Origin of the sequence: Caulobacter endophyticus, from assembly GCF_029543245.1 — a bacterium.
Taxonomy (GTDB): Bacteria; Pseudomonadota; Alphaproteobacteria; order Caulobacterales; family Caulobacteraceae; genus Caulobacter; species Caulobacter endophyticus_A.
On the sequence record NZ_JARQWV010000004.1, the window covers coordinates 112,680 to 170,350 of the forward strand.

General features: G+C 66.9%; 48 protein-coding genes and 1 pseudogene (2 of these 49 cut by a window edge). 35 read left to right on the forward strand and 14 right to left on the reverse strand.

The window, feature by feature from the left end; all coding sequences use genetic code 11:
• The 3 genes from P7A99_RS05170 to P7A99_RS05180 form a co-directional block, all read left to right on the forward strand.
• Positions 1–723, forward strand: the 3' portion of a protein-coding gene (locus P7A99_RS05170; RefSeq protein ID WP_277792869.1) for a MerR family transcriptional regulator. It extends 84 nt beyond the left edge of the window; only the last 723 of its 807 coding nucleotides appear in the window; its start codon lies off the left edge, out of view; the stop codon is at positions 721–723.
• A gap of 132 nt (positions 724–855) precedes the next feature.
• Positions 856–1,284, forward strand: a complete 429-nt coding sequence (locus P7A99_RS05175; RefSeq protein WP_277792870.1) for a GNAT family N-acetyltransferase — start codon at positions 856–858, stop codon at positions 1,282–1,284.
• 473 nt (positions 1,285–1,757) lie between these two features.
• Complete coding sequence (locus P7A99_RS05180) at positions 1,758–2,456, forward strand: hypothetical protein (protein ID WP_277792871.1); 699 nt, start codon at positions 1,758–1,760, stop codon at positions 2,454–2,456.
• A 194-nt stretch (positions 2,457–2,650) separates the two neighbouring features.
• On the opposite strand, the gene P7A99_RS05185 is transcribed toward P7A99_RS05180, so the two are convergent.
• On the reverse strand, positions 2,651–3,043 hold the full coding sequence (locus P7A99_RS05185; protein WP_277792872.1) for a RidA family protein: 393 nt from the start codon (positions 3,041–3,043) through the stop codon (positions 2,651–2,653).
• 119 nt (positions 3,044–3,162) lie between these two features.
• Here P7A99_RS05185 and P7A99_RS05190 point away from each other — a divergent pair, with 119 nt between their 5' ends.
• From P7A99_RS05190 to P7A99_RS05205, 4 genes are all read left to right on the forward strand, one after another.
• The gene (locus P7A99_RS05190) at positions 3,163–4,062 is read left to right on the forward strand and encodes a LysR family transcriptional regulator (RefSeq protein ID WP_277792873.1); all 900 of its coding nucleotides are present in this window, start codon (positions 3,163–3,165) and stop codon (positions 4,060–4,062) included.
• 250 nt (positions 4,063–4,312) lie between these two features.
• Complete coding sequence (locus tag P7A99_RS05195; RefSeq protein WP_277792874.1) at positions 4,313–5,383, forward strand: aldo/keto reductase; 1,071 nt, start codon at positions 4,313–4,315, stop codon at positions 5,381–5,383.
• A gap of 24 nt (positions 5,384–5,407) precedes the next feature.
• Positions 5,408–5,665 carry an Atu4866 domain-containing protein gene (locus P7A99_RS05200; RefSeq protein ID WP_277792875.1) on the forward strand — a complete coding sequence of 86 codons (258 nt, stop codon included), beginning with the start codon at positions 5,408–5,410 and terminating at the stop codon, positions 5,663–5,665.
• Positions 5,666–5,808: 143 nt separating this feature from the next.
• Positions 5,809–6,690, forward strand: a complete 882-nt coding sequence (locus P7A99_RS05205) for an SDR family oxidoreductase (protein ID WP_277792876.1) — start codon at positions 5,809–5,811, stop codon at positions 6,688–6,690.
• A gap of 88 nt (positions 6,691–6,778) precedes the next feature.
• Here P7A99_RS05205 and P7A99_RS05210 read toward each other — a convergent pair whose 3' ends face one another.
• The gene (locus P7A99_RS05210) at positions 6,779–7,669 is read right to left on the reverse strand and encodes a LysR family transcriptional regulator (RefSeq protein ID WP_277792877.1); all 891 of its coding nucleotides are present in this window, start codon (positions 7,667–7,669) and stop codon (positions 6,779–6,781) included.
• A 190-nt stretch (positions 7,670–7,859) separates the two neighbouring features.
• Positions 7,860–8,948, reverse strand: coding sequence for an FAD-dependent monooxygenase (locus P7A99_RS05215; protein WP_277792878.1), 1,089 nt, complete (start codon positions 8,946–8,948; stop codon positions 7,860–7,862).
• Positions 8,949–9,016: 68 nt separating this feature from the next.
• On the opposite strand from P7A99_RS05215, the gene P7A99_RS05220 reads away from it, so the two are divergent.
• Positions 9,017–9,190: a hypothetical protein gene (locus P7A99_RS05220; protein ID WP_277793005.1), complete on the forward strand. Its 174-nt coding sequence runs from the start codon at positions 9,017–9,019 to the stop codon at positions 9,188–9,190.
• On the opposite strand, the pseudogene P7A99_RS05225 reads toward P7A99_RS05220, so the two are convergent.
• Positions 9,137–9,349 (reverse strand): annotated as a pseudogene (locus P7A99_RS05225) (FAD-dependent oxidoreductase); the annotation flags it as partial. The gene P7A99_RS05220 and the pseudogene P7A99_RS05225 overlap by 54 nt on opposite strands.
• Before the next feature lie 374 nt (positions 9,350–9,723).
• A complete protein-coding gene (locus P7A99_RS05230) occupies positions 9,724–10,350 on the reverse strand; it encodes a site-specific integrase (protein ID WP_277792879.1) in 627 nt (208 codons plus the stop codon).
• A gap of 352 nt (positions 10,351–10,702) precedes the next feature.
• Here P7A99_RS05230 and P7A99_RS05235 point away from each other — a divergent pair, with 352 nt between their 5' ends.
• The 4 genes from P7A99_RS05235 (at position 10,703) to P7A99_RS05250 (ending at position 18,445) form a co-directional block, all read left to right on the forward strand.
• Positions 10,703–16,213, forward strand: coding sequence for a putative Ig domain-containing protein (locus P7A99_RS05235; protein WP_277792880.1), 5,511 nt, complete (start codon positions 10,703–10,705; stop codon positions 16,211–16,213).
• A gap of 328 nt (positions 16,214–16,541) precedes the next feature.
• Entirely contained in the window at positions 16,542–17,117 is a 576-nt protein-coding gene (locus tag P7A99_RS05240) for a hypothetical protein (RefSeq protein ID WP_277792881.1), read from the forward strand.
• 2 nt (positions 17,118–17,119) lie between these two features.
• Positions 17,120–17,479, forward strand: a complete 360-nt coding sequence (locus P7A99_RS05245) for a hypothetical protein (RefSeq protein WP_277792882.1) — start codon at positions 17,120–17,122, stop codon at positions 17,477–17,479.
• Between the two features lie 303 nt (positions 17,480–17,782).
• Complete coding sequence (locus P7A99_RS05250) at positions 17,783–18,445, forward strand: hypothetical protein (RefSeq protein WP_277792883.1); 663 nt, start codon at positions 17,783–17,785, stop codon at positions 18,443–18,445.
• Positions 18,446–18,912: 467 nt separating this feature from the next.
• Here the strand turns inward: P7A99_RS05250 and P7A99_RS05255 are convergent, their stop codons facing one another.
• Positions 18,913–19,491, reverse strand: coding sequence for a TetR/AcrR family transcriptional regulator (locus P7A99_RS05255; protein ID WP_277792884.1), 579 nt, complete (start codon positions 19,489–19,491; stop codon positions 18,913–18,915).
• 152 nt (positions 19,492–19,643) lie between these two features.
• Here P7A99_RS05255 and P7A99_RS05260 point away from each other — a divergent pair, with 152 nt between their 5' ends.
• The 9 genes from P7A99_RS05260 to P7A99_RS05300 all read left to right on the forward strand — a co-directional run bounded on the left by P7A99_RS05260 (position 19,644) and on the right by P7A99_RS05300 (position 36,154).
• Positions 19,644–20,567, forward strand: coding sequence for an NADP-dependent oxidoreductase (locus tag P7A99_RS05260; RefSeq protein ID WP_277792885.1), 924 nt, complete (start codon positions 19,644–19,646; stop codon positions 20,565–20,567).
• Positions 20,568–20,596: 29 nt separating this feature from the next.
• Entirely contained in the window at positions 20,597–21,481 is an 885-nt protein-coding gene (locus tag P7A99_RS05265; RefSeq protein WP_277792886.1) for an oxidoreductase, read from the forward strand.
• An 814-nt stretch (positions 21,482–22,295) separates the two neighbouring features.
• Positions 22,296–25,931, forward strand: coding sequence for a TonB-dependent receptor plug domain-containing protein (locus P7A99_RS05270; protein WP_277792887.1), 3,636 nt, complete (start codon positions 22,296–22,298; stop codon positions 25,929–25,931).
• 110 nt (positions 25,932–26,041) lie between these two features.
• Positions 26,042–26,821: a FadR/GntR family transcriptional regulator gene (locus P7A99_RS05275; protein ID WP_277792888.1), complete on the forward strand. Its 780-nt coding sequence runs from the start codon at positions 26,042–26,044 to the stop codon at positions 26,819–26,821.
• 52 nt (positions 26,822–26,873) lie between these two features.
• Entirely contained in the window at positions 26,874–28,127 is a 1,254-nt protein-coding gene (locus P7A99_RS05280; protein WP_277792889.1) for a rhamnogalacturonan acetylesterase, read from the forward strand.
• 125 nt (positions 28,128–28,252) lie between these two features.
• Positions 28,253–31,465 carry an alpha-L-rhamnosidase gene (locus P7A99_RS05285; protein ID WP_277792890.1) on the forward strand — a complete coding sequence of 1,071 codons (3,213 nt, stop codon included), beginning with the start codon at positions 28,253–28,255 and terminating at the stop codon, positions 31,463–31,465.
• Entirely contained in the window at positions 31,462–33,327 is a 1,866-nt protein-coding gene (locus P7A99_RS05290; RefSeq protein ID WP_431307644.1) for an NPCBM/NEW2 domain-containing protein, read from the forward strand. Before P7A99_RS05285 ends, P7A99_RS05290 begins: the two co-directional genes overlap by 4 nt.
• Positions 33,324–34,616 carry a glycoside hydrolase family 28 protein gene (locus P7A99_RS05295; RefSeq protein ID WP_277792892.1) on the forward strand — a complete coding sequence of 431 codons (1,293 nt, stop codon included), beginning with the start codon at positions 33,324–33,326 and terminating at the stop codon, positions 34,614–34,616. The genes P7A99_RS05290 and P7A99_RS05295 overlap by 4 nt, the downstream gene beginning before the upstream one ends.
• 47 nt (positions 34,617–34,663) lie before the next feature.
• Entirely contained in the window at positions 34,664–36,154 is a 1,491-nt protein-coding gene (locus P7A99_RS05300; RefSeq protein ID WP_277792893.1) for a sialate O-acetylesterase, read from the forward strand.
• A 104-nt stretch (positions 36,155–36,258) separates the two neighbouring features.
• On the opposite strand, the gene P7A99_RS05305 is transcribed toward P7A99_RS05300, so the two are convergent.
• Both P7A99_RS05305 and P7A99_RS05310 read right to left on the reverse strand, forming a co-directional pair.
• Entirely contained in the window at positions 36,259–37,725 is a 1,467-nt protein-coding gene (locus tag P7A99_RS05305) for a S41 family peptidase (RefSeq protein ID WP_277792894.1), read from the reverse strand.
• 40 nt (positions 37,726–37,765) lie between these two features.
• Positions 37,766–38,944, reverse strand: coding sequence for an AraC family transcriptional regulator (locus P7A99_RS05310; protein ID WP_277792895.1), 1,179 nt, complete (start codon positions 38,942–38,944; stop codon positions 37,766–37,768).
• A gap of 191 nt (positions 38,945–39,135) precedes the next feature.
• Here P7A99_RS05310 and P7A99_RS05315 point away from each other — a divergent pair, with 191 nt between their 5' ends.
• Both P7A99_RS05315 and P7A99_RS05320 read left to right on the forward strand, forming a co-directional pair.
• Positions 39,136–39,402, forward strand: coding sequence for a ribbon-helix-helix domain-containing protein (locus P7A99_RS05315; RefSeq protein WP_277792896.1), 267 nt, complete (start codon positions 39,136–39,138; stop codon positions 39,400–39,402).
• A complete protein-coding gene (locus tag P7A99_RS05320) occupies positions 39,399–39,713 on the forward strand; it encodes a type II toxin-antitoxin system RelE/ParE family toxin (RefSeq protein WP_277792897.1) in 315 nt (104 codons plus the stop codon). The genes P7A99_RS05315 and P7A99_RS05320 overlap by 4 nt, the downstream gene beginning before the upstream one ends.
• 384 nt (positions 39,714–40,097) lie before the next feature.
• Here the strand turns inward: P7A99_RS05320 and P7A99_RS05325 are convergent, their stop codons facing one another.
• A complete protein-coding gene (locus P7A99_RS05325) occupies positions 40,098–40,487 on the reverse strand; it encodes a winged helix-turn-helix transcriptional regulator (protein ID WP_277792898.1) in 390 nt (129 codons plus the stop codon).
• Between the two features lie 97 nt (positions 40,488–40,584).
• On the opposite strand from P7A99_RS05325, the gene P7A99_RS05330 reads away from it, so the two are divergent.
• From P7A99_RS05330 to P7A99_RS05340, 3 genes are all read left to right on the forward strand, one after another.
• A complete protein-coding gene (locus P7A99_RS05330) occupies positions 40,585–41,607 on the forward strand; it encodes a zinc-binding alcohol dehydrogenase family protein (protein ID WP_277792899.1) in 1,023 nt (340 codons plus the stop codon).
• A gap of 310 nt (positions 41,608–41,917) precedes the next feature.
• Positions 41,918–42,898, forward strand: a complete 981-nt coding sequence (locus P7A99_RS05335) for a cell envelope integrity protein TolA (RefSeq protein WP_277792900.1) — start codon at positions 41,918–41,920, stop codon at positions 42,896–42,898.
• Positions 42,895–45,621, forward strand: coding sequence for a hypothetical protein (locus tag P7A99_RS05340; protein WP_277792901.1), 2,727 nt, complete (start codon positions 42,895–42,897; stop codon positions 45,619–45,621). Before P7A99_RS05335 ends, P7A99_RS05340 begins: the two co-directional genes overlap by 4 nt.
• A 409-nt stretch (positions 45,622–46,030) precedes the next feature.
• Here the strand turns inward: P7A99_RS05340 and P7A99_RS05345 are convergent, their stop codons facing one another.
• Complete coding sequence (locus tag P7A99_RS05345; RefSeq protein WP_277792902.1) at positions 46,031–47,083, reverse strand: hypothetical protein; 1,053 nt, start codon at positions 47,081–47,083, stop codon at positions 46,031–46,033.
• 3 nt (positions 47,084–47,086) lie between these two features.
• Between P7A99_RS05345 and P7A99_RS05350 the strand changes: the two genes are divergently transcribed.
• Entirely contained in the window at positions 47,087–47,560 is a 474-nt protein-coding gene (locus P7A99_RS05350) for a DUF4198 domain-containing protein (RefSeq protein ID WP_277792903.1), read from the forward strand.
• A gap of 51 nt (positions 47,561–47,611) precedes the next feature.
• On the opposite strand, the gene trbB is transcribed toward P7A99_RS05350, so the two are convergent.
• Entirely contained in the window at positions 47,612–48,565 is a 954-nt protein-coding gene (gene trbB / locus P7A99_RS05355; protein WP_277792904.1) for a P-type conjugative transfer ATPase TrbB, read from the reverse strand.
• Between the two features lie 3 nt (positions 48,566–48,568).
• Positions 48,569–50,500, reverse strand: a complete 1,932-nt coding sequence (locus tag P7A99_RS05360; RefSeq protein WP_277792905.1) for a type IV secretory system conjugative DNA transfer family protein — start codon at positions 50,498–50,500, stop codon at positions 48,569–48,571.
• Positions 50,501–50,752: 252 nt separating this feature from the next.
• Here P7A99_RS05360 and P7A99_RS05365 point away from each other — a divergent pair, with 252 nt between their 5' ends.
• The 3 genes from P7A99_RS05365 to P7A99_RS05375 all read left to right on the forward strand — a co-directional run bounded on the left by P7A99_RS05365 (position 50,753) and on the right by P7A99_RS05375 (position 52,308).
• The gene (locus P7A99_RS05365) at positions 50,753–51,016 is read left to right on the forward strand and encodes a DksA/TraR family C4-type zinc finger protein (RefSeq protein ID WP_277792906.1); all 264 of its coding nucleotides are present in this window, start codon (positions 50,753–50,755) and stop codon (positions 51,014–51,016) included.
• A 91-nt stretch (positions 51,017–51,107) separates the two neighbouring features.
• On the forward strand, positions 51,108–51,473 hold the full coding sequence (locus P7A99_RS05370) for a hypothetical protein (protein WP_277792907.1): 366 nt from the start codon (positions 51,108–51,110) through the stop codon (positions 51,471–51,473).
• A gap of 79 nt (positions 51,474–51,552) precedes the next feature.
• Complete coding sequence (locus tag P7A99_RS05375) at positions 51,553–52,308, forward strand: SOS response-associated peptidase family protein (RefSeq protein ID WP_277792908.1); 756 nt, start codon at positions 51,553–51,555, stop codon at positions 52,306–52,308.
• A gap of 5 nt (positions 52,309–52,313) precedes the next feature.
• On the opposite strand, the gene P7A99_RS05380 is transcribed toward P7A99_RS05375, so the two are convergent.
• Complete coding sequence (locus tag P7A99_RS05380; protein ID WP_277792909.1) at positions 52,314–52,637, reverse strand: hypothetical protein; 324 nt, start codon at positions 52,635–52,637, stop codon at positions 52,314–52,316.
• A gap of 151 nt (positions 52,638–52,788) precedes the next feature.
• Between P7A99_RS05380 and P7A99_RS05385 the strand changes: the two genes are divergently transcribed.
• Positions 52,789–53,166 (forward strand): hypothetical protein, encoded by a 378-nt coding sequence (locus P7A99_RS05385; RefSeq protein ID WP_277792910.1) that lies wholly within the window; start codon positions 52,789–52,791, stop codon positions 53,164–53,166.
• Here the strand turns inward: P7A99_RS05385 and P7A99_RS05390 are convergent.
• Positions 53,163–53,483 (reverse strand): hypothetical protein, encoded by a 321-nt coding sequence (locus tag P7A99_RS05390; RefSeq protein WP_277792911.1) that lies wholly within the window; start codon positions 53,481–53,483, stop codon positions 53,163–53,165. The genes P7A99_RS05385 and P7A99_RS05390 overlap by 4 nt on opposite strands.
• A 203-nt stretch (positions 53,484–53,686) precedes the next feature.
• On the opposite strand from P7A99_RS05390, the gene dinB reads away from it, so the two are divergent.
• The 4 genes from dinB to P7A99_RS05410 form a co-directional block, all read left to right on the forward strand.
• Positions 53,687–54,757, forward strand: a complete 1,071-nt coding sequence (gene dinB / locus P7A99_RS05395) for a DNA polymerase IV (RefSeq protein ID WP_277792912.1) — start codon at positions 53,687–53,689, stop codon at positions 54,755–54,757.
• A gap of 184 nt (positions 54,758–54,941) precedes the next feature.
• On the forward strand, positions 54,942–55,427 hold the full coding sequence (locus P7A99_RS25140) for an ImuA family protein (RefSeq protein WP_347276680.1): 486 nt from the start codon (positions 54,942–54,944) through the stop codon (positions 55,425–55,427).
• A gap of 217 nt (positions 55,428–55,644) precedes the next feature.
• Positions 55,645–57,177 carry a Y-family DNA polymerase gene (locus P7A99_RS05405; RefSeq protein ID WP_277792913.1) on the forward strand — a complete coding sequence of 511 codons (1,533 nt, stop codon included), beginning with the start codon at positions 55,645–55,647 and terminating at the stop codon, positions 57,175–57,177.
• Positions 57,174–57,671, forward strand: partial view of an error-prone DNA polymerase gene (locus P7A99_RS05410; protein ID WP_277792914.1) — the start only. Its footprint extends 2,667 nt past the window's final position; the window shows 498 of its 3,165 coding nt (coding positions 1–498); the start codon lies at positions 57,174–57,176; its stop codon lies off the right edge, out of view. Before P7A99_RS05405 ends, P7A99_RS05410 begins: the two co-directional genes overlap by 4 nt.

The window sequence follows — 57,671 nt, forward strand, 5'->3', positions numbered from 1 at the left end:
GCCCACGGACTGCTTCGAGCCGAAAGGACCCTCGCCGGCTGGCGGGTCTACGGCCCTGAGCAGATCGCGCGCCTGCATCAGATTATCGCGCTCAAGAGCTTCGGCTTTCCGCTCAGTCGGATCGCCGAACTGCTGGCGGGCGGCCTCCCAGACCTGGCGAGGTTTCTGGAGCTGCACGAAGACGTGCTGCGACAGGAAGCAAGGCGGGTCGAGGTGGCGCTCAGCCTTCTGTCAGCGGCCCGGCTCAAGCTCGCACGGCATGGCGACCTCTCCTCGGATGACCTGATGAACCTCACCAAGGAAATAGCCATGACCGAAGAACGCACACAGGATCTGGCCGCCGCCTACCAGGCGATCGCCAACAAGCATTTCACGCCTGACGACCGAGCGACGCTGGCGTCCAATGGCTACCAGGGCATGGACAAGCCAGACACCGACTGGGCCGTGCTGCACGAGGAAGCAACGCGGCTGATGCAAGCGGGCGACCCGCGCTCGCCCGCGGCGATGGATCTCGCGCGCCGCTGGATGGGCAAGGTGTTCGCAGCGACGGGCGGCGACCCGACCTTGACCCAAAAAATGAAGGCGGCGGCGCGTGAAGCCAATGAGCAGCCGGCGTTCACCGCCGCGTCCGGGTCGGGCAATGCGCTGATGGACTTCGTCTCCGAAGCCTATGGCGCGGCGATTTCGGCCGGTATCATGCCCGACCCGCAAACCGCGAACTAGAACCAACAAGTCTGCTTCGCGGCGGCCGGCCAAGGCAGCAGCGAAGCAGACGACCCTGGACCCATGCGACCTGTTGGTCGCGCGCCAGAGCAACACGCGCTTTGGATCCCTCAAAAGAAGAAGCCCCGCCGCATGACCACCACTCTCCAGCGCCCCGCCACCGATGCCGAGATCCTCGCCACGTTCGAGGTCATGGCGCATCTGCGCCCCATGCTGACCCGCGAGACCTATGTCGCGCGGATCAGGGGGCTGATGGACAGCGATGGCTATCAGCTGACCGCGCTGGTCGAGGACGGCGTGGTCCGGGCCGTGGCCGGGTGGCGAGTGCTGGACATGCTGTATTGCGGCCGGCTGCTGAGCATCGACGACCTGGTCGCCGATCCGAGCGAGCGCTCACGCGGCCATGGCAAGGCGTTGCTGGACTGGCTGAAGGCCGAGGCCAGGCGCCTGGACTGCACACAGGTGGAGCTGATCTCCAACGTCATCCGCGAGCAGGCCCACCGTTTCTATTTCCGCGAGGGGATGGCGGTGGACGCCTTTCACTTCCGGGCGCGGGTTTAGAGCGCTCTGCCTCACCGGCGCGGCGGCCGCGACCGTAACCTGGACGAGGTGGCGCGCGACGGCGATCACCATCCTTGTCTTGGTCGCTCCGAATGGAAGCGCAAAGACGCTCTCCACGGGCAAGTTGAACGCTCCCCTCGGCCAAGGACGCTCGGCTTGGTAGAGCCCCGCTTGTTCAGCCCGCTTAAGCGCCCGAGCAATACTGTCGGCGTTGGCGAGGCGCTGTGCAGGCGTGCCGATGGCGATTTCGCTGAAACGCTTGCAGCGCGCTAGCGCCATTTTCAGACATTGGCCTACCTGCGCAAACGCAGCGAGCCGAACAAGCGGTTGGCGCGCTCATCACGCCTGAGACCAGGTGGATGGTGAAGGCGACGCCCATTCACTTCGGATCAGGTTGAGCGCCGCCAAGCATGGCCTTGATCCGGCCATGCATGACGATGAAACTGGCGACGCCCCACCACCAAGAGCCTTCAATGTCCGGCAATGCTCAAACCCGTCGAGCCGCGATCGGCGGCGCGGCGCTGTCGATCGCCTCGGCCAGGTCCCTGGCGGCGCTCGCCGCGCCGCGCGTCGTCGGGACGGGACTGGAGACCGGAGCGATCCGGGCCATCGGCGTTGAGACGGCGCGAACGGATTATCGGGGCCGTCCGGCCCTGCGCGCTACGGCATTGGAAAACGCACCGGGACTCGACCGGCTGGTGATGCTGGACACGCCCGCCTTCGGCGACGGCGTCATCGAGGCATGGATAAGCGGCGCGCCCAGCGCTACGGCCAGCGCCACGGCCAGAGGCTTCGTGGGCGTGGCCTTTCGGGTGCGTGACGAGGGCAAGCTCGAGGCCATCTATCTGCGTCCCACCAACGGTCGGGCCGAAGACCAGTTACGTCGCAACCACGCCCTCCAGTACATCTCCCACCCCGCCTATCCCTGGGAACGCCTGCGCGCCGAAGCCCCCTCCCAGTACGAGACCTATGTCGATCTCGAGTCTGGCCGGTGGACGCGCGTGCGGATCGTCGTGGCCGGCGCCAACGCCCGCCTTTATGTCGACGGCGCCGAGCAGCCGACCCTGATCGTCAGCGACCTCAAGCACGGGGCCGACGCCAAGGGCGCCGTGGCGCTCTGGATCGGGCCCGGCACTCTGGCCCATTTCAGCGGCGTGCGGGTCACGTCCTAGGCGTCGTGAGGATCAGGTGCTTTCGCGCCAGAACAGGGCGGCGCCAGCGATTGCCCGCGAAACGGTCTTAGGATGTCGACGCGGTTGGATCAGCGCCAATTTCCTACGGCAAGCAGTTCTTCCGCCTGCTTTCGCCGAGCGTCCGGAGCCAGGCCGGCATTGTTCGGCTTGGCCCCGCCCGGGTTCGCTGCCCGCTATCGAGGGATGCGCGCAATGACCTTGATCTCGAAGTCGAAGCCGGCGAGCCAGGTCACGCCGAGCGCCGTCCAGTTTGGATAGGGCGCCTGCGGAAACACCTCGCTCTTGACCGCCATGACCGTGTCGAACTGGCTCTCGGGATCGGTATGAAAGCTGGTCACATCGACGATGTCGTTAAGGCCGCATCCGGCCGCCGCCAGCGTCGCCTTCAGGTTTGCGAACGCCAGCCGGACCTGGGCCTCGAAGTCCGGTTCGGGCGAACCGTCGCCGCGTGCGCCGACCTGGCCGGACACGAAGAGCAGGTCGCCTGACCGGATCGCCGGCGAGTATTGGTGAAGGTCATTGAGGGCGTTCTTGGGGTTAGGAAAGATCGCGTCGCGCTTGGCCATGAGGTGCTCCTTTTCTACGGCCGACAGCGGAAAGTCCGTCGACGGGGGCTTAGATGCGGCGGCGCGGACTGTTTGATTAGAGTTTGAAATCAGTACGCCTTGATGTGAAATCGCCATTAATGTCGCGCCCTTCGATCACCGACCTGACGGCCTTCGTGGCGGTCGCCAGCCATCGCAGCTTCCGTCGAGCAGCCGATGAGCTTGCGACCGCCCCCTCCACCTTGAGCCATACGATCCGCGCGCTGGAGGCCCGGCTTGGCGTGCGCCTGTTCAACCGGACGACCCGCAGCGTCGCGCCCACCCAGGCCGGACTGGAACTGCTGGCCCGGCTGAAGCCGGTGCTGGGTGCGCTGGACGACGCTCTCGAAAGCGTCGCCGGCTTTCGCGGCGAGGTGACAGGCGCGGTGCGGATCAATGCGCCGCGCGTTGGCGCGGCCTTGATCGTCAGGGAGGTGCTCCCGCTGATGGCCGCCCGCCACCCCGAGGTGAGCATGGACATCGTCGTCGAGGGCGAGCTGGTCGATATCGTGGCCGGCGGCTTCGACGCCGGCGTACGACTGGTCGGCTCCATTCCGCGGGACATGATCGCCGTGCCGTTGACCCGCCCCATGCGATTTGTCTGCGTGGCGTCGCCCGCCTATCTGGATCGCGCGGGCTCGCCCAAGACTCCTGAGGATCTCAAGACGCACCAGTGCATCGGCCACCGGCTGCCCGGGGGCAGGCTCTATCGCTGGGATTTCGAGCGAAACGGCCAAGCGCTTTCAGTCGATGTGACCGGGCCCGTCGTGCTCGACGACGAGGAGCTGATGGTCGAGGCCGCCGTCTGTGGCCTCGGCGTAGCGTACGTGGTCGAGGCCGCCGCCGCCGCCGCGCTCGCCGCCGGACAGCTACGCGAAGTGCTCTCGCCGTGGCTCCAGGCCACCGAAGCCGCGGCCGTCTACTATCCTGGACATCGCAGCGTCCCCTCCGCGCTGCGGGCGTTCCTCGACATCGTTCGGGAAGTCAGCAAGGCGGGTTGAAGAGGAACTCCCCCTCCCCGGCCGATACAAAGGCCTGTGGAGGCGGCGGCCACCACCACGGCTTCTTGGCTCGGATCCGACGCGCGGCCGCGCGCTCTGTAAATCCGTCTCGCCGTCAGCATTGGTTAGAATATCTAACCATATTGAACACCAATGACTGCCTTATCGCGACAATGGGGCGTGGCTAGGTTTCGACAGCTGCTTCGGCGGCTCAAGAACCCTCCACCAAACCTCCCGAAAGGAGATCGCGATGACCATCAAGACCGCTCTCGACCACTACCGCCTGCTCGGCCGCTCCGGGCTTCGCGTATCGCCGCTGTCGCTGGGAACCATGACCTTCGGCTCCGACTGGGGCTGGGGCGCGGACGAGACCGACGCTCGCCGGATCTTCGACGCCTATGTCGATCGCGGCGGCAACTTCGTGGACACGGCCGTCAACTACACGGACGGCGCGTCCGAACGCATGCTGGGCGGCTTCATCAAGGACAAGCGCGAGCGGATGGTGGTCGCCACCAAGTTCACGATGGCGCGCGATCCCTCGAACATCAATTCCGGCGGCAACCACCGCTACAATCTGGTCCGTTCGCTCGAGACCAGCCTGCGCCAGCTCGACACCGACCGCATCGACCTGATGTACCTCCACGCCTGGGACTTCACCACCAGTCCCGACGAGGTGCTGCGCGCCCTGGACGATCTCGTTCGGGCCGGCAAGGTCCTCTATGTCGGCATCTGCAACACCCCGGCCTGGCGGGTCGCGCAGCTCCAGTCGATCGCCGACCTGCGCGGCTGGGCGCCGCTGGTGGCCCTGCAGATCGAGTACAGCCTGGTCGAGCGCACCGTCGAGCACGAGCTGATGCCGATGGCGCGCGAGCTGGGCCTGGGCGTCATGCCGTGGTCCCCGCTGGGCGGCGGCATCCTGACGGGCAAGTACCATCGCGAGGACTTGTCGGACGACAACGGCTCCGACGTAGCGGCCGACCGCAAGGGCGTGATCGCTTCGACCGGCCACCTCAATCAGCGTTCGCTCGACATCGCCGACGTCGTCGGTGAGGTCGCCGCGGAACTGGGCGTCTCGCGCTCGCAGGTGGCCATCGCCTGGACCCTGGCCAATCCCGCCGTCGTCTCGCCGATCATGGGCGCGCGCACGCTGGAGCAGGCGCAGGACAACTTCGGCGCCCTGGACGTGTCCCTCGACGACGGCCAGCTGGCCCGACTGAACGCGGCGAGCGCGCCGGCGCCGATCTTCCCCGACCGCTTCATCGGCCGCCCCATGGCCCAGCAGCTGATCTTCGGCGCCTCGACGCTGCAGGCCCGGCGCTGAAACCTCAGCAGAAAGGAGCCGGCCATGACGCCGCAGACAGCTGCACAGCACCCCTATGTCGGCATGTGGGTCACCGCTGACGGCCGCATCCGCCAGGAACTGCTCGCCAACGGCCGCTACGACGAAGCGCGCGGGGCCAGGAAGAGCGCCTATCGCGGGCGATACGAAGTCGACGCCAACCACATCGACTACTGGGACGACACCGGGTTCACGGCCGATGGCGAGTTCGTCACCCCCGACGAGCTTCACCACGGCGGGATGATCTTCTTCCGCGAGCGCTAGCCGCCCCTCGCCGGGCCAACGCCCGGCCGCCTCCTCAGCATCCAAACAATACGAACCTCAAGCCCCGGCTTGCCGGGATCGCTGGCGCACGCCTCCAGGCTGGCGATCCCTTCTTCTCTGGAGCGCGATCATGGAGATACACGATGAAAACGGTGATCATCTCGGGCGCTGGAACGGGCATGGGCCTGCTCACCGCCCAAACCCTCATCCGCCAGGGCTACGCGGTCTATGCCGGCGTGCGCGATCCCAACGGGCGCAGCCTGGCCCGCCGCGAGGCGCTGGAAACCTACGCCCAGGACCATGACGGCTATGTCCGCGTGGTCGACCTGGACATCCACAGCGAGGCCTCCTGCCAGGCCGCCGTCGATCAGGTCGTCGCCGACCATGGCCGCCTGGACATCGTCATCCACAATGCGGCCCACCTCTTCATAGGCGTCTACGAGGGCTTCACGCCCGAGCAGCTGACCGACTGCCTCAACACCAATGTCGTCGGCGCCCACAGGCTCAACCGCGCCGCCCTGCCCCAGCTGCGCAAGCAGGGCGACGGCGTCCTGCTCTATGTCGGCAGCACGATCACCCGCATCGTCACGCCGTTCGTGGGGCCCTACATCACCGGCAAGTACGCGCTGGACGCTCTCGCCGAGGTCACCGCCTACGAGGTCAACCGCTTCGGCGTCGAAACGGTGATCGTCATGCCGGGCATCTTCCCGGACGGCACCGCCCACTTCCAGTCAGCCGTCCATCCGGGCGACCAGGACGTCGTCGAGGGCTACGAGCGGTTCAAGGACGACTTCGACAACATTGGGCCGGGCCTGCGCGCGCTCCTGGCCGGCGCCGACGCGCCCGTCCAGGGCGTCGCCGACGAGATCGCCCGGGTGCTGTCGATCCCCAAGGGCGAAAAGCCCATGCGCACCGTCGTCGACTACTCGGACTACGGCGCCCCGCTGGTCAACGACGTGGTCGAGGCGCAGACCGCCCGGGTCTTCGGGATGATGGGCTACGAGCACCTGCTGAAGGTCTCCTAGCGCCAGGCGGCGGCCGCACCAGCCGTCGCTCGCCCAGCGACGGCAAAGGCCGCGGCGGAGGAAGGCGGCTCCTCTGCATTTCGCCGCATCACTTCCAGCGTCGAACGTGCTGCACCAGCGCCCGAAGCTTGGGCGAGAGGTTCCGGCGATTGGGATAGTAGAGATAGAAGCCGGCGAAGCGCGGGCAGAAGTCCTCGAGGAGCGGCACCAGCTCGCCCCGCTCGATAGAGGGGCGGAAGCACTCCTCCATCCCGAAGTTGATCCCGGCGCCGGCCACCGCCAACTTGACCATCAACGCCATGTCGTTGGTGGTGATCTCCGGCTCGACCGAAACGCTGAACTCCTTGCCGCCTTCGGCGAACTCCCAGCGGTAGGGCGCCGACTTCGGCGTAGGCCGCCAGCCGATGCACCGGTGCGCCGTCAGGTCGCGAGGATGGGCCGGCGCGCCGAAGCGATCCCGGTAGGAGGGCGCGCAGACAGCGAGCTGGCGCTCTTCGCTGGCGACCGCAATGGCGATCATGTCCTGCTCGATGACCTCGCCTAGGCGGACCCCGGCGTCATAGCCCTCGGCGACGATGTCGAACTCCTCGTCGGTCACGTTGACGTCAAGCTGCACGTCGGGATGGGCGCGGGCGAAACTGGCCAGGAACGGTCCCGAAAGAAAGCGTTCGGCGATCGAGGAAACGGCCAGGCGCAATTGCCCACGCGGCCGCTCATCGAGGCTGCCCGCCGCCTCCACGGCCGCGCGCATTTCGGCGAGCGAGGGCGCGACCTGCCTATAGAGACGCTCGCCTTCCTCGGTCAGGCTGACGCTACGGGTCGTACGTCGAACCAGGGCGATCCCCAGCGTCTCCTCCAAGCGGGTCATGGTCTGACTGACCGCCGAGCGCGTGACGCCGAGGCGGTCGGCCGCCGCGCGAAAGCTGCGCTCCTCGGCGACGAGCGCAAAGACCGAAAGGGCGTTGAGATCAGGCTGCATGGCTTGGAAGTTCAGCTTGCGACACGGATCCGACCTCAGCTTCGTCCAGCAGCATCTCAGCTGGCCAGACAACCACCTGCCTGCTTTACGGGCCTGCGCGCCCTCTCCGCAACCGTTCCGAGCTCGTGTCGCCGGCTGGACAGTTCAACGCGCCGCCCCATCGGATCAGCGCCTGAACTAGACCTTCAGCTTACCCGTCTTCGTCGCTCGCCCAAGCAACGAAACCGTCCGGTCGGACCAGCACGGCGCTCAGGCCCAATCGGTCCTCAGGCTCGCCGGCGACGTAGGACAGCCGCCCCAGCCAGGGGGCGACGAGCGCCGCGAGCGGGGCTCCGGGGGCGAAGTCGAGCAGCAGCGCCCTGCCCTCGCGCAAGCGTACGCCGACCGATGGCCCGCTGGCGAAAGCGAAATCCGGGACGCTGCGGCCGACCAGCGGATGGCCGCCGCCGAGGTCGTAATGGAGCGACAGATTCCAGACCTTCTCGGCGAAGTATGTCGCGCCGTCGCCGGTGGCGATCAGATCACGGACGATGGCCTCCAGCGCGCGCGTGCTTGGGGTGGGCCGCATCAGGGCGACCTGAGCGCGTGACCAGTCGAGAATGCGGGCGCCCTCCGGCCGGCGCTCGACGCCATAGCTGTCGAGGAGGTCGATGGTCGCTTCGCCGCGAATGACGGCGGCGAGCTTCCACCCCAAGTTCAGCGCGTCGCCGAGGCCGAGGTTCAGGCCCTGGCCGCCAAGGGGCGAGTGGATGTGCGCCGCGTCGCCGGCCAACAATACCCGTCCCCGTCGGTAGTCGGTCGCCTGAAAGGCGCGGTCGGTCCAGGTGGTGGCGAGGCTCAGCGCGGCAAGGGTGACATCGGCGCCCGACACGCGGCGCAGCACGCTCTGAACGTGGTCCAGGGTCAACGCCTGGGTCCTGTGCGCCGCGCCGCCGTCGAAGTCGACCATCGCGATCACGCCAGGCCGAGCATAGGTGTACATGCCGGTCGCGGTGTAGTTGCGCCCGGGCGACAGCGCTTCCGGATCGGCCAGGACGACGTCGACCGAATAGCCGGTGAACTCCGGATCGGTGCCGACGAATGCGAAGCCGCCAGCCTTGCGCACGGCGCTGCGTCCGCCGTCGCATCCGACCAGCCAGAGGGCGGAAAGCCGCTCGCCGCCAGCCTGGACCACCACGCCGTCCTTTGACGCTTCGAAGTGTTCGACACGGGAGCCGCGGCGGATATCGGCGCCCATGGCGACGGCCCGCTCGGCCAGAACCGCCTCCAGCGACTGCATGTCCACGGGCTACTGACGCCCGCCGGGCTGGAAAGGCGGAACGGCAGGCGCGCGGCGTCGATGTCCTCGTGAAAGAACTGTATGCCGGCGAAATGCCCGGCTGGACGGCGCGGCTGCTGCATCCAGTGAGAGGCGGCCATCGTCTCGCCGGCGGATCGCTTGGACAACTGGGCGGCTTCGACCGCCTCAAGCAAGCCGCGGCGATGCAGCGCTTCAAGGGTTGGAGCCGAGAGGCCGCGTAGGCCGAAGGGCGGCCCCTTCAGCGCAGAGCGCGGATCGGCGGCCTGTTCGAGCACCGCCACCGAGACGCCCGCGAGTCTGAGTTCGCAGGCAAGAAAGAGGCCGACGGGGCCCGCGCCGATGATGACGACGTCATGGGTGAGAGAAGGATGGATAGGCATAGGCGCTCCTTGGTCGATGGTGTTCGACCGGAGCGTTCCCCGTACTAGGACGCCCGGACGAACGACGGGCGCTCGGTTGAGCGTCCGGGGTTCGCCGTGGGAGTCCAGGCGCGAAGCCAAAGACCAGAGCTTTCGTTACCGAAAGGGCTTGGGCTGACCAGACCAAGCCTGCCTTTTCCGACACCGCCTCAGTATCTGAAAGGCCACGATCCTTCAATCACCGGCAAAGGCCACAGATCAGAACCGGGAGGGACCCATCAGGGTCGCCCGGCCGGGCAGCGCCAGTTGCTGACATTGGCTCAGGTCCGAGAATACGACATTCATAAGCCGGGCGTGCCAGGCAGCCTCGCCGCTAAGCGGATCGAATTCGCAAGCTAGAGGTCGATCTGCTCAGACATCTCGAGGGCGTCGTCGACCTCGATGCCGAGGTATCGAACGGTGCTCTCCAGCTTGCGGTGTCCGAGGAGCAATTGGCAGGCGCGCAGGTTGCCAGTCTTCTTGTAGATCAGCGCGACCTTGGTTCGCCTGAGACTATGAGTTCCATAAGCTCGCGGCTCGAGCTCGATCATCGATACCCACTTATCTACCAGGCGGGCGTACTGCCGCGTGCTGACGTGGTCACCACGTCGGCTGCGGCTTGGAAAAAGCCAGTCGTCATGCCGACGGCCACGAACCTTGAGCCACGCAGCCAGCGCGTCTCGCGTGGGCTCGGTGATCTCGAAGGGGACCGGCTGGCCCGTCTTCTGCTGGATCACCGTGGCGCGGGCTCGGAGCGAGCCGCCTGGCGCGACGTCGCTAACGCGCAGGCGTGCAAGATCACAGCCTCGTAGCTTGGCGTCGATCGCACAGTTGAACATCGCGAGGTCGCGTACGCGGCCATTGGCTTTGAGCTGCTGGCGGATGCCCCAGACGTGCTTGGGCTTGAAAGGCGGCTTTGGCCCGATGATGCGGCCGGTGTTCCAGGGGCGTTTGGGGGGAAGGAAGAGGTCAAATTGAGCCATGTCCGCCTCCTGCGAATTGGCTACTCCCCTCGTCATACCCTACCATGCTTCAAGCCTCTTTAGCTTTGGAGCAGCAGGCCGTCATTTGGTTGCACCAGTTCGAAATTGGCTAGCGCTGGCTGACGAAATTTTGCGATCGTGTTGCGGACGTCGACTGGATTCCGGCGGGTGGAGGAACAGCTCGACTAAGAACGCGCAGGTAGAGGCGGCGCGGAAAAGATGGCCGACTGGCTGCCCCGCACTCGGTGAGCGACGTTATGTCGCCCCCCCTGGAAGCCAGTTCCAACCTGCAAATTAAGGATCACACCCGCTTAACGGACGCCTTCGATCGGCGACCTCCAGGCGAGCGGCAATGACCTTTGCGACCCGCGTTCTGAGCTTCAAGACCATTGCCCAGGCCAGCCTGGTCCGTCTGGCCGCGGCGCTGTTAGTGCTGGCGCTGAGCCAGGCTCCCTCTCTGGCCGCCACGCTGACCTTCAACCGCGCCTATCAGGGCGGGCTGTCGGGCCAGACCTTCACCACGACGACCCAGCTGACCGCCGACGCCGGCTCGATCCGCTTTAGCGACAACGGAACCCAGCGGTCGTTCCAGAACACCAGCGGCACCCTCTATTACACGGTGGGCGGCGTCGCCTATTCAGAGACGGGGGTGCTGAACTCCCGCTACCCGAACGGCAACACCCAGATGAACGCTGTCGCGTTCAGCGGTACGGGCGGCGACCGCTTGTTGGTGCTAAGCGGCTCATATGCCACCTCGAGCAGCTACAGCGGCAGCTCCAACGCCATCGTCACCAAGCTCAACGAATATATCGACGCCACCGCTCCGGACGCTTCCCAGACGACCCTGCTTGTTAACGGCGGCTCCAGCGCCACTGCCTCGGTCGGGGGGACGGCGACGGTCGTGGTGACGGTGAAGCTGTCGTCGGGAACCGCCGTGTCCGGCGCCACGGTGTCGATCGCAGGCAGTCCGTCGGGCGGCTCTTCGATCTCGCCGGCCTCGACCACCACCAACGCCAGCGGCCAGGCCAGCTTCACCGTCCAGGGCCTGCAGTCGGGCACGGTGGCCTACACCGCCACCGCCTCGGCCAACGGCACCACCACGACCAGCGCCGGCACGGTGTCGGTGACCTATGTCGGCGTGCGCAACGCAGGCCAGTCGACGGCCAGCGTGCCGTCCGGCACGGCGGGCCAGGCGACGACGGTGGTCATCACGGTCCGCGACGCTGACGGCACGGTGATTGCCGGCGCCTCTGGCGGCCTTGCTGTCACCATCGGCGGAACCAACGCCGGCGCCACGCCGAGCGCTATCACCGACAACGGCAATGGGACCTATTCGGTCACCTACACCCCGGCCACTGCCGGGACGGACGCCGTCGCCATCACCCTCGACGGGACGGCGATCTCGGGTTCGCCCTATTCCAGCGTGGTGGCCGCAGCGCCGACGGCGCCGACCATCACGACCACCACCCTGCCGACGCCGGTTCTGGGTCAGGCCTACGGCCAGACCGTCGCCACCACCGGCGGCACGGCTCCGGTGACTTTCGCCGTCACCAGCGGCGCGCTGCCGACCGGGCTCACCCTCAACGCGTCGACCGGTGCGATCTCCGGTACGGCCACTGCTGCGGGCGCATACAGCTTCACGATCACGGCGACGGGCGCCAACAGCCTTTCGAGCAACCAGGCCTACAGCGGCGCGATCGCAGCCGCCGTAGCCATCACCACGACGTCGCTGCCGACGCCCGTGCTCGGCCAGGGCTACAGCCAGACGGTTGCGACCAGCGGCGGGACGGCTCCGGTGACCTTCGCCGTCACGACTGGTGCGCTGCCGACCGGCCTCAGCCTGACCCCCTCGACCGGCGCGATCTCCGGCATGGCGACCGCCTCGGGCGCCTACAGCTTCGCCGTCACCGCCACCGACGCCAACGGCCTGACTGACGCCAAAACCTATAGCGGGACCATCTCTGCCGGCGTGGCGATCACCACGACTTCGCTGCCGACGCCCGTGCTCGGCCAGGGCTACAGCCAGACGGTCGCCACGACAGGCTGTACGGCCCCGGTGACCTTCGCCGTCACCACGGGGGCGCTGCCGACCGGCCTGACGCTCAACGCCTCGACCGGCGTGATCTCCGGCACAGCGACTGCGGCCGGCGACTACAGCTTTGTCGTTACGGCCACCGACGCCAACAGCCTCACCGACGCCAAGACCTATAGCGGCACGATTTCGGCTGGCGTCGTTATCACCACGACCACCATGCCGACGCCTGTGCTCGGCCAAGCCTATAGCCAGACGGTTGTGACTTCGGGCGGCACGGCTCCCGAGACCTTCGCGGTCACTACCGGTGCGCTGCCGACGGGGCTCAGCCTCAACGCCTCCACGGGCGTGATCTCCGGCACGGCCACAGCCGCTGGCGCCTACAGCTTCGCGGTCACGGCCACCGACGCCAACGGCCTCACCGACGCGAAGACCTACAGCGGCACGATCTCGGCCGGCGTCGTCATCACCACGACCTCGCTGCCGACGCCTGTGCTAGGCCAAGCCTACAGCCAGACGGTCGCCACGACCGGCGGCACGGCCCCGGTCACCTTCACGGTCACCACCGGCGCGCTGCCCACCGGCCTGATCCTCAACGCCTCCACGGGCGTGATCTCCGGTACGGCGACCGCCTCGGGCGCCTACAGCTTCGCCGTCACCGCTACCGAGGCCAACGGCCTCACCGACGCCGAGACCTACAGCGGCACGATCTCGGCCGCCGTTGCCATCACCACGACCTCCCTGCCGACGCCTGTGCTCGGCCAAGCCTACAGCCAGACCGTCGCCACCACCGGGGGCGCGGTTCCGGTGACTTTCGCCGTCACCAGCGGCGCGCTGCCGACCGGGCTCAGCCTCAACGCCTCCACAGGCGTGATCTCCGGCACGGCGACCGCCGCTGGCGCCTACAGCTTCGCGGTTACGGCCACCGACGCCAACGGCCTCACCGACGTCGAGACCTACAGTGGGGCTATCGTTCCCCTGCTCCTGCCGCCGAGCGCGGCGGCGGTCTCGATCACCGTCGCCGCCAACAGCACGGCCAATCCGGTTGCGCCGGCGCTCTCCGGCGGGGCTGGGGCGTCGGTTGCGATCAGCGGCCAGGCGAGCCACGGATCGGCGACGGCGTCCGGCCTGTCGATCACCTACACGCCCGCCGCCGGCTTCTCGGGCGCGGACAGCTTCACCTACACGGCGACCAACGCCGCGGGGACCTCGTCGCCTGCTCTGGTGACCGTCACCGTCTCGGCGCCGACCCTGATCCTGGCGCCGACCGGCGCCCTGCCCGGCGGAACGGTCGGCGCGGTCTATGCCCAGACCCTTTCCGCGTCGGGAGGAACCGGCCCCTATGTCTATGCCATTTCGGGCGGCGTCCTGCCGGCCGGCCTGACCGTCGATCCTGCGACGGGCGCTGTCTCGGGTGCGCCGACCACGGCCGGAAGCTATACGTTCGACATCGTCGTCACCGACGCCCACGGCGCGACGGGAACGGCGGCCTACACGATCGTCATCGCCCCGGCGCCTCTGGCCGCGCCGAACGCGGGCGTCGTGTCGATTACCGTCGCCGCCAACAGCGCCGACAATCCGGTCGCACCGGCGTTGTCGGGCGGGGCCGCGACCTCCGTCGCCATCGCCGGCCAGCCGGCCCACGGCGCGGCGACGATCTCAGGCCTTGCGATCAGCTACACCCCCGCCGCCGGCTTTTCCGGCGTGGACAGCTTCACCTATACGGCCGCCAACGCCGCAGGAGTCTCGACCCCCGCCGGTGTGACGGTAACGGTCACCGCCCCGGCCCTGGTCTTGACCCCGTCGGGCGGCTTGCCCGACGGCATGGCCGAGGCCGCCTACGCCCAGACCCTCACGGTCTCCGGCGGCGCAGCGCCCTACCGGTTCGCCGTGACCAGCGGAGCTCTGCCCCCCGGCCTGACGCTGAACGCCGCTTCGGGCGCCATCACCGGTACGCCCACGACGGCGGGGAGCTATGGCTTCCAGGTGACGGCAAACGACGCCAATGGCGCGGCGGGCGCTTCGGCCTATACGGTGACTATCGCGCCCGCGCCGCCGGTGGCCGCCGACTCCACGAGCGCCACGGTGCCGGCCAATACCCAGACCGAGGCCGGCCAGAACGTCAGTCTCAACCTTTCGACCCTGGTCACCGGCGATGTGACCGAGGTGCGTATCGTCACCCAGCCGCGGCATGGCACGGTGACCCTGAGCCAGACCCTGGCGATGCGCGGCGGCGGTGGGCTGTTCATGATGGCCCTCGCCGGCCTGTCGACCCCGAGCCAGTTCGTCGCGGTCTACACACCGGACAAGGACTTCCAGGGCGTCGATAGTTTCGCCTTCGTCGCCGTCGGTCCGGGCGGGGTTTCGGCTCCGGCTGTCGCCACGATCACCGTGGTCGGGCGTCCGCCGACGGCCAAGGCGCTGGCCGCTGCGACCACCGACGGCAAGACGGTCTCGGTCGAACTGACCACCGGCGCCACAGACGGACCCTTCACCGGGGCAACGCTCGGCGCGGTGACCCCGACGGACGCCGCGACGGTCGCGCTCGTGCAGGGTGGAACCGCCTCGGCGCGCACCTTCCGCCTCGACGTCACGCCCAAGATCCGCTTCGGCGGGACGATCAAGATCGACTACACCCTGACCAACGTGTTCGGCGACTCCTCGACGGCCACCGTCACGATCCAGGTCACCGCCCGCCCAAACCCGGCGGCCGACCCGGTGGTCCAGGGGATCAGCGACGCCCAAGGCGAGGCGGCCCGCCGCTTCGCTCAGGCACAGGTCGACAACTTCATGCGCCGGGCCGAAAGCCTGCACGGCGCCGATTGCCTGGCCTCAGGCAACGGCGTGACCCTGTCCGCGGTCGGCATGGACCGCACCGACGATCCTCGCGGTCGCGTCGGCGGGCCGGCTCGGGACGCGGCGAACCGCGCCTCGGAAGGCTCCAGTGGCGGCGCCGCCTCCAACGCCGAGGCCTCGGCCGCGGCGCGGGGCTGCCGTCCGGGGGACGCTTCGGTCTGGACCGGCGGGGCGATCTCGCTGAGCACGCGTGACGCCTCGGGCGATGCCTCGAGGATCCGCGCCACCAGCAGCGGGCTGAGCCTGGGCGTCGACAAGCGCGTGTCCGAGCGCGCCAGCGTCGGGGTCGGCATCGGCTACGGCGAGGACCGCAGCCGCGTCGGCGGCGACGCCGGTCGGGTCTCGGCCCAGAGCACGGTCGTGGCCGCCTATGGCAGCCTGGCGCCGGCCGACGGCCTGTTCATCGACGGCATGGTCGCCCGCGGCTGGCTCGACTTCGACACCCGCCGCCTGGATCCCACCAGCGGACTGACGATCCTGGGCGCCCGCGATGGCCGCTTCACCGTCGCGGCCCTATCGGCTGGCCTCGACCGCCAGCGCGGCGGTCTGAGCTGGTCGCCCTATGGGCGCCTGGAATATCTGAGCGGGTCGCTGGACGCCTACCGCGAGCAGGGCGCGGGCATCTACGATCTCCGCTTCGATCGCCGTTCCGTGCGCTCGACGCTGGGCGTGCTGGGGCTCCGTGCGGCGCATGAGCGTTCGACCGTCGCCGGGATCCTGACCACCTCGCTGCGCGCCGAATGGCGTCACGAGTTCTCCGGCGGATCGCGGCAAGGCGTCGACTACGCCGATGTCCCCGGCGTGGCCTACTACAGCCTGCCAGCCCTGGGCTGGTCGCGAGAGCAACTACTTATCGATCCCGGTCTGGGCCTGCTGCTGCCCTCCGGCTGGGAGCTGGGCCTCGATGCGGGCTTGAGGCTCTCGGACGGCGAAAGCATGACCCAGGCGCGGGTCGAGGCGAAGAAGCGGTTCTAGGAATGGTCAGCCCGCAAGGTCCAATCGCTTGGACTTTGCGGGTTCTCCGGACTCACCTCTCCATCGGGAGCGCGCCATGAACTGCCGCCTGTGCGCCTCCATGAACAGGACGTTCAGCTCCAGCCCGGCAACGGCAGCGCACGACCCTAGTCGGACATCAGGGTGCGGCGGAGCTAGGCCTGCGCCTGACTATTACGCAGACGGTGCCCAAGACCCTGGGCGCGGTCAGCATTACCCTCTGGTGCCCCTAACGGGGTGTCCTTCCCTCCGCCGCGTCGCACACATAGCATCAGAAAATGCCGGCGTCTGCTCATAGGCTAATTGGCAAATGCTGCTCGCGACCCTAGTCGGACATTGCGCCACGACCATGCGTCGTGAGATGCAACAACCTATGCTGCAACTCAACGATGATCGCTGGTCAGGCCTCGTCCACGCATATGGAGCGGCATCGGACGTCCCTATGCTTCTCCGCCGCCTCGAAGAAAACCCGAGGCAGATGGCCCCCAATGATGAGCCGTGGTTCACCCTTTGGTCGAGCCTTTGCCATCAGGGAGATGTCTACAGCGCGTCCTACGCTGCGGTTCCGCACATCGTCAGGATCGCTCTCTCCGCACCCGGACCAGTCGACTTTAGCTTTTTCCTTCTTCCGGCTTCAGTTGATGTGGCGCGATCAAAGGGGCCAGGACCGGAAATTCCTGAGTTTCTCAGACAGGCGTATCATGACGCTATTCAGGGCCTCGCCGATTGCGCCGCCGCCCATCTGAGCGAAGCCTGGGGCGAAGACCTGGCGATTGCGGCTACTGCTGCGGTAGCAGTGTCCAAGGGCCATCATCAACTAGCGGAAGCGGTGATGAATCTCGATCACGACTGGATTGCCAAGATCAACAACGGGGACTGGGGCTAAGCATGCGCTGGTTAGCTGCACTTCTAGCGCTCGTTCCCTCCACCAACAGCGCAGCCGGAGAATGGCCGCCGTTGCCTAAGTCAGGCTTCGTCAGTGGCAGGCTCGCGACTGAAGCCGATCTCAAGCGCGGCGACGCGATCTTCCATTCCTTGGTGGACGGTAAGCCCTCTGGCTCGCCCGCTCGCATCCATGTCCCGCAATTCGCTCATCTCATCGAAGAAAATGGCGCTCGACGTCCCGTCGTCGTCATCCAGGCTGAGACGAATGAGCAAGGCACGGTGTTCGGCGTGAAGGACGTGCAGGGCAACGAATACGTGGCCACCGAAGCCGAAGTTATACTCCTCGGTTCGTCGCATCCGTAGCAAAGGTCACCACGTCCGTTCACCACCCGTTGCGGACCTTCCCACGGGCCGCTAACGGAAATCGCAGTTTAGAGGCTGCGGCTCAGGCTTAGCTCTCCGGGTCATTCGACTCTGCGCGCCCACACCTTGGTACGCCCTGAGTGTGCCGCAATGCGCCAGCCGTGCCTCAGTTCGGCGCTGATGGCCGATCGACCGTGACCGCGAGACAATGCTCCATAATGCCAAGCTTCAGGTGAGCGCCGCTCTCTGGTAGTGGTGGTACTGAGGCTCGACCTATGCGGGCGCCTGGGCGCCGGAGGGGGTATGGGGACCGTCAAGGATATCATCGACCAGGCGCCGAAGGCATTCGATGTCGCAGCTACCTTTTTCAACAACCCTCGAGAGGCACTGCGCGGACCGGTGAAGGTCGGCGACGCCCTTACACTGCTGGCCGGCGCACTTCTAACGCTGACCTTCACCTTCATCCTTACAGGACTGATCTGGTTCGCCGTCTTCTACACTAGCGCTTTCAAGGAGCACATGGGCGAAGACCTCAAGGAGAAGATCACGGCGAACTTTGTCATCGCAGGCAGCCTGTTTTTCGTCGAATTTTTCTGTGCCTTGCTGACATCGTTGATCATTACAGTTGTCGCGCGACTGTGCGGAGCTATCCCCGGGGCTAGCCTCTTCGCCAAGGTTCTGCTCGTCTTCTGCCTAGAAGCGCTGGTCGGCATTCCGTCAGCAGTCTGCGTCTTTGCTGAGGATATTTCGACGCAGTGTGCGATGATCGCTGTCATCGCCGTCATTCGCATCGTTGAAGTGACTTTGCTTCTCGCGCCGTTGATGATCGCCGGCCGTCTACGGGGCCTCCGACTGGTGCTCGCGTGGGGCATTGGCGTTCCAGCTCCTACGGCGATCATCTTCTTTGTGATCACGGGCATGCACTGGGTGGTGCTCGCCATTGTTCTCGTTAAGTCCTGGGATTGATCCTCCAGGCAGGTAGCGGAAATCGCGCTCTAAAAGGCTGCGACGTAGGCATAGCTCTTCTCGGCATTCGGCTCTGCGCGCCTATCCCTGCGTACGGAGCCGAACTCTACGCCTTCTGTAGGTCGGTTGACCTTCATCCGTCCCAAACGCCGCTAGTCTCCTAACCACCCATCTCTGCCGATCCGGAGGCCTGCATCTTCGGCCGGGTCGCGCCAACTACAGACATTTGCCCACCTTCAGAAACGCGACCTTCGGTGACGAGTGGAAATGACCGGCCCCGCCTTAGCCTGACATTACCAAACATGGTCAGCTTGGTTCCGACGCCGAGGCCCTGACCACGTCCAGCTAGTGTAGGATATCGGCGCAATGAAACCGTCGAAGGTTCAAGGATGCGCTCGGCCGAGATCCTGCGTCTGACGCGGCGGACGGACCTCGACATGGGAGCAGGTCCGCAAAGCCGCAGAGACTTAGGCGGCCTTCCCGCCAAATTCAGCGCCCAAGCGCGCGAACGCCGCTTGGAGATACTCGGTGAGCGGCTTTTGCCCCCCATCATCGGCCCAAACGTCAATTGAAAGCCTCATCGCCCCCACGCTAGCCATGGCCGCCAAGCGCAGGCTGTCTCGCTGGCGCTCTTCGGGCCAAAGCTCGCGCAGCGCCTCGAAAGCTGCCTGCTCCATGTTCAGAAATTTGACCTGATTGCCCGCGTGAAGCTGCTCGGTCGAGCGCACGATCCTGATGATCGTGATCGCCACGTCCGGACGGATGTTCGCCGCCAAGGCGATCAGCGCCGCCTGAACAGTGGCGAGCGGCGACGCCGCGGGCCCTCGCTCCAGCACGGCCGCGCGTACCGCATTCGGCAGCGCGCCCTGCCAGGCCAGGATGATCTCTTCCTTCGACTTGAAGTAGTGGAAAAAGGTCCGGCGCGCGATGCCCGAGGCCTCGGCGATCGCGTCGAGCGTCGTGGCCTCGTAGCCGTTGGCGATGAAGAGCTGGAGGCCTGTCTCGGTGATGCGTTGACGGGTTTCGCGACGCTTCCGTTCGCGCAAGCCATCCTGATCCTCAGAGTTCGGTTCCATTCCGATGGAATGCCATGAGCAAGTGCTCTTGTAAATTTGCACTTGGTGCAGTATTTGATTATGCACCGAGTGCAACTTTGAAACTTGCGCGCCCTTTCTTCTCTCCATCGCGGACATCAAGCATGAGAGCCGTACGCATCCACAGCTTCAACGACACGCCCCGCATCGAGGACGCGCCGATCCCTAACGTCGAGCCGGGCGAGGTGCTGTTGCGCGTGCAAGCCGCCGCCCTCAATCCGCTCGACGCGCTGGTCGTCTCGGGGTTTGCCCAGCACTTCTTCGACATCAAGCTGCCGATCACCCTGGCCACCGACTTCGCTGGCGTCATTGAACGGGTTGGCTCGGCCGTCACCCGGTGGAAGGTGGGCGACCGGGTGATCGCTTGGGCTGATGCGGGGGTCAGTGGCGGTCTGGCCGAGTTCGCCGTCGCGCCGGCCAGCGCGTGCGTAGCGTTACCCGATGCCCTCTCGGCGGCCCAAGGCAGCGCGATCCCGACCGCTGGGATCACCGCCTGGCACGCCCTGTTCTCCAGCGCCAAGCTGAAGGCTGGCGAAACCGTCCTGATCCATGGCGCGGCGGGCGGCGTCGGCGGCTTCGCCGTTCAGTTCGCCCACTTGGCCGGCGCGCGAGTGATCGCCACCGCGTCGGGCGACGGCCTTGCCCGACTTCGCGACTTGGGGGCCGATGAGGCGATCGACTACCAAGCGCAGGACTTCACCTCAGCGGTGTCAGGCATCGACGTCGTGCTTGATCTGGTCGGCGGCGAAACGCAGAGCCGCTCCTATTCGGTCATGCGCCAGGGCGGCCGTCTCGTGTCCACCGCCATGCCACCCGACGAGGCGTTGGCCAAGGCGCATGGCGTCGAGGCCAACATCTTCTACGCAAAGCCCTATGCCGACCGTCTGGGCGAACTGGTGACGACGATCGTCGACAACAGGCTGAAGGTCGTTATCGACCGTCAGGTGTCGATGGACGCCTTCGACGAGGCCTGGGCTCGTCAGATTTCCGGCCGCGCGCGCGGCAAGATTGTCGTCTCTTTGTCCTGATTTCCATCAACAACCCACAAAACATTCCGATGAGCATTCCTTCCCTTGGGGGCGCGTTCGCCCTTCCCGGTACGTCGCTGAGCCTCAAGCGCATGGGCTATGGCACGATGCAACTGCCCGGCCCGCATGTTTGGGGTCCGCCGCGCGACAAGCTCGCCGCGCTGGCCGTCCTGCGTGAGGTCATCGCGCTGGGCGCCAACCACATCGATACGGCCGAGTTTTACGGTCCCGGCGTCTCCAACCAACTGATCCGCGAAGCGCTCGAACCCTATCCCGAAGACCTGACGATCATCACCAAGGTCGGCTTCGTTCGCGGTCCGGACGGATCCTGGGCGCCTGACCACACGCCTGAGGGCCTCACCCGCGCGGTGCATGAAAACCTCTCCAGTCTCGGTCTAGAGGCGCTGGATGTCGTCAATCTGAGGCTGGGCGGTCCGCACGGTCCGGACGATCAATCCGTGGCTGAACCGCTGGGCGTGCTGGTCGAGCTTCAACGTCAGGGTCTGATCCGCCACATCGGTCTCAGCACCATCTCGCCGGGTCAGTTCGCTGAAGCCAAGTCGATCGCCGACATCGTTTGTGTTCAGAACCAGTACAACCTGGTGCAGCGCGGCGACGATGATTTCATCGACGCCCTGGCCGCCGAAGGTGTGGCCTACGTGCCCTACTTCCCCCTAGGTGGCTTTTCGCCCCTACAATCGTCGCTGCTTTCCAGCGTGGCGGCTGAACTCGGCGCGAACCCCAAGCAGGTCGCGCTGGCATGGCTTCTGCAGCGTTCGCCCAACATCCTGGTAATCGCAGGCACCTCTTCGCCGGCCCACCTCCGGGAGAACTTCGCGGCGGCGGATCTGACGCTCTCACCATCACAGGTCGCCACACTTAACAGCATCTCCGACCAAGTCGGGGGGCAGTGAACGGGGCGGCCCTCGCCGGCCCAACTCAGTGACAAGGCCTCGCCCGCTCCGTCGCCGCCGCGCCGGAGCCGGCGTTGGTCTATCGCACTCGTCTTGCGCCTTTTGCCCACAATACGTCGCGCCAATTGCTGACATTTGGCGAGACTGCGGGAACGCGACATTCAGGAGGCGGGCCTACGGACGGGCTTCGTCTTCGATGGCCAGGGCCTCTCCGCGAACTCGGCTGTGGCTAGTTATTATGCTGATGGCTGCGGACCTTGGCCGCATGGTCGAAGTTTCTCGCGCAGCCTCGGTGATTTAGCGCGGGACCAACTGCTCCCCCAATGGATCACCGGCGCCGGCTCGAGCGGTATCGCCTCCGCCCCGCGAGCAAGGCCAACACACAGCACGGGATACTACTCAGACAATTGGCCTGACCAGTTGATAGCGATGTCAAACTCCCCGAAGCCGAGACCAAGTAAGGCAGCGCCAGAAGCTGGCTGAATCCGCCTGCTAATCCAGGCTACCAAGAGATTCAAAAGCCATCGATATTCCAACAACTTCAATTGACACGGGGTGTTAGTCGGCCATTTGGGACAGACCATCACCTCCATTAACAGTTGCGGCCAAAATTCGCCCATGCAACAAAGTGGTCATACCAGATTCCAAACTGGCCTACCAAAATGTGGGAGCAGGTTAAACCACTCGGATATGGAGCCGCCTGAGGGCTCCGCGCCGGCGCTGAAAGCTCCGCCGCAAACGGCTTTCGACAGAAAACAAGAAGCTTCGGGAGGCGGGGGAGCCGTCCCGAAAACTCACTATGGGAGAGAAAACAATGGAGCGCGTCCACGCGCGCGGCCAACTGGCCGCTGCTGTGTCCGTCATAGCCCTGAGCGCGGCCCTTGGCCCGCAGGGTGCCATGGCTCAGGAAGCCATCAAGACCGCGCCGGCGGCCGCTGCACCCAGGGAAGAACCCACGCAGGTGGAGGCCATCGTGGTGGGCGCGCGCGCCTCCCAGCAGTCGGCCATCGCGCGCAAGAAGCGCAGCACCACGGCCCAGGACTCCATCGTCGCCGACGATGTCGGCTCGTTCCCTGACAGCAACGTAAATGAGGCCATGTCGCGCGTAGCGGGCGTGGCTATCGAGCGCAACGGCTTTGGCGAGGGCGACGGCGTGTCGATCCGCGGCAACGGCGCTGACCTCACTCGCGTCGAGCTCGACGGCATGGGCGTGGCCGCTTCGGGCTTCAGCCTCGCCGCTGGCGGCGGCGAGGGCCGCGGCGCGGACCTGCGCGAGTTCCCCGCCGAAATGATCAAGAGCCTGGACGTCATCAAGGGTCAGACTGCGGACATGACGCCCGGCGGCCTTGGCGCCACCGTGCAGATTCAGACGCGAACGGGCCTGGATTTCAAGAAGCCCTATCTGTCGCTGCGAGGCGCTGCTGCCGGCAATACTCTGTCGCGCAAGGCCTCGCCTGAACTGGGAATTGTCGCTTCGCGCAAATTCCTCGACGACCGCCTGGGCGTCATCGGTAACCTAAGCTACAGCAAACGCCTCAACGACAGCCACGCCCTCAACGCCGGCGGCACCAACAACACCCAGGGCTATACGCGCTTCGCCGACTTCGACAACTCGCCCGACAAGACCTTCACCTACAATCCGGCGACCGCCAACGGCGCCGGCGCGACCGATCCGATCGCCTCCTGGGCGTTGACCGGCGGTGGCACCTGGAACGCGCCCACGCCGCTGGATGTCTATACAAAGTCGGCGGCGGCCCAGACCAAGGCCGGGTGCCTGAGCGCCTTTCCGCTGCTCAACACCACCCAGCTCAATTCGATCGTCGCCGGCAGCAATGGCGCCAATCGCCTGGCCGCCCAGCAGGCGCAGATCAATGCCCAGGTCAGTTGCCTCAACCAGTGGAACGACTATGCGCCTAACCTGGTGCGCGACCAGAACTTGACGCAGTACGAAGACCGGCTGGCCTGGGACCTGCGCTTCGACTACCGCGTCAACGACGACCTGACGATCTTCGGCAAGTACCAAGTCGCCAACCGCGAGCAGAACGAGAACAACCGCCAGCGCACCCGCGGCGGTGTCACCTCGCTGACGGCCGCTTCAGCGGGTCAGGCGACGACCTCGCTGGTCACTAACACCTTCTATGCGCCCGGCACGCCCAACATCCTGTCGGCCGTTCCCGGCGGCGGATTCTATATTTACAACCCTGGCCTGCCCACCGCGACGACGACCATCGACACTACGCCCGGCTCGACGGTGACCAACAACGCCTTCCCGCTCTACGGCGTGGCGGCCAACATCGTCCCCGGCTCGATCCAGGTCGACGCCAACCACCATTTGACCCAGTTCGACATCACCAACGCCAGCTACAGCGTCGATCAAATTCAGAACGATCAGATCTGGAAGAACAAGTACCTGACGTTTGGCGCCGACTACGACCGCGGTCCGCTGAAGGCCGAGCTGCGCGCCGGCCACAGCGACAGCGACTACTCGCGCACCGACCTGCGCCTGACACGTGCCTACACCTACGGCAACGCCACGATGCGGGCGCTGGAAAACGGGATCTGGACGATCGACATGCCGTCCAATTTCGATCCCAACAACATGAGCAATTACGTGCAGATGGCCGCCGCCACAGCGGCCGGGCAGCCGTCGTACTCCAACTCCTACCGCCTGGTCTGGAACCCGCGGAAGGTGGAGAGCACCAGCGATCAGCTGAAGTTCGACGTCACCTACCTGCCCGACATGCCGGTGTTCACTCGGTTCAAGGCCGGCATCCTCTACATCGACTCCAAAACCAATTCTTGGCAGGGGGGCGGATCCTCGCCCGAGCCGGGCGTCTATCTCCCCACCAACACCCTGCGCAGCGACGTGCGAGCCTGCGAGAACCTGCCCACTACCCTCGCGGCCAACGCCTGCGTCTATGGCTACGCCCCCAACCCGACCACGGGCTCCAACTTCCTCTACGGCCTTGAGACCCTCACCCGCGCCCAACTGATCTCAATCTTCGAGAACTCGATCGAGCGCAACTCAGGCAAGTTCATGCCAGGCTATGACGGCATCAGCGGCCTGGAGCTTTGGGACAGCATCGACGTCAAGAAGGCCTTCTCGCAACTGGCCAGCGCGGCGAACTACAACTTCGACTGCCTCAAGGAATGCACGGCCAGCAACGGGCAGGTCTACAAGCAGCCCTACAACGCCACCCGAGAGACCGTCAGCTCGTGGTACTGGATGGCCGACTTGGCCCAGGACCTGCCTCTGGGCATGGAGTTCCGGGGCAATCTGGGCTCGCGGATGATGAAGACTGAGGTGTCAGGCACCGGCTCGGTGATCCTGGGCTTCACGCTCAAGACGCCGGCTTTCGACCCCAACAATCCCAACCTGGCCGCGGGCATCACGACGGCCAACTACACCCGGCCCGTGACGATCAACAAGAGCTACACGGCCTGGCTTCCGTCCTACAACGCCGCCCTGTGGGTGATCCCCGACAGGCTGGTGACACGCTACTCGTGGGCCAAGACCATCGCCCCGCCACCGATGAATCGACTGTGGCCGGGCGGCACCTGCACCTATGACGAGCGTCGGGACGGGGTGGCCGACGCCGACGGCTCGGCCCAGGACATGACCTGCGGCACCTTCGGCAACGCTGACCTGAAGCCCTACCAGGCGACCAAGAACAACACCTCGATCGAGTGGTATCCCAACAAGGACACCTCCTTCAGCCTAGCCTACTATCGCCAGAAGGTTCGGGTCGGCGGCCCCACGGGCATCCCGCTCAAGAACGTCAACCTGTTCGAAGGCCAGGACATCGAGATCCCGGGCACGGGCGGCAAGAAACTCTCGGACTACGAGTTCGGGCTCAACAGCTTCCAGAACGGTCCTGGCTATGTTCAGTCGGGCTGGGAGTTCTCGGCGCGCACCGCCTTCACCTACCTGCCTTGGCGCTTCAGCAAGACCGGCATGGACTTCAACATCTCCACCACCAAGTCGGGGAACGCGGTGGCCTACATGGACCCGCTGACGGGGGATGCGCTCGATCCGGCCAACCAATCGAAATACTTCGCAAACCTCGTCTTCTGGTACGACGACGGCAAGACCAAGGCCCGCATCGCCTACCAAACGCGTGACCGGGTGCTGGCCGGCATCTCGCCGGGCACCGCCACCGGTTCCTCGCCGGTCGGTAACGCGCCCAACACCAACGTCGGCAACTTCGTACGCTTCCCTTACAACCCCAGCGAGCCGTACTACTCGGAGAAGTACGACTATCTGGACGCCAAGGTCTCGCGGAAGATCAACCGCAACCTCGAGGTCTATGTTCAGGGCCGCAACCTCCTCCAAGCCGCGCGCCTGATTGTCGGGGCGGACGATCGCGGCTTCGAAAACGCCAGCGCCAATCCCTGGCAGGTTCAGTACGGCGGCTCACAGCTGGCCGTCGGCTTCACCTATCGCAACTAGGTTCGCAGCGCCGTTGGGGGACGGCGCGGCCTCTCCCCGTCCGCGATGGACGGGGAGAGGAAGGCGACCTTCCCCGGCCCCGCGCTCACCCGTTCCCTGGGAGACGACCGATGATGCACCCACCGCCGGGCATCAGCTTGACCTACGGCCTGGCCGAGACCCTCGGCCACGCCATCGTCTCGGGCGCCTACGTCAATGCCGACTTTCCGACCGAGGCGGCGATCTGCGAGCAGTTCGGGGCCAGCCGCACGGTCACGCGCGAAGCCGTCAAGATGTTGGTCGCCAAGGGCCTGCTTTGCGGACGTCCCCGGCATGGCACCAGCGTCGAGCCCGAGAAGAACTGGAACCTTCTGGACCGCGACGTGCTGCGCTGGATGCTCGACCGCAAGGCCAACTCAAGGCTTCTGGCGCAGTTTGCCGAGATGCGTCTGGGCATTGAGCCGGCGGCGGCGGCTCTAGCCGCCATGAAAGCCGACAGCGCGGCGCTTCGTACGCTTGGCGAGGCTCTGAGCCGCGCCCGAAGCGCCGCCAAGGACGAGGAAGACCCGCTACCGACGGACATCGCCTTCCACGTCGCCGTCCTTGAGGCGACCCGTAACCCCTTCTATCGCGAGTTGCGCGATCTGGTGCAGACCGCCCTGCGCATTTCGGCCAATCACACCCGCCGCCTCGTCGATACGAAGAAGGCCTTGGCCGACCGCGAGGCGGTCCTCAACGCCATCAGCGCGCGCGACCCTGCCAAGGCCGAGAAAGCGATGCGCGAACTGATCCTGGCCCTGTTCGAACGCTTCTCGGCCGCAGCCGCTGGCAAGCCCGTCAGGACGATGGCTCGTCCACGACCGCTTCCCGGCGAACGATATCCCGACACCGACGGCCCCGCCGTCTCCTAGACCAGGCCTTGTCGCCACCACCCCTTCACCGCCGCCATCGAAAGGCGCCCTCATGAACATGCGCACCGCCTCGCTGCTCGCTCTGCTCGCAGCCGTCGCCCTCCCCGCCCACGCCGCGCCCCTGGAGTTCGTGTTCGGCAAGAACACGCCTGGCCCCCAGGCCCAGTCGGCGAGCGCCGCCTACTCGGCCGACAAAGGCTTTGGGATCGAAGGCGCGGCGCCGCCACTGCAGCCGGCCAGCGCCGGGGGGGCCCCGTTCTTGTTCTCGGCCGACGTTCCAATCGAAGGCAATTATCGCGTCACGGTCACCCTGGGCGGCGACCAGGCTTCGGAGACCACCGTCAAGGCGGAGCTGCGCCGTCTGATGCTCGAACGCGTGGCCGTCCCCGCCGGCGGCTCTGAGACGCGCAGCCTCATCGTCAATGTCCGCACCCCCGACTATCTCGGCGGCAAGGTGAAGCTGAAGTCGCCGCGCGAGGTCGTGCAGGAGGCCAGAGCGTGGGATCGCAGGATCACCCTGGAGTTCGACGGCGTTCCGGCCGTGCGCGCCCTGAAGATCGAGCCGGTGAGCGTGCCCACTGTCTACATCCTGGGCGACTCCACCGTCGCCGACCAATCAGGTGAGCCCTATGCGTCGTGGGGCCAGATGCTGCCGCGGTTCTTCAAGCCGACCGTGGCGGTGGCCAACCATGCCGAGTCCGGAGAATCGACCTTCTCGGCCAAGGGCGCCGGCCGGTTCGAGAAAATCCTCTCCCTGATCCGCACCGGCGACTACTTCCTGGTCCAATTTGGTCACAACGACCAGAAGTCCAAGGACCCCGAGGCCGAGCAGAAGTACAAGGCCATCCTCATAGACTGGGCCGAGCAGGTGAAGGCCAAGGGCGCCACCCCAGTCATCGTCACCTCGATGTACCGCAACCGCTTCAAGGGCGGCGAGGTGGTCGACACGGCCGGCGCCTATCCGCAGCTCGCGCGTGACGCGGCCAAGGATTCGGGTGCGCTGCTGATCGACCTGCACGCCCAGAGCCGAGTGCTCTACGAGACGCTCGGCGCGGACGGGACACGCGCCCTGTTCATGCACAACGCCGACTATTCCCAGAAGGACGGCACTCATCATGGCCCCTACGGCGCCTACGAGCTGGCGAAGATCGTCGCTCAGGGCCTACGGGACGCCAAGGCGCCGATCGCCGCTGAGCTCGACCTGCCTCGCTACAGCCCGAAGAAGCCGCTGAAGGAAGCCGAGTTCAAGGTTCCCGCCAGCGTCACCGTCGCGGACGATCGCCCGCTCGGCGTGGCTCAGCCCTGACTTGATCGGCGCCGGCCGACGGGCGATCACCCCATAAATCAAGCACAGTCCCATATAATGGTCATCTGCGGGAGACATCGATGCTAGCTGCGATCCTTGGCACCAAGCGAGCCGAGGCCTGAGGCTTGGCCCGACGTCCAACACCCACACGTCGCGGCCTGCTGCAGGCCGGGGCCGCCGGCCTGCTCGTGTCGGCGGCCGCTGGACCCAGCAGCGCGGCCGAACACGAGCTTCGGGTTGTCGCCCCCAAGGCGGCCGGCCAGGTCAATCCGCTCGGCGTCGGGGACGCAAGGGTCCGGCTCTCCTGGCGACTGGAGGCCCAGCGTCGGGGCGTGACCCAATCGGCCTACCGCGTCGAGGCCGCCTCCAGCCTGGAGGACCTCAACGCCGGCAGAGCCGATCTTTGGGACAGCGGCCGGGTCGAGAGCGATCGCACCTTCGATATCTCCTATGACGGTGCTCGCCTCCCATCGCGTACCCGCGCCTGGTGGCGCGTCACCGTCTGGGACGAGCGCGGCGCCAGCGCCGCCAGCCCCGTCGCCTTTTGGGAGACAGGTTTGCTGGCGCCGGCCGACTGGAGCGCAACCTGGGTCGCTGCGGAGACAAGGCTTGATCGGGACGATCGGCTGGCGGGACTGACGTGGATCGCCGGCCCCGAGGCCGACGCCGGCGCCAGCCGCGATTTTCGTCTCTCCTTCGCGCTCGATGCGCCAGCCTGGGTCGACCTGATCTTCACCGCGACGGCCAGGACACAGCCCTTCATAGACGGTCGCGCCCTGCCCGTCCTGACGCCGCTGGACTGGCTGCCGCCGGCGGTCACGCACACCGTCGAGCTCGCCCAAGGCCGGCACGTCCTGGGGCTTAGGCTCGGCCAAGCCGTCGCCAAGCCCGCCTTCCTCAAAGGCAAGGCCGGTTGCGCCATGCTGGTGCGTATCCGGTATTGCGACGGGCGCATCGTGCGGGTGGACGATGCGAGCGCGCGCTTTACGACCAACGCGGAGGGAGACTGGACGCAGGCCGGCTTCGACGACGGCGCCTGGACGCCGGCGGTGCGGGTCGACAAGACGCCGTCGGCCTTCGCCAGCAACGGCGGCGCGCTTCTGCGCCGCGATTTCCCCATCAACGCGCCGATCGCCCAGGCCCGCCTCTACGTCACGGCTCTGGGTGTTCACGAGACCAGGATCAACGGCAGGCCGATCGACGACGCGGTCCTTGCGCCTGAATGGACCCATAGCGCAAAGCGTTGTCTCTATCGGGTCCACGACGTCACCAGCCTTCTTCGTCAAGGCGAGAACACCATCGCGGCCATGGTCGGCGACGGCTGGTACGGCAGCCGCATCCTGGCCACCGGACGCTTCAGTTTCGGCGAAGCGCCGCTGCGCTATCTAGCGCAACTCGAGATCCGATACGCCGACGGACGTCTCCAGTCCTTGGGCAGCGACGAGACCTGGCAGGTCGGGCGATCGCCCATCACCTATTGTGACATCTATGGCGGCGAGGACTACGACGCGCGCCTGGAGCAAGCCGGCTGGGACGCGCCTGGCTTTCGGGCCGGCGCGTCGTGGACCAGGGCGCAGGCCGCGCCTTTCGGGCCCGAGCGTCTGGAGGCGATGATCAGCCCGCCGATCCGCCGCACCGCGATCCTGGGGCCGCAGAGCATCACCGAGCGCGGCGGCGCCTACATCGTCGATTTCGGCCAGAACTTCGCCGGCTGGGCGCGGCTGAAGGTCAAGGGGAGCGCCGGCCAGCTGGTCACGCTGCGGTTCGCCGAGGTCCTCGACCAGGACGGCAGGGTCGATCAGTCCAACCTGCGCACGGCGCGAGCGGCGGATGTCTATGTCCTGAAGGGCGCCGCGCAAGGCGAGACCTACGAACCGCGTTTTACCTACCACGGCTTCCGCTATGTCGAGATCAGCGGCCTTACCGCCCCGCCGACGGTCGACGATATCGCCGGCGTCGTAATCCAAAGCGACCTGGAAGAGACCGGCGCGCTGCGCATCGACAATCGCCTGATCATGCGGATGTGGGCCAACAACCTCTGGAGCCAGCGGTCCAACTTCACCGGCGTGCCCACCGACTGCCCTCAGCGCGACGAGCGCATGGGATGGTTGGGCGACGCCAACGTCTTCTGGGACGCCGGTGCGTTCAACATGGACGTGGCCGGCTTCACCCGCCGCTGGATGGGCGACATACGCGCCAGCCAGACCGCCGAGGGCGTCATTCCAGAGATCAGCCCCACGACCTGGGGCGCGTCCGGCGCGCGCGGGGCCACGCCCGGCTGGGCCGACGCCGGCGTGATCCTGCCCTGGACCGTCTGGCGGCGTTTTGGCGACACGGCGATCATCCAGGAAAACTGGGACCTGATGACACGCTACATGGCGTTCGTCCGAAGGATCAATCCAAGCCTGGTCTGGACGCAACGCCGGGGCTCCGACTACGGCGACTGGCTAGCCTTCGACGCCAAGCAGCCGGGCGATCCGACGACCCCCAAGGATCTCGTGGCCACGGCGATGTGGAAGCGATCGGCCGACGCCATGGCCCAGATGGCCAAGGCGCTGGGTCGCAATGAAGAAGCCCTGGCCTATGCCGGGCTCGCCGCCGACATCCGCAGCGCCTTCATCCAGGCCTTCGTCTCGCCCGACGGCCAGATCGGCAATGGATCCCAGACCTCCTACATCCTGGCCCTGGCCTTCGATCTGGTCCCGACCGAACGCCGGGCCGCTGCGGCCGCCCGCCTCAAGGCCGACATCGACCGCCGCGGACACCTGACCACCGGGTTCCTTGGCACGCCCTTCAGCCTGGACGTCCTGGCCAACGCCGGCTACGGCGCGGTCATCTACGATCTTCTCCTGCGCACGGCCTATCCGTCCTGGGGCTACATGGCCGCCCGAGGCGCGACCACGACCTGGGAGCGGTGGAACAGCGACGTGGGCGATGTGTCCATGAACTCGTTCAACCACTATGCGCTGGGGGCCATCAACGGCTTCGTCTACCGGCGCATAGCCGGCCTGGAACCGCTTGAACCAGGCTTTTCCAGCTTCCGCGTCGCACCGATCCTCGACCCGCGCGTCCGCCGCGGCGGGGGTCGCTATGACGCGGTCGTGGGCTCGATCTCCACCGACTGGACGATCGAGGACGACGGCGTCTTTCGGTTGAAAGTCCAGGTCCCGGCCAACACCCGCGCCCTGGTGGTGCTGCCCGTCCGCGACCAGGGGCTGGTCACCGAAGGGGGCCGACCGCTTTCGGCGCTGAAGGCGTTGCAGACCCTCGAGCCCGATGGCCTCACCGTCCGGATCGGCTCGGGCGACTATGACTTCCGCGCCCGCAGACAAGGATGACCCTCTTGCTTCGCAACCTCCTGCTCGCCGGCGCGGCCCTGGCCCTGCTCGCTGCTCCCGCTCTTGCCCAGGACAGCCTAGCGCCCGCCGGGCGCTGGACCGCGCCGCGCTCGGGCGCGGCGTCGACCCCGCCGATGGGCTGGAACGCCTGGAACGCCTTTCGCACCGAGGTCGACGAGGACAAGGTGATGGGCTCGGCCCAGGCTCTGGTCGACACCGGCCTTTCCAAGCTGGGCTATGTTTATGTGAACCTGGACGACGGCTGGTGGCTGAAACGGCGCCAGGCCGACGGCCGCCTTGTGATCCGAACGGCGCTTTTTCCTAGCGCGGCCGCGCCGGGCGGAGAGACCAGCTTCAAGCCGTTCGTCGACCGGCTGCACGCCATGGGCCTGAAGGCTGGTCTCTACACCGACGTCGGCCGCAACGCCTGCTCCCAGGCCTGGGACCTGAAGTCCCCGAACCTGCCCGTCGGCACCGCGCTGGAGCGCGAGGTGGGCCTGGAGGGCCATCTTGAACAGGACATCGGCCTGTTCTTTTCAGAGTGGGGGTTCGACTACCTGAAGGTCGACGCCTGCGGCTTGGCCGAGTACGGCCCCCAAGCCCCGCTGGTTTCCAAACTCGGCTATCGGCCACGGCCGGTGCTGATCCCGCGAAAGACGCCGCAGCAGGATCGCTCGGGCGAGATCGAGCAGCTGTACCGGCAGGTCGCCGCCGCCATCGGCAAGGCTAGCCCCGACGGCGACCATGTCTTTTCGATCTGCACCTGGGGACGCGGCGATGTACGGGCCTGGGGCGGCCAGGTCGGCAACCTCTGGCGCACCAGTCCCGACATCAACGGCAAGTGGCCCGCGATGCTGCGCTCGTTCGACAGCGTGGCCACCCGCGCGCTCTACGCCCGTCCCGGCGCCTGGAACGACCCTGACATGCTGTTCGTCGGCGGCGGCGAGTTCGACCAGAACCACCTGACCGAGGCGCGCAGCCACTTCTCCCTCTGGGCCATGTCCAGCGCCCCCCTGCTTATCGGCTATGATCTGCGCGGCGCGCCCAAGGCGCTGCTGGATATCTGGGGCAACGCCGACCTGGTGGCGGTCAATCAGGACCCGCTGGGCAACCAGGCCGTGCTCGTCCACCATGAAGGCGACGTGCAGGTTCTGCTCAAAACGCTGAGCGGCGGTCGCAAGGTCGTGGCGCTGTTTAATCGCAGCGCCGAGCCGGCCGCCGTGACCCTCACCGCCGAGCAATTGAAGCTCTCGCCCGACGCCCCGGTCGCCTTGCGCGATCTGTGGACCAAGACCAGCGCCCAGGGCTTTACCGGCCAGGCGAGCTTCGATCTGGCCCCGCACGAGACCAAGGTCTTCGAGGTCGCCGGCGCGCCGCTCGTCAAGGACGGGGTTCTGCTCTCGGAAATCCCGGCCCGCATCCATGTCGCCCAGGAGAGCTTCTGGCCAGCGCCCGAGGACGGCTTTGAGGGCCCTGCGGGCCCGGCGGGGCGCACCGGCGGCGCGCAGGCCGATTTCTCGCCCTATCGCACCGCCTTGAGCGTAGGCGGCCAAGTCTTCCTCCATGGCCTTGGCCTCCTGGCCAATTCGCGACTAGAGGTGCGCTCGGCGGGCGAATTCGCACGCTTCAGCGCCAGCGTCGGCGTCGACGACGCCTCGACCTCCCGCGCCGGGACCGTACGCTTTCTGGTCTATGGCGACGGCCGGCTGCTGGCCCAGAGCAAGCCCATGCGCGCGGGCGCCAAGCCCGCGCAGCTGACCGCCTCGATCAAGGGCGTGCAGGTCGTCGAGCTGGTCGCCAAGGCCAGCGATGGCGCTGCGCCTGCGGCCGCGACCTGGGGTCAGGCGAGGATGATCCGATGAGCCGGCTGGGCCGACGCGACGTCGTTGGGGCGATCGCCGCCGCCGCGGCTTCCATCGCGCCGCGGGCGCTGGCTGCTCGGCCAAGCCGGCCCAGAGTCCTGATCACGGCGTTTGGCGCCCGCGCCGACGGGGTCACGATCAACACGCGCGCCATCCAGGCGGCGATCGACAGCGCCGCGCAGGGCGGCGGCGTCGTGGTGGTCTCGGCCGGCGTCTTCGTCAGCGGAGCGCTTTTTCTAAGGCCGCGCGTTGATCTGCATCTCGAAGACGGCGCCGTCCTGCGCTGCACCACGAAGATGGAGCATTTCCCGGCTCAGCGCACACGGATCGAGGGTCATTTCGAGGCCGCCTTCACCCCGGCCCTGATCAACGCCAAGGGCTGTGACGGCCTGCGCATCACCGGCAAGGGCGTGCTGGACGGCGCCGGCCGCGAAATCTGGGAGCGGTTCTGGGCCCTGCGCAACGCCGCGCCCGATCCGGCCAACTTTCCAAACCTTGGCCTGCCCCGCGCGCGCCTGGCGCTAATCGAGGACAGCCGCCGGGTGACGATCGAGGACGTCGCCTTCAAGGACTCGCAGTTTTGGAACCTGCATCTTTATCGTTGCCGCGACGTGGTGGTCCGCAGGGCGCGCTTCACAGTGCCCGACGACTATAAACAGGCGCCGAGCAGCGATGGCATCGATATCGACAGCTCCCAGCGCGTGATCATCGAGGACTGCTACTTTTCGGTGACCGACGATTGCATAGCCGCCAAGGGCTCCAAAGGTCCCTTCGCGCTAGAAGACCGCGAGAGCCCGCCGGTCGAGCACATCCGGGTGCGCCGCTGCCACTTTCGTCGCGGGCATCAGGCGCTGGCCTGCGGTAGCGAGGCCACCATCGTGCGCGACGTCCTGGTCGAGGACTGCAAGGTCACCGGGCCGATCAATGTGCTGATGCTGAAACTTCGCCCCGACACGCCCCAGGTCTACGAGAACATCCGCCTGAGCAACATCACCCTCGACAGCGATGGCGGCACGATCCTGGCGATCGGACCCTGGTCCCAGTACAAAGACCTCAAGGGCGCGCCCCCGCCCCTCTCACATGTCCGCGGCGTAGTCCTGGAAGGTTTCCGGGGCCGGTTCGGCGCCTTTGGCCATGTCCGCCCCAATCGCGGCCAAACCACCATCGCCCCTGTCCAGATCAAGGACTTCGACCTGCGGCTGGCGCGCTCGCGTCTGGCCTTCGCCGATGTCCCCGCCCCCGTCTTCGACAAGGTGACGATCAATGGCCAGGCCGTCGCGGCGCCATGATCCCCGACAAAGCCACGGCGGCTAAGGCCGCATCAAAGGAATGCCTCATGCCCGCCTATTCCCAACACCTGGCCAGCCGGCGTCCTCATCTCTGCAGAGGCCTGGCGGCGGGCCTGCTCTTTACCGCAGCGCTGGTCGCGCCGCGCCTTGCGGCAGCCGAGGTGGTGCTTCCGCATATCCTTTCCGACCACATGGTCGTCCAAGCCGGAAAGCCGCTGGTGATCTGGGGCAAGGCCGATCCGGGCGAGCGCATCCTCATCGAGATCGCCGGACACAAGGCCCGCGTCGCGGCCGGCGCCGACGGACGCTGGCGCGCGACCTTGAAGCCGCTGACCGCCGGAGCCTCGCCCCTGACCCTCAAGGTGAAGGGCTCCGCCAACACGCTCGAGGTCAAGGACGTGCTCGTGGGCGAGACCTGGCTGGCGTCGGGCCAGTCCAACATGCGCATGGGCCTGACCGAGACGGGAAAGCAGCCGGTGTTCGGCGCCGAGGACGTCTACGCCCTGCCCGCTCGCCCGCAGATCCGCCTATTCAAGGTCGCCCGCCAGAAGGCGTCCGCGCCGGCCGAGGACCTGGAGGGCCGCTGGGAGATCTGCGACAGCCAAGCCCTCAAGAACAGCCAATTCTCCGCGGCGGCCTATTTCTTCGGCCGGCGGCTGCAAGACGAGTTGAAGACACCGGTGGGCCTGATCGACTCCACCTGGGGCGGCACCCGGATCGAGGTCTGGACGCCGCCGGCGGCCTACGCCCCCTTCCCCGCCCTTGAGCGCTTCGCCAAAGCCGCGCCCGGCGCCAAGGTCGACGGCTCGCCGCTGGCGGGACAATACAACGCCATGATCGCGCCCTTGACCCCTTACCGCCTTGCGGGGGTCATCTGGTATCAGGGCGAGTCCAATGTCACCGAGCCCCTGGCGCAGGCTGACTACGCCGACAAGATGCGCGCCCTCATCGGCGGCTGGCGCTCGGCCTTCGACCAGGACCTGCCGTTCTACTACGTGCAGATCGCTCCCCACCTCTACCACGTCGCACGATCGACCCAGGTCGCCTCCGCGCAGGCTGCCGCCGAGTTGCGAGAGGCCCAAGAGCAGGTCCTCGACACGCCCGGCACCGGCATGGTGATCACGACCGATCTGGTCGACGACCTCTTCGACATCCACCCGCGCAACAAGCGCGATATTGGCGAGCGCCTCGCCAACATCGCGCTGACCCGCACCTATGGACGGGCTGGCCTGGGCCACGGAGGCCCACGCTTCAAGTCGCTGACCATCGAGGGCGACCGGGCGGTGCTCTCGTTCGAGGACCTGGGCGGAGGTCTCAAATCATCGGACGGCAAGCCGCTTAGCTGGTTTGCCCTCGCCGGCGCGGACGGCGTGTTCCACGCCGGCCAGGCGGTCATCGAGGCCGACAAGGTGATCGTCACCAGCTCCCAGGTGAGCGCCCCGGTTCAGGTGCGCTTTGGCTGGGACGAGGCCGCACGACCCAACCTCGTCAGCCAGCAGGGCCTTCCGGCCTGGCCGTTTAGGACAGCCCGTCCTTGAGGCGTCGCCGAAAGCGCAACTCTGGACTGACAGGCCGAGGCCGCTGGCAGCGCTGCGCCAGAAGCCGGCATTGGCTCAACTCCAGAAAGGCGACATTCCGGCGGTTACGACCCAATGAGATACTGCGTCGCCGCCAACATCTGCGGGTCGCGGCCCGTGGCGATGTCCCTTGCCGTCGTGGCCACGGCAATGTCTGGCGCAATCGCGGCGTCCGGCTGCGGTGTCGCGGGGAAGCTGGCGATCAGCGGCAGGTCGACCTCCAGCCGCGAGGCCGGCAGCTGTAGGAAGAAAAAGGCCCCGCCGTTGATACCGCGCCGGTTGCCGCCGGTGGTTTGGCCGACCAGCGTCGCCAGACCATTGTCCTTGCAGGTCTGGCCGAAGCCGAAGGTGGCCGAGCTGTTGGAGGCGTCGCACAGCACCGCCACCCGCCCCTCGAACCGCCGCCCTTCGGGCCGGATCACGTTGCCCCCACTGTCGTCGTCATAGTGGGTCAGCCGATAGAAGCCCGGGCGCTCCTGTGAGGCGACGGCCGCCTCGCCCCAGTCCAGGAATCTGCGGTCCCAGGTCTTGAGGTAGGGCCGCAAGCCCTCGGGCGCGGTGCGATAGCGGGTCCAGCGTTGGTCGCGCGACAGCGCTAGGTCGCGATCGATCAAGCGGCTGATGACCACATTTCCGCAGTCAATGCCGCCCTCATTGCCGCGCAGGTCGACGATGAGACCCCGCGCGCCGTCGCCCGTCAGGTCGTCCATCACCCCGCCCAGCCAGGCGCGCCAGTCGAAGTTGGAATCGTAAAGCGCCCAGCCGGGCATGGTCAGGCGATGCACGCCGTCCGCGCCCTTGCTCAGCGTCCAGGGATTGGAGTCCTTGGCGACCTCGACTGAGGCCGAGAAGCCGGCCCGGCGATCGGCCAAGGTCAACAGCGGCGCGCGAACGACATGGCCGCCAGCTAGGGTGAAGACGGCTTGGTCCTTCAGCGGCAGCACCAGCGGCAAATGGATGTCGAAGGTCTCGTAGCGGTCCTCGCCGCGCGCCTCCATCAGGCTTATCCGCTTGGCCAGGTTGGAGCCGTCGGCCCGGGCCAGGGGCGTGAGGCGCACCAGCAGGTCCCTCGTCATCACGCCGTCGATCGCGGTGATCACGGTCCCCCGCGGGAACAGACCCGCGCGGCTGTCGTCGCGGATGACGACCATCCGCCCATCGATCCAGCGGAACAGGAATGGGACCAGCGAGCGGTCCGGATAGATCCGCGCCACTGTAGCATCACTGCTGTTGTAGGGACTGGGATAGGTGTGGCCGCACTTCAGCGAGGCCGTGACCCGGGTCAGCGCCAGGAAGCGGTCGCGGAACGATCCTGGCGCGGTCCAGGCGCGCGCCAGGCTGTTCAGCCGCGCCGTAATTTCCTCCGGCGTGCTGTAGCGGTAGACGCCTGGATGCATGGTCTCCCACGCCTGGCGTAGGATGGCGACATCACCGCTCCAGTCGTCGGTGACGGTCTCCGCCCGGCCATACGTGGTGGCGCAAAGGGCCAAACCGCCGGAAAGTTGCAGCAGGCGACGACGGCTTAAGGACATGGACGGCTCCTCACGAAAGAGGCCCAGCCCATGCGACGCTTCACAGCGCGGCTCGCCTCATTTCCGTGTCGGCGCGCGGAAAAGCAGGATCTGAGACCCGGCGACGAAACTGCGAGGGCGAGACTCCAAACCGGGCCTTGAAGGCGCGGTTGAAGCTGGCCTTGGACGCAAAGCCCATGTCGAACGCCAGGCCCAGCAGGTCGCCGTCGGCGCCGGCTTCCAGAGCCCGAGCCACGCCCTCGGCCCGCAGCCCGTTCACGAAGTTGGAGAAGTTGATCCCCAGGCCCAGATTAATAGCGCGGGACAAGCGGCCGCTATTGACGCCCAAAAGCCGAGACAGCCGCGCCAGAGACAGCTCGGGCTCGCGCCACCAGCCTGCCTGCCGGGTCCGCTCGGCGAATTGCTCGGCGATGGTCGACCAGTCTGGCGCCCGCGCAGGCTGCGGTGCGATGGATAGTGGTTCAAGTAGCGCCGGTTCGAGCTCGGCGATCAGCGGCATGGGAAGCGCGGCCTGCCGCCAGCCTGCCACGCCCAGATAGACGCCGACCACGGCCAGGGCCAGATACATCCCGGTCTCCTGGAAGAAGTCGATACCGCCGACGACCAAGGCCCAGAGCCAGAAACCGGCCTCGGCGGCTAGGCCCGCCAGGAGCACGGCCAGGACCCGGCCCAGCCAGCGGGCGGAGAAACGGTCGTCGTCGCTTCGGTGGTCGGCCAGTTTCATGCGTTGCCGCTTCAGAACCCGGCCTATTGCGTAGGCGTAGGCCGCCAGGCTCACCAGGCCCAGCACGTCAAACATCGGGGCGATCCAGGCGCGATGGCCGCCCGTGTACCACGACCACTTGGCGTCTCCTGGGATCATGAAGCAGAGGATGAAGTAGGCGAACTGGACAACGCCGGGGAGCAGATGACCGCGTATCCGGCTCGGCGACGTTCCGTCCGCTAGAGCGTGGGCATAGCCGTAGAGCAGCGGACCAAACGCCAGGGGGACGGCGAAGGGGGCGAAGGTGAGCCATCGAAAACGGTCATAGGCGCCCGCGAAGCCGATCGCGTACGGCGTCAGCATTCCCGCGATCACTATGAGCGCGGCCGCTAGGAAGCGGTTTGCTACCTGGTTCCGGGCGCTGCGCGCCAACGCGACCGCCAGCAGAAGGCACTGCAGGATCGCGACGCACAGCAACGCCGTCCTCCATCCGAAATAGGGGCGCCAGTCCATCATGGCCTGAAGCTATGCGCTACGGCGGGTTGTAGGAAGATAGGCGAGGCAGCGCCACATGCAGACGTTGGCGTGCCCCCTGACATGACGTTCGGCACCGTCGTATAGACCGGCGCAGCTGTTACGCTCACGCGACGCCGCCTTGCGAGCGTCCACAATATCCCATAAAATGAGGACAAATGGAGGATTGCCGCGTGGCCGCAACCATCACCCTCAACGTTCGCGTCAGCGGAGCACTCAGCGAGTTCGTGACTGCCCAGGTGAGCGAGGGCGGATCCTACGAGAACGTCAGCGAGTATGTTCGCGATCTTATCCGTCGCGATAAAAACGAAGCTGAGGCAGCGGCTTTTGCGCGGCTGAAAGCCGAACTCGCCAGCGCCTTCGGCGCGCCCGACGAGAGCTATGAGACCTTGGATGCCGAAACCGTCATCCGTCGCGGTCAGGCCCGTTTCAGCGCGTGACCACCTTTCGTGTCCAAGCCAAGGCTGGCCATCGGCTGGACGAAATCTATCGGTACGCGCGTGAGACCTGGGGTGAAGCGCAAGCCGAACGCTACATCCGCGGCCTGTTTGAACGCTTCCAGGCGATCGTTGATCGTCGGACGGCATGGCGGCCAGTCCCCGCCGAGTTCGGTGTGGATGGCTACGTTTGCCGCCACGAAGCCCATTTCATCTATTGGAAGATACTGACGAACGGCGAGGTGGGGATCGTCACGGTGCTGCACCAACGCATGCATCAGCTCGAGCGCTTTCGCGACGACACCTTCCAATAGCGGAAGATGTCGACTGGATTACGCCAGCATAATCGGGCGAGGAAGGCTATTAAAGGCAAAGCGCGCCGCGCGCACTCATAACGGCGGCTCTCCCCGCTTTTCCCTAACTTCCCTTCGCAGCCGATCGGATGTCTGGCCGCGACGCGCCGACAACGGACTTTGACACGCCTCCGAGAACACGAGGCTCGTAGCAGAGAGTGCGCCAAGCGGCTTCCGCCGAGTTGGTTAAGCCTGCGGCTGGAGATCAATCTGCCCAGACATCTCCAGGGCGTCGTCAACCGCGATACCCCTCCAGGCTCCAGGCTGCACCCGCACTGTCTCGCACCTCTTGGGGCGCCACACGATCGCGGGAAGAGACCCGACGCGCGCTGAGGAATGCAGGAGCTAGGCCGATCCACCCGGTTGGGGTTCACGTGGGTCGTGACCAAGGGGTTTTCCATAAAGGCCGATATTGGCGTCGCCCCAGGCCTTTAGAGAGCGAAGGATCGGGGCCATGCTCAGGCCAAGCTCCGAAAGCGAATACTCGACCTTCGGCGGCACCTGCGCATAGACCTTGCGCGTGATCAGCCTGTCGTCCTCCAGCTCTCGCAGCTGGTTGGTCAGCATCCGCGGTGTACAGTTTTGAACCTGCCGCCGGATTTCGTTGAAGCGCAGCGTTCCGGCCAGCAGGTGCCAGAGGATGATGGCCTTCCACTTGCCATCGATCAGCCCGATCGCCGCCTCCACCGAACACCCCGGCGTGCAATCGAAACGGGAATGGCGCACCTTGGCCATGACAGTATCCTTTTTGATACTATGTGCGATCGTTGTCAGTATTGCGGATTTCAGAGAGTAGTTACACCTTTCGAGCACCGCAACACGGAGCTCCGCCATGAAGGCTATCGGCTACAAGAACCCCGGCGCCCTTGAGCGGCCCGACGCGCTTGAGGATATCGTGCTCGATCGGCCGGTCGCCACCGGCCATGACCTGCTGGTCGAGGTGGCGGCCGTGTCGGTCAACCCGGTCGACACCAAGGTCCGCGCCAGCGCGGCGCCTACGAACGGCGATTGGAAGGTCTTGGGCTGGGACGCGGTGGGCAAGGTCGCCGCAGTCGGGCCGGGAGTCGAGGACTTCGCCATTGGCGATGAGGTGTTCTACGCCGGATCGATCACGCGGCAGGGGGCTAACAGCCAGTTCCATCTTGTGGATGCGCGGATCGTCGGGCGAAAGCCCAAGACTCTCAGCAACGCCGAAGCCGCCGCCCTGCCCCTCACCGCGATCACGGCCTGGGAAATGCTGTTTGACCGGATCGACATCCGCCGACCCGTCCCAGGCGCGGCCAATGCGGTCCTGCTCATAGGTGGCGCGGGCGGCGTCGGGTCGATCGCGATCCAGTTGATCCGCGCCCTGACCGACTTGGTGGTGATAGCCACAGCGTCGCGAGCAGACACCCAAGAGTGGGTCAAAAGTCTCGGCGCCCACCACGTACTCGATCATGGTCAACCTCTGGCCCAGCAAATCGAGGCCCTTGGGATCGGGGCGCCCGCCTTCGTCTTTTCCACCACCCATACCGACAAACATCTGGATGACATCCAGGCGCTCATCGCGCCCCAGGGGCGCTTTGGCCTGATCGACGATCCGCCTCGGCTGGACGTCGTGGGCTTCAAGCGCAAGGCCGTTTCGATCCACTGGGAACTGATGTTCACTCGCTCGATCTTCGAAACGGCCGACATGGCTGAGCAGGGGCGGTTGCTGAACGAGGTCTCGAAGCTTGTCGACGCCGGCCGCATTGGCACGACCTTGACCCAGACCCTTTCGCCCATCAATGCGGCCAACCTTAAAGCGGCGCATGCGCTGGTCGAAAGCGGCCGCGCCAAGGGTAAGGTGGTCCTGGAAGGTTTTGGTCCAATCTGAGCGGCGATGAGATGCAAACCGCGGACCGTGCTGCAAGAAAGGTGAGCGCCATCAGGCCGTGATCCGGCGACCTTCTCAGGGTTCTCTCCGTGGAAAGAATCTCAAGTTCGGCGTTCCAAACTCGCGACGTCCTGATCGTCCCCTCATCGGGGGACGCCGCGCAAGAAGCGGATCGGGATCCTTCACCAGAAACGGTGGCCCGCCCGGAGAACGCTGGAAGGATGGTCTTGAAGGCGGACGGATCTTCGCCGTACACCTGATTCCTCGTGACATAACGCGGGTCTGCGTGGGGCATATGTCGAGTTGGGAATTGAACCTGAAACGCTTTCTGTCGGCGCTTGTGGTCTGTTGCGCCTGCCTGTTCGCCAGCACGGCGAACGCCGGCGCCCTCGCCTGCTGGGTGTTCGAGTTCGTGCCGGGACAACATCTTCCCCACCCGTCGCTCGACTACATCCAGAACGGCCACACCTACTATTCGGACGAGTTCGACTGGGTCGAAGGCGTCGACCAGGATGGCTATTCGGAGCTCTTCGAGGCCTACGTCCGCAAGTCCGTAAAGCCGCTCGGCCCGGGCAGCGTCTATGTCTCGGGCTGTAAGATGAGCGGCCCCTACGGCGGTCCCAAGTACAACGCCTCCAAGGCTCATGAGCGCTTTTTGCGCGAGACCGACGGACGCTCGACCAATCTGCATTGGACGCCGAGCGCGGCCGAACTCCAGAAGGCGCCGCCACCATTAAGGGGGGCTCCCATCTACATGCAGTGTCTGGCGATGCCCTCTTCGCAGCGCCTGTACCAGACCGGCGACTATGGCAAGAGCCAAGTCTTCAAGATTAAGCCGGAGGACAGCTACGGCGTCGAAAGCAAGGAATTCCGACCCTATCTCGAAGCCAACAACATCAGGGCCGTGCCCAAGTGCTTCAAAGCACGCACCCGAGAACGGCTGGACGCCATGGTGATCGACGAGATCGACCACTCGAAGGTGGGCGGTCGCATCTACGACATTCCCTTTACGGCCTCGGGAGCCTCGGCGGACGCCACACCCTCTGTCCAGCCCGCGCCAAAGCCCAAGCCGCCCGCAGCCGCCTCCTCGCCCGGCAGCCTGACGGTGAAGACCGACACCGGCTTGCGCGACGCCGGCAAGGCCTGGGATGAGCAGGTCAAGAAGACCCTGGCCGAGGAGGCAAAAAGGAAGGTCCAGCTCGCCGTCAAGCAGGCCCAGACCGACGCCAAGGCCAAGGCCGACCTGGAGGCCTTTCTCAAGGCCCGCCGTAAGCAGGGCAGCGCCCAATGAGCCGCGCGGTTCTGCTGGGAACGGCGGCCGCCTTGGTCACGGCGACGGCCGCGAAGGCGCAGCTGCTGACCATCGCTCTTGCGCCCATGTCCGCCGCGCCGGCCGAACAGCAGGCGGCGGCGGTGCTGAAAGGCGGCGCGATCTGCATCAAGCAGGGTCTGCTGTCGGCTTCGGAGATGCGTCGCGCCGTCACCAGCAATGACAGCGACGCGCGCCTGCGCGAGACGCTGAGCGGCGCTGGCGTGATGATCAACGGCTCAGGCACGGCGCCCGTGGAGGTCTCGGGCGTGGCGCGAATAACCTTGGCCGACGCCTGCCTCCCCGACTTCGGTTTCGGCAAGATCGACAAGATCAGCGGCAAGGCCGAGGTCGCCGTCGAGTGGACCCTGACCGACCGCGCGACCGGCGCCGAGATCGGCAGGCTGTCGACGCGCGAAACGGCGGTGCGCAACGGTGGAACCGGCGGACTGACCGGCCTGGTCGACGAAGCCTTCATGGCCAACGCCAGGGCCTTGGCGGCCAATCCGGCTTTTCGCGCGGCCGCCGCGCGACCCCTGCTGGCCTCGGCGAGGCACGAGGCCATCCAGCCGGGGGACCCGGCCGTGCTGGTGCTGGCGCCCTGGCGTCGGGTGACCGACAAGACCCCCCTTTCCATCGCCCCGCCGCGCATCATCGGGAGCGACCTCGACATGCTCTATGGCGGCGCCCGGGAGCACTTCGCCGTCGCCCTCGAGGCGGGCGAGACCCTACGGCTGGACATGCAGGACGCCGCAGCCAAGATCGTCATGCTCGTCAACGGTCCGGGCGACAAGTATCTCGCCTCGACCGACCACAAGACCCCCGAAAGGCGGCTCACCGCGACGGCGAAGACGACCGGGACACATATCGTCACCCTCTGGGCGCCGGGCGGCCAGCCAATCACGGCCTACCGGCTGCGGATCGACACTGATCGACGACCCTACGACGGATCGCCGTCTCGCCCGCAAATCGCCCCGGCCAACCCCACGTCCGCATCTGCGCCTGCGACCGGCCCCATCGGCCCCGTAGCCCTGCGCTGGGTCGTGGCCGCCCCTCTCGAAGCCCAGGCCGCCGGCCGGATCGGGGCCGCAGATTTCTGCACCGGCAAGGAGCCCGCCCACCCATCCGAGATGCGCCATGCCATAGAGTCCGGCGCGCTTGACGCTCGCCTGCGCGACGACCTGAAGGCCGCCGGCTTCCAGGTCGTTGGAAGCATGACCAAAACTCCCCATGGCGTCGCCCCGGTGTCGCTGGCGGCCGAGGTCCGGATCACCAACTTCCAGGGCTGCATCCTCAACTGGGGCCTGGCCAATTTCGACAACGTCTTTGGCAAGGCCGCCATGAGCGTCGATTGGGTGGCGCACGACCGCGCCACGGGCGCCGAACTGGCCCGCCTGACCACTCAGCAGGGCGTCGACCGCAAGAAGGATTCCGGCGGGCTCTTGTACCTGACCCAGGACGCTTTCAGCGCCAACATCAAGGCCCTGCTGGCGGACCCGATGATGAAGGCGGCCCTGCGCCGGCCGGCCCTGGCGACGGCCAAGCCGGACGATGGCCCGGCGCGAGACCCGTTGCGCACGATCGTGCCGCCGTGGACGCCGACGGCCTTCGGCGGCTTCGTCAGGCTGGACTTGCCGAAGATCGCCGAGAGCGACATCGACGCCACCGACGAGGACCAGACCTCGGCGCGCGAGACTTACAAGATCAAGGTCAGCGCCGGCGAGACGGTCTTGATCAGCGTGACCGACGCCCAAAGGCCGTTGCGCGTAGGCGTCCTGGACGGACAGAAAACCCTGCTCACCGATACCTTCGGCGCTGCGCCCAGCCTGAAATGGACGGCTCCCGGCGCCGGCGAGTACCTGATCCAGGTGACATCAGCCGACAAGCCGCGCCAGACGTCCTATCGCATGCTCGTCGAGAGCGACCTGCGACCCGTGGACTCGCCAAAACCCACGCTCGCCGAGGCGCCAAGGCCCTCACCGGAGAAGCCGCCGGCTACCGCTCCGGAGGCGCCGGCGCCCAAGCCGCAGTCGCCGCCTCCGCTACCGCCGCCGCCGAAGTTTACGCCCCCGCCGGGCGTGCTGCTGGCCGAGGTCGGCAAGTCGGTGCAGCGTCCGGCCGGCAAGGTCGGGGCGGCCGTCGACCTCTTCGCCTTCATCGGCGAGTCCGGGTCGGTGTTGCAGGTCACGGCCGGAGCCCCCGGCGCGGGCGGCCATGCGATCACCCTCTACACGCCCGAGGGCGACGAAATCCTGAAGGCCGACGGCGTGGATATGACCCGGCTGAACGCCATCCTTCCCAGGGACGGCATCTACATGCTCGCAGTCGGGCGCCAGGACGCCGCCAAGCCCTACAAGCTAACCCTTGAGGCGGAGGCGCCGGATCTCTTCCAGTGGAGCTTCCGCAATTTGGCGGGCTATGACGTCTATGACGCCAAAGGCGGCTTGTCCTTCTGGTCTTGCTGGACGGCGCCGGGCTCGACCTTGCGCTATAGCTTCACCAACGGGATGAAAGGCTCTCTCACCGTCCAGCGCGGCGGCGACGGCCGCTGGGAATTCGACGGCCAGGGCGTCAAGCCCTTCTTCACCAGACTGGCCGCGGGGGTCTACGTGCGGACCTATGAAGGGGGCGGCGCGCCGGACATCTGGAACCTCGACGCGCCGGAGCCAAAGACCGGCGCCTATCGCGGCTACTTCTGCCAGTAAACGGCATCCGATCATCGGACGGCACGTGCACGGTTGAAACGATTGCCGACGCTGGCGAGGGTCCAGAAACTCGACCTTCGCTGAGTTGCATAATCGGAGGCGTACGGACCACTAGAAGCGTCGGCCCGGGCCGGCTCATGGCAACCCATGAAAGCCGATCCGGCCGTGGTCCTGGATATCCCTCCTCAGACCAGCATCGACCGCTGGGCATGGATGGCCACCACCCCACCCTGCGGCCGAAGACGGTGAGCGCTTCGCCAAGGCGGCGCTCAAGCGTCGGGGGCAGGATCGACATCCTCACCCATACATGGGCAAGGCATGTAAGCACCCGGCTTTAACGGCAGGGCCGAACGCTTCATCCAGACCAGTCCGCGCAAATTGCGCCTAGAAGCGCACGTCACGCCCGTCCTTAAGGTTGGGCATGGATGCGCCACTGGGCGTTGGCGTTCCTAGGGTTGCCCGTGCCCGTCAGGTAAGGTTCGTCGCCCGACAGCCAGATGTACTGGTTCCAGTAGGTGTTGCGGATCGACGTGCCCTGGCCGGCGCTCTGCAGGTCGTAGGTGGCCGGCTGGGTCCCGTTTCCGGGGGCGAACAGCTTCACCGCCCCGGTCAAGGCCCGGTAGTCGAGGAACAGCATCGGGTCCTGGGCGGATCGGAACATCGTGTTGGTGTTGGGCCCGATCCGGGCGAAGTCCAGCGGCGTTCCGTCGCGATTGTAGATCAGCGAGTCGGGGACCACCCCGTCCGGGGCGATCATGTACTTGCCGTTGGCCACGCTCTGGATCCGCACCACCGTGCTGGTGCTGGCCGGTTGGGTCGGGATCTGCCAGCCGGCGGGCGTCGGGCTCATGGGCGCGATCGGCCCGTTGCGCCAGCGCCAGTTGTACCAGATCCGGGTCTGCGGATCGAACTGGTCCTCATAGCCGAGATTGGGCAGGGCGTTGTAGAGGCACTGGCGCTGGGTGTCCTGCAACTGACGGACCGCCGCGGCCTGGTCGGTGGTTCCAAAGTCCAGTTTGCTCATGCACTGGGCCTGGGTCATGCCCTTGCCGGTCTGCCCGGCGGCCAGCACATAGGTGTCGCCACGGTTGGCGGCGTTGGCGTACCAGCCGCGCATCTCGGTCTCGTCGTAGCTCAGCCAGTTCTTGACCAGGGTGTTGGCCTCGGCCCGGGCGGCGGCGGCGCGCTGGGCCGGCGGCAGGCCCATGGTGCGGATGAAGGCGGCCCAAAGGTCCTTGCTGGCTTCGGTCGCGACCAGGGCCGTCGGCTTCATGTTGCTGGCCTTATAGGCGTCCCAGCTGGGGTTCAGCCGCCCGTCGACCGTGGCCTTCCAGATCACGTCGCCGCTGGAATAGTCGACGGCCACGGCCCAGTTCGAGTGGCTGTGCTGCTCGGAGCCCAGCGCGCACAGGTAGCTCTTGACCTCACGCACCTTGATGTAGTTGTCGCTGGCGATCCGCACCGTGTGCTCGGAACGTTCTGGAAGGACGGCGCGGAGGTCAAGCGCTTCCGGGGCTCGCCCGAAGCCTTCGCGCGCGACGTTCCCAAGGCCGCCCCCGAACTGAAGGTGATCCGCTCGCTGAATCGGTTCGAGACCTTCGTCACCCGGGACGCACCGACCCTGACGGTCTTCAAACCCACCGGCGCTGGGCTTGAGCTGTCGCCCATCACCCATCCCAACGATCTGGTCGCCGGTTCGCCGGCCCAGTTCCGCTTTCTGCTGCAGGGCAAGCCGGCCCCCGATCTGGAGGTGACCGTCGTGCCCGGCGGGGCGCGTTATCGCGATGCGCCTGGCGACGTGACGCTTCGCACCGATGCGGACGGGACGGTCAGCTTCACCTTCCCCGAGGCCGGGATGTACTGGCTCGGCGCGCGGGCCAAGGGCGCCGATGACAGCAACGTCAGTTACGTCGTCACCCTTGAGGTCCTTCGCCCTTGAGCTGAAAGGCCGGGTCGCAAGGCGGCCCGGCCACCGTCCCCGGCCCGGTCCTCAGATCGGCGTCAGTTGGTAGCCTGTCTCCTCGCTCCATCCCCCGACACTCAGCAGGCTTTGCAAGGCGCGTCCTCGAGAGGTTCTCGTCAAGAAGGCGATAAGGCCGATCGCCCGACCGATCGCACGCCGCGGCACGCGCTGGCTGACTTCGCCAATCAGATCCTCCAACCGATCGAGCGCCTCGGCCGCGCTGTTGGCGTGCAGCGTCGCCACCCCGCCGGGGTGGCCGGTGTTCCAGGCCTTGAGCATGTCCAGCGCACTGCCGTCGCGCACCTCGCCGATCACGATGCGATCCGGGCGCAGGCGTAGCGCGGTGCGCACCAGGTCGGCCATGGTCACGACCGGCGCGGCGCGGCGTGTCAGCAGCGCCAGTTGATCCTGGGCCGAACACTGAAGCTCGGCGGTGTCCTCGATGAGGATCACCCGATCCTGTGCGAAGGCGGGCAGGGCCAGGAGCGCATTGGCCAGGGTTGTCTTGCCCGCGCCGGTCCCGCCGGCCACCAGGATGTTCTCGCGCGCCGCCACCGCCTCGGCCAGGGCGTAGGCGTGATCGGGGTCCACGACCCCTTGGGCGACAAAATCCTCAAGGGTGAAGATCGTCGCCGGACGCTTGCGGATCACGAAGCAAGGCCCCGCCGAGACCGGCGCGTAGATCCCCTGAAACCGCTCGCCGCCCGGCAGGGTGGCGCTGATCAGCGGCTGGTCGTGGGTCACCACCTCGCCGGCGTGGTCGGCGACCAGGCGCAGCACGCGTTCGGCGTCCGCCGCGCCCATCACGACCCCGGTGTCCTCCCGGCCCCGCCCCGCGCGCTCGACCCAGACGCGGCCATCGGCGTTGATCATCACCTCCACCACGTCTTCGGCGACGAGGGCCGCGGCGACGGCGGGGCCGAGGGCCTGGGCCAGGGCGTCAGACTTTCGTGTCGCGGTCACCGGGTCGGTCAGGGCCATGGGCTAGTCCTCGAAGCTGAAGGTCAGGTCGGCGACGCTCAGGATGGCCGGCGGCGGCCCGCTGGCCCTTCGCGCAGTCGAGGCCGCAGCGCTCTTGAGGGGGCGGTCGCCGGGCGCTGCGGCTCGCACGCCGAGCCAGTCGTTGGGCGGCGGGCCGGGCACATCGAGCGTCTCGGGCGTCTGCACGAAGCGCGCCCGTTCGCCGGCGAAGAAGTTGCGCGTCACCGCCGCGATCGCCGGCACCTCCCAGTAGCGGATCTTGTCGGTGATGAAGGGCTTGGCGTTGTTGACGAACAGGAACTGTTTGTCGGCTGGCAGAGCGCGCACGTCCTGCTCGGCCAGGACGTAACGCTCGACCTCGGCCTGGTTTCGGCTGCGATGGCCCTTGCCGAAGGCCAGGCGCGGGTCGCTGAAGCTCTCGCGCATCTCCAGCGCCCGCCCGGCCCGCTTGACCACCCGCTCGATACTGGTCGGCTCGGAGGTCGCGAAGGCGGCCGTGACGTGGCAGTTGTCGAAGATCGAGGTGTAGACGCCGTAGTACTTGAAGACGTCGTTGAACGACTGGCAGATCAGGTGGGCGGCGATCCCGTAGCCCGCCATCTCACCCAGCGCGTTCTCCAGGAACGGCAGCGGACCGAGCTTGGGAAACTCGTCGAGCATCATCAGCAGTTTGTGGCGCTTGGGACGGCCGCGGCTGTCGGTGTTCACCGTCTCCATCAGGCTGTTGAGGCTCTGACGCAACATCACACGGACAATGAACGCCAAGCGGTCGGCGTGGGCCTGCGGGGTGATAAGATACAGGCTGACGGGGGCCTTGGAGCACACCAGGTCGCCGATGCAGAAGTCGGAGGCTCCGGTCGCGTGGCAGACCAGCGGGTCGGCCCATAGGGCCAGGGACTTCTGGGCCGTGGCCAGGACGCTGGAGCGAACCCGCGGCTCCATCGATCTGAACGCCGTCGCCCCCAGCCACACCTCCGGATGGGTCTCGGCGATCGGTTGGCCGTCGTCGTCCCGGGCCAGGCCGTCCGGCGCGGCCGCGTCGGGCCGCCAGCGATGCTTGGTCGCCAGCATGGCGTCCAAAGTCGCCTCGATGTCGATGAGCAGCCGGCGGACGTGTCCCAGGGTCTTGTGCTCGTCGGGCTCGGCATAGAGGCAATGCAGGATCACGCCGGTGAAGAAGTTGGCCGCGCTCTGGTCGAAGAAGTCGAGATTGCCGCCCTTCAGGCCGATCGGGTCGACCAGGATGCCGACGATGTTCTGGATGTCGGCGATCTCCATCGCCCCCTTACGGACCTCGAACAGCGGGTTCCAGCGCGCGGTGTTGGGATCGGTCGGCGCAAAGTAGAACGTGTGGGAGAAGGTCCGCCGATAGTCGGCGGTGATGTGCCAAAGCTCCCCCTTGCGATCGTAGGTGAAAGCACTCTCCCCCCAGCCGATCTCCGAGGGCACCACGTGCCCGGCCCCCTTGCCTGAGCGCGAGGCGCCCACGATCACGCAATGGACCATCATCCCGATGGTCAGGAGGCGTCCCTTCAGGCGGCCCAGCACGCGTCCCTGCAGGCGCCCTCCCGACACCAGGCCGGCCCGCCGCGCGTCGGTCATACCGCCCCAGGCGTTCTTGCCGAACGGACGGGGCCGCGCCACGAACCGGCGGGTCAGGCCGATGACCATCAGCAAAGGCCACAGGAACACCGCCAGGCCGACCAGGGACGCCTGGTCGAACGCCTGCGGATAGGCGCCGGCCCAGCGGCCGTACCAGTCGACGAAGGCCCAGGGCGGATAGAGCCGGATCGAACCGGTCTGCGCCCACCCCCGACCAAAGGCGGCGGGATAGCTAAACTGGTGGGCGGCCGATTGCGTCGCCGCCCACAGCCCCAAGGTCAGGCCGGCGAGCGCCAGGGACAGGATTGCGAGCGCTTTGGAGCCTTTGGCCATCATCGCCTCCCAAGCCCCGACCAACAGTCGATCAAGGCCGCCCGATCGGCGCAACCCGTCAATTCTAGGGGGCGCCGCGCCCTTGAAGCCTCGGAGGGGGCGCAGTCGCCACGCCCTGGTGAGGGCTGGCGTGGACCGACGGCCGGCGCGCTCCCGCGACAATCTGACTGGCCCGGTTCGGACCGCCTGGCCTGGAGAACCGGCGACGCAATGCATACCTAAGCATCTGAAACCTGGGAGTTATCGAGACGAATGGCTGGCGGCTGGACACATGACGGGGGCGTGCTCGACCAGATCGAGGACACGGTGATCGACGGTGTCCTGAGCGCTCGCGCCCGTCTGCCGGCCGGCGAGAGCCTGCTGTTCTGCGTCGAGTGCGGCGAGGACATCCCCGAGGCGCGGCGACGCGCCCTGCCCGGCTGCCGCACCTGCATCCCGTGCCAGACCGGGCGAGACAAACAGGTCGTGTTCAGCAGCATCAACCGCCGCGGCAGCAAGGACAGCCAATTGCGCTAAGCGACAGGCAATTTCGCGAGCCTCCGTGAGGACGCGAACGCCGCGCCCCAAACCTTGATCCGCCGACTCGCCATTGGCGCCAGAGTGTTCTATGTTCGTTCCCATGAACCACGCCCATCCCGTCACCGCTGAGCCGCTGACCGCCGTGGAGATCGATGGCCTCCTCGGCGAGCTCGGCTACCTTGAGACCCTTCCGGCCGTCGGGCATGTCGAGGTCGCTGCCGATGGCGGCTTGACCGTCTGGCTCGATCCTACGGCCGGCGAGGCGCCCTGGCTCGACGCCCCCAGGCCCGAGCGGTCGCCGGACGTCGAGTTGCATGGTCAAGGCGCGCCGTGCCGGGCGCTGGTCGACCATCCCCGCGCCGAACATGTCGAGATGTTTTTCGACGGCCTGGGCGACCCGATGTCCGCGCCACGTGGATGGTGGCATGCGCGAGTGTGGCTGCGGGCCGCCTAGGGCCAGCCGGCGGACGGACTTTGCAGCTCGCCGCCGTACCGGCTAGCGTCGGTGTCTCGGCCGTCAGGGATATCCTCGAATGTGCAATCTCTATGTCCTGATGAAGGCGCGGGCTGAAGTCGCGGCCCTGGCGCGGGCGATGTCGGACCTCAACAACAACCAGCCGCCGATGCCGGGCATCTATCCCGACTACGCCGCGCCTATCATCACCCACGGCGAGGATGGCCAGCGGGTCATGCGCGACGCGCGCTGGGGAATGCCGTCGTCGAAGCAGGCGTTGTTCGACGCCGCAACGGAGCGGGCGAACAAGCTTCGCGCCAAGGGCACGGAATTTGATTTTGATGAACTGCTGAGGATGGAGCCGGACAAGGGCACCACGAACGTGCGCAACACGGTCAGCCAGAAGACCGGCCAGATCAACAAGCACTGGGCGCCGTGGCTTGGAGCCGGGAACCGCTGCCTCGTCCCCTTCACCTCGTTCGCCGAACCCGATCAGGATCATAACAAGGATCGCAAGAACATCTGGTTCGCGCTCGATGAGACCCGGCCCCTCGCCTTCTTTGCTGGTATCTGGACACCGCACGCGTGCGTGCGGATGAAGAGCAAGGGTTGGGAGGAGATCGTCGCTTATGGCTTCCTGACGACGGAGTCGGCCGAGCCGGTGAAGACCTATCACGCCAAGGCCATGCCGGTGATCCTGACCGAGCCGGAGGAGTGGGACCTTTGGATGAGCGACGCGCCCTGGACCGATGTGGCCCAACTGCAACGCCCCCTTCCCGACCGGCTGAAGATCGTCGCCGTCGGCGGCAAGAGCGACGAGGTCGTCCCGGCCTGAACGACCTAACGGTCCGGCGGCGTCCAGGACCAGGCCCCGTCATAGAGGTGCGGGAAGACCGCGACGTCCTTTGAGCCGCAACCCTCCTCGCCCGTGCAGGACAGCCGCGCGGCGATGTCGGCGATCTTCACGTCGATCCGCTCGCCGAACTTTTCGAGCAGGTCCTGCGGCGTCCATTCGATCAGCCGCGGACACTCGCGGCAGCAGATGGCCAGGGAATATCCCTTGCCCAAGAACGTCCTGACCGTATCGGCGCCCACCTGGCCCAGGTGAAACCGCCGGATCAGAGCTTCTGGCGGACGCTTCAGGGTCGAGGGCGGGTTGTCCACCGGCGAAATCTCTTCGGGTCGGATGGCCGAGCGGAGTCGCCACCAGCATGGAAATAGACCAGCGCCGCGCCGTCCGCCAGGGCCGCTCCCGGTCCGGATCGACGTCGTCCAAAGGCTGTCCACGGGCGGTCCTGGCGCTATAGGCCCCGGCATGACCCTGCCGCCGGACTCTGGCTCGGAGCCCATCGACTACTGGCGCGCGGTGACGCGGCGCGGGGTCCTGGCGCTTGGCTTCAGCGTTCACCGATCACCCGAGGGGCCGATCCTTGTCGCCGAACCCGTCGGTCCGTTGGAGGGGTGGACCAAGCGGGCGGCGATGGCCGCCATCGCCGTCCATGAAGATGTGCAGGCCACGCACGATCTGGCCCTGATCGCCTCCCACGCGGTCCGGTTGCTCGCGCTCGAGCGCAGCGCGGCCATCCTGGCCCTGAGCGCCTATCAGGACCTCCTGACCGCGGCTATCTGGAGAACCGTCTCGGCCAACCCGGCCCGCGGTCTGGAAACCTTGGGCCGCGGACTGAACCGCTAGGCGCGCCGGCGTTCGCCGATCAGCCCAGGATCGCCCTCGTCGGCGCCCTCGGCGTGAGGAAGTTGGACATAGAACCAGGCCAGTTCCGGATGGTGCTCGGCCAGATCGGCGAAGGCGCGACGGATGCGCGGCGCCAGGTCTGGATGCTTGGCGCACCGGGCGACCACCAGAGCGGCGATATTGCGCAGCGTCGGGCTCTTGAGCGCCGCCCGTTGGTCTTCCAGGCGACGGCGATAGCGCAAGGCGCTGGGGCCGTCGGGAAGCTCGGCGATGGCGCGCTCGACGTCCTTGAGGATCTCGGCGATGGTCTCGGCCAAGCCGATCTCCAAAGCCAAGGTCACAAACGCCGCCTCGACACGCAACACGATCAGTTCTCCCCCGAGGCCTGCACAATGGACCAGGCGCCTGGTCCAGGGCCCTGCGACGCGGCGTCGCGGGCCGAGGTTTTTCACCCCGCCCGGCGCACAAACTCAAGCGGTAAGTTCCCGTTTCGTTCACAGCCTGCTAAATTGCTGGGGACATGGAGTCGGCGCCTCGTAAAATCATTCACATCGACATGGACGCCTTCTACGCGTCGGTCGAGCAGCGGGACGATCCGGCCCTGCGCGGCAAGCCCGTGGTAGTCGGCTCACCGGCCGCGCGCGGGGTCATCGCCGCGGCCAGCTACGAGGCCCGGCAATTCGGGGTGCGCTCGGCCATGCCGTCCAGCACGGCGCTGCGGAAGTGTCCGCAGCTGATCTTCGTGCCGCACCGCTTCGAGGTCTATCGGGCCGTCTCGCGCCAGATCCACGAGATCTTCGCCGCGTTCACCGACCTCATCGAGCCGCTGTCGCTCGACGAAGCCTATCTCGACGTCACCGCCGACAAGGCCGGCGTGGGCAACGCCACGCAGACCGCGCGCCAGATCCGCGCCCGGATCCTGGCCGAGACCGGCCTGACGGCCTCGGCCGGGATTTCCTACAATAAGTTCCTGGCCAAGATGGCCAGCGACCAGAACAAGCCCAACGGTCAGTTCGTGGTCGGGCCCGGCAAGGGCCAGGCGTTCGTGGCCACCTTGCCCATCGGCCGCTTCTACGGCGTCGGCGAGGTGACCGAGGCCAAGATGAAGCGCCTGAAGATCGAGACCGGCGAGGACCTGCATCGCCAGTCCCTGGAGTTCCTGATCCACCATTTCGGCCGCTCGGGGCCGTGGTTCTACGGCATCGCCCGGGGCGTCGACGACCGGCCCGTCAATCCGGACCGCGAGCGTAAGTCCTCGGGGTCTGAGACCACCTTCGAGACCGACCTCCTCGACACCGCCCGCATTGAAACAGAGATCGCGGCCCTCGCCGAGAAGGTCTTTGCCTGGTGCCAGAAAGCGCAAGCCTACGGCCGCACCGCCACGGTCAAGATCAAGTACGCCGACTTCGAGCAAGCCACCCGTCGTCGGTCCCTGGCCGCGCCGATCACCGATGAGGCGACCCTGCGCCTGCTGGCCCAAGACCTCGTGCGGTCGGTGTATCCGTTGCGAGCAGGGGTGCGGCTGCTGGGCGTGACCGTGTCCAGCTTCGCCAGCGCGCCACCGTCGGTCCAGGCCGCCCTGCCCGTATAGACCACCCACCGAGCGGGGCCGGCGCGTCGACGCCCCCGTTTCCGGCCGAGCTTACGTCAGCTTCGGTCGCGCCTGAAAAATTCCGAGTCCGCCCAAACCCTTGCGCCGCCTTGGTCTTGGCCTTGGCGCGGCGCCTGGACGCATCCGGGGGTCGATTGACTCGCCAGCGCCAAAGAGAACAAAGATGGAACAAGATCGTTCTGTCAGCATGTCTCCCACCCCATCCCCCGCCGCGCTCGACGCGCTTCGCCGCAAGGTCCGCGCCCTGGAGACCCAGGACCGCGTCACCCGCGCGGTGCTGCCGTTCGGCGTGCCGCCCCTCGACGCACGTCTCCCCGGCGGCGGCCTGGCGCTGGGCGCCCTGCACGAGGTGGCGGGCGGCGCGGACGAAGCGCTCTACGGGGCCACGGCGGCGAGGTTCGCCGCCGGCGTCCTGGCCCGGGCCCAGGGCGAGGTCCTCTGGTGCCGGCGCCAGGCCGATCTCTTCGCCCCATCGCTCGCCCAGGCCGGCCTGCCGCCAGAGCGCGTGATCTTCGCCGACGCCGGCGACGAGGCCGGTGTGCTGGCGGCGATGGAGGAAGGCCTGCGCTGGCCGGGGCTTGCGGGCGTCATTGGCGAGGTCGGCAAGCTCTCCATGACCGCTTCGCGTCGGCTGCAGTTGGCGGCCTAAAAGAGCGGCCAGATCGCCATAGCGGTCCGAAGATGGCGGCGCATCGCCGACGCGGCCGACCTGGGCCAACCGACGGCGGCCGAGACGCGGTGGCGGGTCTCACCCCTGCCCTCCTCGCCGCTTCCGCCGTCTGTTCCCGGCGTGGGTCGTCCCCGCTGGTTCCTCGAACTCCTCCGCTGCAAGGCCGGCGACGCCTTCGACATCGAGCTAGAAGCCTGTGACGCAAAGGGTCATCTCCGTCTTCCTGCCCCGCTGGCCCACCGACCGGCTGGCCCGGATGCAGGGCAAGGCCGCGCCGTCGCCTGACATCCCGATCGTCATGGTCGGGCGCGTGGGTCGTCGACGCGCGGTGGCGCACATGAACCTGGCCGCGGCCAAGACAGGCCTCCGACTTGGCCAGGCCGTCGCCCACGCCACCGCCCTCGTTCCAGGATTGCTCCTCCGCGACCTCGACGCCGAGGGCGACAACGCCGCCCTGCAGCGCCTGGCGCTCTGGGCCCAGCGGCTCTACTCGCCGACGGTGGCGGCCGATCCGCCCGACGGCCTGGTCATCGACGCCACCGGCTGCGCGCATCTCTTCGGTGACGAGGAGAAGATGCTGATCGACCTGCGCCGACGCCTCGCCAAGGCCGGCTACGCCGCCACCGTCGCGATCGCCGACAGCTGGGGCGGCGCCCACGCCCTGGCCCGCTATTCGCGGCGGTCGCTATTCGTCGTGCCGCAGGGCGGCCTGGGCGTGCAGCTCAAGGACCTGCCGGTGGCGGCGCTGCGCCTGCCGCCCGAGACCGTCCAGGCCCTGGCCAAGCCGGGTTTCGACACCATCGGCGAGCTGGAGGCCACGGCCAAGGGACCGCTGGCCCATCGCTTTGGCCTGGAACCCATCCGCCGGCTCGACCAGGCCCATGGCCGCGAGCGCGAGCCGATCGAACCGGTCTTAGCGGCCGACACCCCGCGCGCGGCCAAGATCTTCGCCGAACCGATCGGCGCGCCCGAGACCATGGCCCGCTACCTGACAGAACTCACCGTCGAGCTGTGCGCCACCCTGGAAGCCCTGAACCTGGGAGCCAAGTCGATCGACGCGTGGTTCTACCGCGTCGATAACCGCATCGAGAGCGCCCGGGTGGGCCTGTCGACACCGGCCCGTGACGCGCGGCGCCTAGCCAAGCTCCTTTGCGAGAAGCTGGAGAACGTCGATCCCGGCTTCGGCGTCGACAAGATGGTGCTGGCCGCCCCGGGCGCCGAGCCGCTGGCCTATCGCCAGGACGAGGCGCATCTGGGCAGCGACAATCGCGCCGTCGCCGACCTGGCCGGCCTGATCGACACCCTACGCGTTCGCCTTGGCGCGGACGCCGTCTATCGCCTCACCAGCGCCGAGAGCGACATCCCCGAGCGCAGCGTGCGCAAGACCCCGGCCGTAGAGCGGCCGGCGGCCTTCTCCTGGCCGGTCGATTGGCCAAGGCCCACGCGCTTCTTTCCCAGGCCCGAGCCGATCGAGACTGTGGCGCTCTTGCCCGACCAGCCGCCGGCCTCGTTCACCTGGCGCGGTGTGCGCCGGCGCGTGCGGCGCGCGGACGGCCCCGAGCGCGTGTTCGGAGAGTGGTGGAAGTCCGACGTCGAGCTGGCCCGGTCACGAGACTACTTTCAGGTCGAGGACGACGGCGGCGAACGCTACTGGATCTACCGCGACGGTGACGGCGAGGACGCCGCCACCGGCAGCCAGCGCTGGTTCATGGCCGGGGTGTTCGGGTGAACAACACTCTCCACGCCCGCCAAGACCTTGGCGACTACGTCGAGCTGCAGTGCGCCTCGCACTTCTCGCTGCTGCGCGGGGCGTCCTCCCCAGCCGAGCTCTTCGACGAGGCCGTGAGGCTGGGCTATCGGGCCCTGGCGATTTGCGACCGCAACAGCCTGGCCGGCATGGTGCGCGCCCACGTCGCGGCCAAGGACACGGGCGTCCGATTGATCGTCGGCTGCGAGCTGGTCTTGCGCGACGGCACGACCGTGTTGGTCTACCCGACCGACCGGGCCGCCTATGGCCGGCTGTCGCGGATGCTGAGCCTGGGCAAGACCCGAGCCGGCAAGGGCGAGTGCGATCTCGACCACACAGACCTCGCCGCCCACGCTGAGGGCCTGATCGCCATCCTTGTGCCGGACGATGCCGATGAGGTCTGCGCTCAACAGTTGGCGCGCCTGTCGGCCATCTTCGGCGCCGACGCCCACCTGGCCCTGACCCTGCGCCGCCGC

Excerpts from the sequence above, each read along its gene's own strand:
- P7A99_RS05175 (WP_277792870.1), top strand. The coding sequence starts at position 856 with ATGACCACCACTCTCCAGCGCCCCGCCACCGATGCCGAGATCCTCGCC.
- P7A99_RS05180 (WP_277792871.1), top strand. The coding sequence starts at position 1,758 with ATGTCCGGCAATGCTCAAACCCGTCGAGCCGCGATCGGCGGCGCGGCG.
- P7A99_RS05185 (WP_277792872.1), bottom strand. The coding sequence starts at position 3,043 with ATGGCCAAGCGCGACGCGATCTTTCCTAACCCCAAGAACGCCCTCAAT.
- P7A99_RS05190 (WP_277792873.1), top strand. The coding sequence starts at position 3,163 with ATGTCGCGCCCTTCGATCACCGACCTGACGGCCTTCGTGGCGGTCGCC.
- P7A99_RS05195 (WP_277792874.1), top strand. The coding sequence starts at position 4,313 with ATGACCATCAAGACCGCTCTCGACCACTACCGCCTGCTCGGCCGCTCC.
- P7A99_RS05200 (WP_277792875.1), top strand. The coding sequence starts at position 5,408 with ATGACGCCGCAGACAGCTGCACAGCACCCCTATGTCGGCATGTGGGTC.
- P7A99_RS05205 (WP_277792876.1), top strand. The coding sequence starts at position 5,809 with ATGAAAACGGTGATCATCTCGGGCGCTGGAACGGGCATGGGCCTGCTC.
- P7A99_RS05210 (WP_277792877.1), bottom strand. The coding sequence starts at position 7,669 with ATGCAGCCTGATCTCAACGCCCTTTCGGTCTTTGCGCTCGTCGCCGAG.
- P7A99_RS05215 (WP_277792878.1), bottom strand. The coding sequence starts at position 8,948 with ATGCAGTCGCTGGAGGCGGTTCTGGCCGAGCGGGCCGTCGCCATGGGC.
- P7A99_RS05230 (WP_277792879.1), bottom strand. The coding sequence starts at position 10,350 with ATGGCTCAATTTGACCTCTTCCTTCCCCCCAAACGCCCCTGGAACACC.
- P7A99_RS05235 (WP_277792880.1), top strand. The coding sequence starts at position 10,703 with ATGACCTTTGCGACCCGCGTTCTGAGCTTCAAGACCATTGCCCAGGCC.
- P7A99_RS05240 (WP_277792881.1), top strand. The coding sequence starts at position 16,542 with ATGCTGCTCGCGACCCTAGTCGGACATTGCGCCACGACCATGCGTCGT.
- P7A99_RS05245 (WP_277792882.1), top strand. The coding sequence starts at position 17,120 with ATGCGCTGGTTAGCTGCACTTCTAGCGCTCGTTCCCTCCACCAACAGC.
- P7A99_RS05250 (WP_277792883.1), top strand. The coding sequence starts at position 17,783 with ATGGGGACCGTCAAGGATATCATCGACCAGGCGCCGAAGGCATTCGAT.
- P7A99_RS05260 (WP_277792885.1), top strand. The coding sequence starts at position 19,644 with ATGAGAGCCGTACGCATCCACAGCTTCAACGACACGCCCCGCATCGAG.
- P7A99_RS05265 (WP_277792886.1), top strand. The coding sequence starts at position 20,597 with ATGAGCATTCCTTCCCTTGGGGGCGCGTTCGCCCTTCCCGGTACGTCG.
- P7A99_RS05270 (WP_277792887.1), top strand. The coding sequence starts at position 22,296 with ATGGAGCGCGTCCACGCGCGCGGCCAACTGGCCGCTGCTGTGTCCGTC.
- P7A99_RS05275 (WP_277792888.1), top strand. The coding sequence starts at position 26,042 with ATGATGCACCCACCGCCGGGCATCAGCTTGACCTACGGCCTGGCCGAG.
- P7A99_RS05280 (WP_277792889.1), top strand. The coding sequence starts at position 26,874 with ATGAACATGCGCACCGCCTCGCTGCTCGCTCTGCTCGCAGCCGTCGCC.
- P7A99_RS05290 (WP_431307644.1), top strand. The coding sequence starts at position 31,462 with ATGACCCTCTTGCTTCGCAACCTCCTGCTCGCCGGCGCGGCCCTGGCC.
- P7A99_RS05295 (WP_277792892.1), top strand. The coding sequence starts at position 33,324 with ATGAGCCGGCTGGGCCGACGCGACGTCGTTGGGGCGATCGCCGCCGCC.
- P7A99_RS05300 (WP_277792893.1), top strand. The coding sequence starts at position 34,664 with ATGCCCGCCTATTCCCAACACCTGGCCAGCCGGCGTCCTCATCTCTGC.
- P7A99_RS05305 (WP_277792894.1), bottom strand. The coding sequence starts at position 37,725 with ATGTCCTTAAGCCGTCGTCGCCTGCTGCAACTTTCCGGCGGTTTGGCC.
- P7A99_RS05310 (WP_277792895.1), bottom strand. The coding sequence starts at position 38,944 with ATGATGGACTGGCGCCCCTATTTCGGATGGAGGACGGCGTTGCTGTGC.
- P7A99_RS05325 (WP_277792898.1), bottom strand. The coding sequence starts at position 40,487 with ATGGCCAAGGTGCGCCATTCCCGTTTCGATTGCACGCCGGGGTGTTCG.
- P7A99_RS05330 (WP_277792899.1), top strand. The coding sequence starts at position 40,585 with ATGAAGGCTATCGGCTACAAGAACCCCGGCGCCCTTGAGCGGCCCGAC.
- P7A99_RS05340 (WP_277792901.1), top strand. The coding sequence starts at position 42,895 with ATGAGCCGCGCGGTTCTGCTGGGAACGGCGGCCGCCTTGGTCACGGCG.
- trbB (WP_277792904.1), bottom strand. The coding sequence starts at position 48,565 with ATGGCCCTGACCGACCCGGTGACCGCGACACGAAAGTCTGACGCCCTG.
- P7A99_RS05360 (WP_277792905.1), bottom strand. The coding sequence starts at position 50,500 with ATGGCCAAAGGCTCCAAAGCGCTCGCAATCCTGTCCCTGGCGCTCGCC.
- P7A99_RS05365 (WP_277792906.1), top strand. The coding sequence starts at position 50,753 with ATGGCTGGCGGCTGGACACATGACGGGGGCGTGCTCGACCAGATCGAG.
- P7A99_RS05370 (WP_277792907.1), top strand. The coding sequence starts at position 51,108 with ATGTTCGTTCCCATGAACCACGCCCATCCCGTCACCGCTGAGCCGCTG.
- P7A99_RS05375 (WP_277792908.1), top strand. The coding sequence starts at position 51,553 with ATGTGCAATCTCTATGTCCTGATGAAGGCGCGGGCTGAAGTCGCGGCC.
- P7A99_RS05385 (WP_277792910.1), top strand. The coding sequence starts at position 52,789 with ATGACCCTGCCGCCGGACTCTGGCTCGGAGCCCATCGACTACTGGCGC.
- dinB (WP_277792912.1), top strand. The coding sequence starts at position 53,687 with ATGGAGTCGGCGCCTCGTAAAATCATTCACATCGACATGGACGCCTTC.
- P7A99_RS25140 (WP_347276680.1), top strand. The coding sequence starts at position 54,942 with ATGGAACAAGATCGTTCTGTCAGCATGTCTCCCACCCCATCCCCCGCC.